The 45,447-nt window shown below is 68.3% G+C and carries 32 protein-coding genes and 1 pseudogene (1 of these 33 running past the window's edge); 14 read left to right on the forward strand and 19 right to left on the reverse strand.

Features of this window, described 5'->3' with window-relative positions; genetic code table 11:
* Positions 1-839, forward strand: the 3' end of a protein-coding gene (locus LRR16_RS06620; protein ID WP_232205250.1) for a S8 family serine peptidase. The gene continues 1,573 nt to the left of window position 1, outside the view; only the last 839 of its 2,412 coding nucleotides appear in the window; its start codon lies off the left edge, out of view; its stop codon occupies positions 837-839.
* Between the two features lie 15 nt (positions 840-854).
* Here LRR16_RS06620 and LRR16_RS24495 read toward each other — a convergent pair whose 3' ends face one another.
* The gene (locus LRR16_RS24495) at positions 855-1,373 is read right to left on the reverse strand and encodes a lysozyme inhibitor LprI family protein (RefSeq protein ID WP_370646765.1); all 519 of its coding nucleotides are present in this window, start codon (positions 1,371-1,373) and stop codon (positions 855-857) included.
* On the opposite strand from LRR16_RS24495, the pseudogene LRR16_RS06630 reads away from it, so the two are divergent.
* Positions 1,278-2,423 (forward strand): annotated as a pseudogene (locus tag LRR16_RS06630) (MFS transporter); the annotation flags it as partial. The gene LRR16_RS24495 and the pseudogene LRR16_RS06630 sit on opposite strands and share 96 nt — an antisense overlap.
* A gap of 300 nt (positions 2,424-2,723) precedes the next feature.
* Here LRR16_RS06630 and LRR16_RS06635 read toward each other — a convergent pair.
* The 4 genes from LRR16_RS06635 to LRR16_RS06650 all read right to left on the reverse strand — a co-directional run bounded on the left by LRR16_RS06635 (position 2,724) and on the right by LRR16_RS06650 (position 6,181).
* Positions 2,724-4,052: an MFS transporter gene (locus LRR16_RS06635; protein WP_232205251.1), complete on the reverse strand. Its 1,329-nt coding sequence runs from the start codon at positions 4,050-4,052 to the stop codon at positions 2,724-2,726.
* A gap of 107 nt (positions 4,053-4,159) precedes the next feature.
* Positions 4,160-4,918, reverse strand: coding sequence for a glucose 1-dehydrogenase (locus tag LRR16_RS06640; RefSeq protein ID WP_064575370.1), 759 nt, complete (start codon positions 4,916-4,918; stop codon positions 4,160-4,162).
* An 86-nt stretch (positions 4,919-5,004) separates the two neighbouring features.
* Positions 5,005-5,376 (reverse strand): cupin domain-containing protein, encoded by a 372-nt coding sequence (locus LRR16_RS06645; RefSeq protein ID WP_232205252.1) that lies wholly within the window; start codon positions 5,374-5,376, stop codon positions 5,005-5,007.
* Between the two features lie 61 nt (positions 5,377-5,437).
* Positions 5,438-6,181, reverse strand: a complete 744-nt coding sequence (locus LRR16_RS06650) for a GntR family transcriptional regulator (protein ID WP_232205253.1) — start codon at positions 6,179-6,181, stop codon at positions 5,438-5,440.
* Positions 6,182-6,389: 208 nt separating this feature from the next.
* Between LRR16_RS06650 and LRR16_RS06655 the strand changes: the two genes are divergently transcribed.
* A complete protein-coding gene (locus tag LRR16_RS06655; RefSeq protein ID WP_232205254.1) occupies positions 6,390-7,367 on the forward strand; it encodes a tripartite tricarboxylate transporter substrate binding protein in 978 nt (325 codons plus the stop codon).
* Positions 7,368-7,386: 19 nt separating this feature from the next.
* Positions 7,387-8,565: a mandelate racemase/muconate lactonizing enzyme family protein gene (locus tag LRR16_RS06660; RefSeq protein WP_064575376.1), complete on the forward strand. Its 1,179-nt coding sequence runs from the start codon at positions 7,387-7,389 to the stop codon at positions 8,563-8,565.
* Positions 8,566-8,592: 27 nt separating this feature from the next.
* On the opposite strand, the gene LRR16_RS06665 is transcribed toward LRR16_RS06660, so the two are convergent.
* A complete protein-coding gene (locus LRR16_RS06665) occupies positions 8,593-9,030 on the reverse strand; it encodes a PAS domain S-box protein (RefSeq protein WP_232205255.1) in 438 nt (145 codons plus the stop codon).
* Positions 9,031-9,315: 285 nt separating this feature from the next.
* Between LRR16_RS06665 and LRR16_RS06670 the strand changes: the two genes are divergently transcribed.
* Positions 9,316-9,993: an ankyrin repeat domain-containing protein gene (locus LRR16_RS06670; RefSeq protein WP_023263904.1), complete on the forward strand. Its 678-nt coding sequence runs from the start codon at positions 9,316-9,318 to the stop codon at positions 9,991-9,993.
* A 22-nt stretch (positions 9,994-10,015) separates the two neighbouring features.
* On the opposite strand, the gene LRR16_RS06675 is transcribed toward LRR16_RS06670, so the two are convergent.
* From LRR16_RS06675 to LRR16_RS06695, 5 genes are all read right to left on the reverse strand, one after another.
* Entirely contained in the window at positions 10,016-10,906 is an 891-nt protein-coding gene (locus tag LRR16_RS06675; protein WP_023263905.1) for an ABC transporter permease, read from the reverse strand.
* Between the two features lie 11 nt (positions 10,907-10,917).
* Positions 10,918-11,799: an ABC transporter ATP-binding protein gene (locus LRR16_RS06680; RefSeq protein WP_232205256.1), complete on the reverse strand. Its 882-nt coding sequence runs from the start codon at positions 11,797-11,799 to the stop codon at positions 10,918-10,920.
* A 2-nt stretch (positions 11,800-11,801) separates the two neighbouring features.
* Positions 11,802-12,854, reverse strand: coding sequence for an ABC transporter substrate-binding protein (locus tag LRR16_RS06685; protein WP_370646762.1), 1,053 nt, complete (start codon positions 12,852-12,854; stop codon positions 11,802-11,804).
* A 129-nt stretch (positions 12,855-12,983) separates the two neighbouring features.
* The gene (locus LRR16_RS06690; RefSeq protein WP_232205257.1) at positions 12,984-13,898 is read right to left on the reverse strand and encodes a TauD/TfdA family dioxygenase; all 915 of its coding nucleotides are present in this window, start codon (positions 13,896-13,898) and stop codon (positions 12,984-12,986) included.
* Between the two features lie 167 nt (positions 13,899-14,065).
* The gene (locus LRR16_RS06695; protein ID WP_053823853.1) at positions 14,066-15,004 is read right to left on the reverse strand and encodes a LysR family transcriptional regulator; all 939 of its coding nucleotides are present in this window, start codon (positions 15,002-15,004) and stop codon (positions 14,066-14,068) included.
* Between the two features lie 177 nt (positions 15,005-15,181).
* Between LRR16_RS06695 and LRR16_RS06700 the strand changes: the two genes are divergently transcribed.
* The 3 genes from LRR16_RS06700 to LRR16_RS06710 all read left to right on the forward strand — a co-directional run bounded on the left by LRR16_RS06700 (position 15,182) and on the right by LRR16_RS06710 (position 17,548).
* Positions 15,182-15,637, forward strand: coding sequence for a DUF6152 family protein (locus LRR16_RS06700; RefSeq protein WP_232205258.1), 456 nt, complete (start codon positions 15,182-15,184; stop codon positions 15,635-15,637).
* Positions 15,638-15,650: 13 nt separating this feature from the next.
* Positions 15,651-16,115: a hypothetical protein gene (locus tag LRR16_RS06705; protein WP_006578636.1), complete on the forward strand. Its 465-nt coding sequence runs from the start codon at positions 15,651-15,653 to the stop codon at positions 16,113-16,115.
* A gap of 362 nt (positions 16,116-16,477) precedes the next feature.
* Positions 16,478-17,548, forward strand: a complete 1,071-nt coding sequence (locus tag LRR16_RS06710; RefSeq protein ID WP_232205259.1) for an alpha/beta fold hydrolase — start codon at positions 16,478-16,480, stop codon at positions 17,546-17,548.
* A 37-nt stretch (positions 17,549-17,585) separates the two neighbouring features.
* Here LRR16_RS06710 and LRR16_RS06715 read toward each other — a convergent pair whose 3' ends face one another.
* From LRR16_RS06715 to LRR16_RS06725, 3 genes are all read right to left on the reverse strand, one after another.
* Positions 17,586-18,425 (reverse strand): class I SAM-dependent methyltransferase, encoded by an 840-nt coding sequence (locus LRR16_RS06715; RefSeq protein WP_232205260.1) that lies wholly within the window; start codon positions 18,423-18,425, stop codon positions 17,586-17,588.
* A gap of 22 nt (positions 18,426-18,447) precedes the next feature.
* Positions 18,448-19,809, reverse strand: coding sequence for an APC family permease (locus LRR16_RS06720; protein WP_232205261.1), 1,362 nt, complete (start codon positions 19,807-19,809; stop codon positions 18,448-18,450).
* 238 nt (positions 19,810-20,047) lie between these two features.
* Positions 20,048-21,163, reverse strand: coding sequence for an NADH:flavin oxidoreductase/NADH oxidase (locus tag LRR16_RS06725; protein ID WP_232205262.1), 1,116 nt, complete (start codon positions 21,161-21,163; stop codon positions 20,048-20,050).
* A 455-nt stretch (positions 21,164-21,618) separates the two neighbouring features.
* Here LRR16_RS06725 and LRR16_RS06730 point away from each other — a divergent pair, with 455 nt between their 5' ends.
* From LRR16_RS06730 to LRR16_RS06755, 6 genes are all read left to right on the forward strand, one after another.
* Positions 21,619-23,196, forward strand: coding sequence for an ABC transporter substrate-binding protein (locus LRR16_RS06730; protein ID WP_232205292.1), 1,578 nt, complete (start codon positions 21,619-21,621; stop codon positions 23,194-23,196).
* 31 nt (positions 23,197-23,227) lie between these two features.
* Positions 23,228-24,178: an ABC transporter permease gene (locus LRR16_RS06735; protein ID WP_232205263.1), complete on the forward strand. Its 951-nt coding sequence runs from the start codon at positions 23,228-23,230 to the stop codon at positions 24,176-24,178.
* Positions 24,179-24,193: 15 nt separating this feature from the next.
* Positions 24,194-25,081: an ABC transporter permease gene (locus LRR16_RS06740; protein ID WP_232205264.1), complete on the forward strand. Its 888-nt coding sequence runs from the start codon at positions 24,194-24,196 to the stop codon at positions 25,079-25,081.
* Positions 25,082-25,085: 4 nt separating this feature from the next.
* Positions 25,086-26,150 carry an ABC transporter ATP-binding protein gene (locus LRR16_RS06745; RefSeq protein WP_064575401.1) on the forward strand — a complete coding sequence of 355 codons (1,065 nt, stop codon included), beginning with the start codon at positions 25,086-25,088 and terminating at the stop codon, positions 26,148-26,150.
* 97 nt (positions 26,151-26,247) lie between these two features.
* On the forward strand, positions 26,248-27,228 hold the full coding sequence (locus LRR16_RS06750) for an ABC transporter ATP-binding protein (RefSeq protein ID WP_232205293.1): 981 nt from the start codon (positions 26,248-26,250) through the stop codon (positions 27,226-27,228).
* 49 nt (positions 27,229-27,277) lie between these two features.
* On the forward strand, positions 27,278-28,468 hold the full coding sequence (locus tag LRR16_RS06755; RefSeq protein ID WP_232205265.1) for an amidase: 1,191 nt from the start codon (positions 27,278-27,280) through the stop codon (positions 28,466-28,468).
* 356 nt (positions 28,469-28,824) lie between these two features.
* Here LRR16_RS06755 and LRR16_RS06760 read toward each other — a convergent pair whose 3' ends face one another.
* The 5 genes from LRR16_RS06760 to LRR16_RS06780 form a co-directional block, all read right to left on the reverse strand.
* Positions 28,825-40,062, reverse strand: a complete 11,238-nt coding sequence (locus LRR16_RS06760) for an LWXIA domain-containing protein (protein ID WP_232205266.1) — start codon at positions 40,060-40,062, stop codon at positions 28,825-28,827.
* A 327-nt stretch (positions 40,063-40,389) separates the two neighbouring features.
* Entirely contained in the window at positions 40,390-41,193 is an 804-nt protein-coding gene (locus LRR16_RS06765) for a putative hydro-lyase (RefSeq protein ID WP_232205267.1), read from the reverse strand.
* A gap of 305 nt (positions 41,194-41,498) precedes the next feature.
* Complete coding sequence (locus LRR16_RS06770; RefSeq protein WP_232205268.1) at positions 41,499-42,548, reverse strand: LysR family transcriptional regulator; 1,050 nt, start codon at positions 42,546-42,548, stop codon at positions 41,499-41,501.
* Positions 42,549-42,719: 171 nt separating this feature from the next.
* Positions 42,720-43,235, reverse strand: coding sequence for an SRPBCC family protein (locus tag LRR16_RS06775; protein ID WP_232205269.1), 516 nt, complete (start codon positions 43,233-43,235; stop codon positions 42,720-42,722).
* Positions 43,236-43,558: 323 nt separating this feature from the next.
* A partial coding sequence (locus LRR16_RS06780) for an LWXIA domain-containing protein (protein WP_232205270.1) occupies positions 43,559-45,447 on the reverse strand: 1,889 nt, incomplete at its 5' end.

Consider the following 45,447-nt stretch of genomic DNA (forward strand, 5'->3'; position numbering starts at 1 on the left):
TGCGGTACTACTACTGGGACACGCTTGGCAATACCGGCGATATCGCCAGGGAGCGGACAGAACTCGGCAGCCTCGCCCCCGGCTACGACGTGGCGGCTTGCCATCCGTTGTACGAGCTGACGACGGTGGCGGCGATCCAGATGAGCGGACAGTTGGTGGAGGTGGAGTACGACGCGACCGTCATGGGCAATCACGACTTCTCCGACGCGGTGCAACTCGATGCGTTCAGCACCTACCGCCGTACCCCCGGTCCCGTGATGCTGTCGCGCAAGCCGCGCACCGTCGATGTCGTCGCCATCGACGACGGCGGCGCGCTGCGCTGGATTTCCGGCATCGTTCCCGAGGGCAACACCACCACGTTCTGGCGCGAATCGGTGGCCGCGCAGTGCGACGTGCCGATGGAACCGGGTGTCAAACCCGGCATCGTCGGCACGCTCGATGGCGTCGCCGTAGTGGCCGTCGGCAGCGACGGGTTGCTCTACTGCTGCGGCTTCGGTCTGCAGCCGCTGCTGTTCGAGACGCTGGTGCCGATCGGCCCGGCGCCGGCCTTCGCCGCGGAAGGCCATCTGGGCCTCGCGCTGCTGCACGACGATACGCTGGTGACGGTTGCCGTCAGCGCCGACGGGCTGCTGCATGCCGCCTTCCGACCGCTGGTACCGGGCGGCGAATGGACGCCATGGCTGGCGATCGATCCTTACACGGCGGTCAGCCCTGCCGGCGGGGCCACCGTCATCACGCAGGGCGACACGGTGATGGTATTCGCCGTGCTGCCCGACGGCCGCGTCTGCCGCAGCGACTACGCGCCCGAGAGCGGCTGGTCGCCGATCATGGCGGGATGATCGACTGCGACCGCATCAGGGCCGGCGGCAGCTGACGTCACCCTCCTGGCAATCCGTCAGACGCTTCAGCTCGCCGGTGCGCCACTGCGTCAAGCGCGCCTGGCATAGCTGCACGGCAACGCCGCCAATCGAGCCGCCGGCCGTTCGCCCCGTTTCCAGCTCGCAGGCGCGGCGCTGGTATTCGAGAAAACTCTTCTGCGAAGCGTTCAACTGCTGCCGCTCCCTGGCGTTCAGCACCTTGGTCAGCTTGCGGTACTCCTGTGCATATTCCGCGTTGGCCGCATCGAACGTTTCCTGGGCGCAGGACTGCATCTGTACGGTGGTGACAGCCTGCTCCATGCAGTCCGCGGCATTGGCGAACTGGCATGCGCCGGCGAGAACCGCGAGTGCGGCCGCATGTTTGACGATCATCTCGATTGACCTCCGAGTGGGTGCGGGATGGTGTGTGGGGTGGCTGCCGCATACGGTCGCGATTTTCGGTCGCGATTTTCGGTCGCCATTTACGGTCGCCATCGGTCGCCACTTCGCCGACATTATTGCCGCAGACGAAGGGACGGTGCGCTTGCGCCGCCGCTGCGGCTGACGTATGGTTGCGCCTTCAGGGATAACCGAAGCACCGCCTCGAAACCCGCCGAACCCGGCCCGGCATGCAAGCCGTGGCCCCATGTACGACGGGAGGCGATCTTGGACAAGCGCGTCTATCTGCTGACGGCGACGGTATTCCTGGCGGGCATTGCCGAAAACATCTGCATCGGCATCCTGCCGTCCATTGCCGGTGATCTCGGCGTTTCCGTGGCATCCGCGGGACAACTGACCACCATATTCTCGGCCGTCTTTGCGACCGTGGCCTTCCTCTCGTCGGCGCTGCTCGGGCGCGGCGATCGCAGGACGCTGCTGTTGATCGCGCTGGCCGTGTTCGCAACGAGCAATGCGATCGCCGCGGCGAGCCCCAACTACACTGCCCTCTTCGGCGCCCGCGTACTGATGGCCGGCAGCTGCGCGCTGGTGATCCAGTTGGCGGTCATGCTCGCCACCTCGCTCGCCGGTCCTCATCGGCAAGGCCGTGCCATCGGTATGGTGTTCGTCGGCATCAGCGGATCGCTGGTCCTCGGCGTACCGGCGGGCATGCTGCTCGATCAGTGGGCAGGCTGGCGCGCGGTGTTCGCCACGCTGGCGGCGCTGTCGCTGCTGCCCGGCGCGCTGCTGTGGATGGCCATGCCGCCATCGCCGATGGAGCGGAGCACATCGCTGCGCGCCTATTGGCGCGAGCTCGCCGATCGGCAGGCACTGAGCGCCCAGCTGGTATCGGTGGCGATGATCGGCGGGCATTTCACGCTGTTCGCCTATCTGACGCCCTACCTTCAGGCAAACCTGAGCCGCGACCCCTCGGTACTGACGGCCGCCTACCTGCTGTTCGGCGTGGCCGGCGTCGTCGGTGCCTGGCTCGGAGGCTGGTGTTCGGACCGCCTCGGCAGCGCGCGCGCGTTGATCGCATGCCCCGCCGCGTTCAGCATCGCCATGGCGGCGCTGGCGCCCGCCGCGGCTTCGCCCTGGTTGCTGCTGCCGGCAATGGTCGTGTGGGGTGCGATCAGCTGGTCGATCTCGCCCATCGTGCAGAATTTCCTGGTGCAGACGGCCCCCGGCAACGCCGATATCCGCGTCGGTATCAATGTCGCGGCAATGCATGCCGGCGTGGCCGTGGGCGCCGCGGCAGGCGGCGTGATCGTCGACCGGGGCGAACTGCTGAATGCGCCGTGGGCGGGCAGCATGCTCGTCGTGCTGGCGTTCGCCTTTGCGGTGGCGGCCGTACGGATTCACGCAGGCGCGGGCCGCGCGTCCGAAGCACGCACACCTGCGATCCGTGCGGACGGACCGCCTGCGCCCTTATCGCGTTGTCCCCAGCGCGCCGCCGTATTGCGTCGCGCCCTGCTGCCGCGAGACCAGTCGCGCGGGCACCAGCAGCGTCAGCACCGCACCGGCGACCAGGCAGCCGGCCAGCAGATACATGCCGGCATTGGTGCTCTGCGTCAGGTCCTTCAGCCAGCCCACGGCATAGGGGCTGATAAAGCCGGCCAGATTGCCCAGCGAATTGATCATCGCGATGCCGGCAGCCGCGCCGGTGCCGGCGAGGAAAGCGGTCGGCAGGCTCCAGAACAGCGGCAGCGTGGTCATGATGCCGATCGTCGCCAGCGTCAGGCCGACCATCGCCAGCACCGTGCGGTCGTGCCACAGCACCGACAGCACCAGTCCGATGGCACCGGCGATGGCCGGAATGGCGATGTGCCAGCGGCGTTCGCCCGTGCGGTCGGCGCTGCGTGCCACCAGCACCATGCCGAGCACGGCGACGCCGTAAGGAATGGCGGTCAGCAGGCCGATGTCCAGCGCGCCCTTGACGCCGGTCTGGCGGATGATGGTCGGCAGCCAGAAGCTGATGCCGTACAGCCCCATCACGAAGCTGAAGTAGATCGCGCTCATCATCCAGACGCGCGGGCTCGACAGCACGCGCCGGATCGGCATGTCCTCCTTGTGCGCCGTTTCCGCGGCGATGTTGCGCTCGAGCACGGCCTTTTCCTCGGCGGTCAGCCACCTGGAATGGCTGATCCGGTCGTCGAGGAAGGCCAGCACCCACAGTCCGACCAGCACCGACGGAATGCCTTCGAGCAGGAACATCCATTGCCAGCCGGCCCAGCCGTTGTGGCCATCGAACGTCTGCATGATCCAGCCGGACAGCGGGCCGCCGATCACCCCTGACAGCGCGACCGCGGTCATGAACCACGTGGTCGTGCGCCCGCGCCGTTCGGCGGGATACCAGTAGGTCAGGTACAGGATGATGCCGGGGAAGAAGCCGGCTTCTGCAACGCCCAGCAGGAAACGCAGCACGTAGAACATCGTCGGCGTGGTGACGAACATCATCGCCGCCGAGATCAGGCCCCACGTGATCATGATCCGCGCGATCCAGACCCGCGCGCCGACCTTGTGCAGGATCACGTTGCTCGGCACTTCGAACAGGAAGTAGCCGATAAAGAAGACGCCGGCGCCGAGCCCATAGACCGTTTCGCTGAATTTCAGGTCGTTGAGCATCTGCAGCTTGGCGAAGCCGACATTGACGCGATCCAGATACGCGACCACATAGCACAGCAACAGAAAGGGAACGAGGCGCCAGCTGACCTTGCGGTAGATCGCGTCTTCGAATCCAGCATTCGTGGAACTCATGGCTGTCTCCTGATGGTTGTCATGCTTGACGGGGTGGCGACGGTGATGCCGCCATTGGCGATGCAAGCGGGCCGCCTCGTGGGCGGCCCGTGCGGTGTGCGAAGCGGTCAGACGCAGCGGCCGCCGTCCACCTCGATGCAGGTGCCGGTGACAAAGGCCGCTTCGTCCGACGCGAGGTAGAGGCAGGCCGCGGCGATATCGGCGGGAGTGGACATGCGGCCCATCGGAATCGTGGCGAGGAAGGACGCGCGATTCTCGGGTGTGTCGGGCTTGCCCATGAACTGTTCGAGCAGGCCGGTGGCGCCGATCACAGGATTGACGCAATTGACGCGGATATTGTCGGGGCCGAGCTCGGCGGCCATCGCCTTGCTGGCGGTCACCACGGCGCCCTTGCTGGCGTTGTACCAGACTAGCCCGGGGCGCGGCCGGATCGCCGCGGTCGACGCGATATTGACGAACACGCCGCCGCCGCGCTGGCGAAAATGCGGAATGAAATGGCGCGCGGTCCAATACACGCTTTTGACGTTGACGGCCTGCACGCGATCGAATTCGTCTTCGGTGATTTCCAGAATGGGTTTGTTGCGATGCGTGGTGCCGGCATTGTTGACGACGATGCCGACATCGCCGAATGCGGCCAGCGCGACCTCGCGCATCGCCTCGACATCGCTGCCCTTCGAGACGTCGGCGCGCACGGCACGGGCCTGACCGCCGGCCTGCTCGATCGACTGCGCCACTTCCGTAGCCTTGGCCTCGTCGATATCGGCCACCACCACGCGCGCGCCTTCCCGCGCAAACAGATTGGCGATGCCTTCGCCAAAGCCCGAACCACCACCGGTCACCACCGCCACTTTGCCCGCGAGTCTCATCGTTGTCTCCATCGTTATGCTGCGGCTACATGGCGGGACATTTTAGCTTCGCTTTGCGATCGGGGTGGCGTCCGGTGAAATATTGCCTAATTCCCTTTCGCTGCCGCCCGATCCAGCACCACGAAATATTTCCGCACCGGCTCGATCACCTCGAATACGCCTTCGAATCCGGCGGGAATCACGCAGGCATCGCCGGGACCGAATTCGCGGGCCTCGCCCGCGGCATCGCTGATGCGCAGGCGGCCGCTTATCACATGGAAGAACTCTTCCTTGCCCTGTGGAAACGCAATACGCCACGCCCCGGGCTCGCAGGCCCAGATGCCGCAATCGAAATCGCCATGCGTCGCGCTGTAATGCGTCCACGTGGTGCGATCCGGATTGCCACGCACCAGGCGCTCGGGACGCGGATTGTCATGCTTGGGAATGGGCTCGGTACGAAAATCGATCAGCTTGGTCATGGGTACCACGGTGTTGTCGTATGGGATGGTGTCATCCGCAATGGTCTTGTTGGCAATGGCGTTATCCGCCCGCGCCGGTCCAGCGCAATTCGCTCAGGTAGTCGTGACCATCGGTGGCCATCCAGGTGCGCCGGAATTCGACCGGGGCGCCTTGCAGATCGAATGCCACGCGAATCGCCAGCAATACCGGATGTCCGGCCGGCAAACCGAATGGATCGGCCATGCTTTGCGACAATACGCGCGCCTGCAGTCGATCCTCGACGCGGCTGATCGATACGCCGCACTGCTGCTCGAGAAACGAATAGACCAGATGCGCGGCGGCGCCGTCCTCGCCCCACTCCCGAGCGCCGACGCGGGCAAACGGGAAGGCAATGGTTTCGAGCACCAGCGGCTTGCCGTCGATGTCCCGGCGGCGCCGCAGCCGGTAGACCATCGCATCGTCCTGCAGCCTCAGCGCCGCCCTTTCCTCTTCGTCGGCGCTGGCCCGTTCGCGGCTCAGGATGGTATCGACCGGCAGCCGCCGCGCGCCATCGGCGCGATCGACCAGGCGAAAGAAGCTGGTGAAGGCGCGCTCGTCGGTGGCGCGCGCGACGAAGGTGCCGCGGCCGCGATGACGCGTGACCAGGCCCTGGCCGCTGAGGACATCGAACGCCTTGCGCACGGTGCCGACGCTGACTTTCAGCTCACGCGCGAGCGCCTCTTCGCCGGGCAGCAATTGGCCGGGCAGCCATTCCCCTCCGATGATGCGTTCGCGGATATGCCGGGCAAGACGAACAAAGGCCGGGCTCAGATCGATGGCGGTCATCCGCGAATTCTATATAGAACATAGAAATAACACTACAGAATTTGATTCCCAACGGTTTATCGAGTCCCTACAGTCACCATCGATCTGCATCCGCAATGGCATCGGCGATGGCATCGCGAATTCACCGCCGATTTCGCCCCCGTATCGATGCAGCGCCAATAACCGGCCGCGACCATGCGCAAGGCCGGAACGACCGAGGAGACATCCCATGAACCGTCCTTCCACCGCCGCGCGCCTGCTTGGCGCGCTGACGCTGGCCGCGGCCTGCGGCGCCGCCATCGCGCAGACCGCGTATCCGACCCGCCCCGTGACCATCGTCGTGCCGTACTCCCCCGGCGGCACCACCGATATCGTCGCGCGGCTGGCCGCGCAGTATCTGTCCGAGTCGCTGGGCAAGAGCTTCGTGGTGGACAACCGCCCAGGCGCCAGCGGCACCATCGCCGCCGGCATGGTGGCCAAGGCCGCGCCCGACGGCTATACGCTGCTGGCCAACGAGGTCGGCCAGACGGCGACGCCGGCGCTGTTCTCGAACCTGAAGTACGCCCCGGTCAAGGACCTGACGCCGGTCACGCTGATCGCGGAAACGCCGGTAGTGCTGGCCGTCACGCCGTCGCTGCCGGTACGCACCCTCAAGGACCTGCTGGCCTACGGCAAGGCGCACCCGAATGCGCTGAACTACGGCTCCGGCGGCGCCGGCAGCGGCCCGCATATCGCCGGCGAGCTGTTCAAGCAGGTATCAGGCATTCCGGTCACGCATGTCCCCTACAAGGGATCGGGCCCGGCGATCACGGACCTGATGGCCGGGCAGATCCAGATGCTCAGCTCGGCCGCGCCCACCATCGCGCCGCACGTGGTCAGCGGCAAGATCCGCGCGCTGGCCGTGGCGGGACCGCGCCGCGTCCCGACGCTGCCCGATGTGCCGACCGCCGCAGAGGCCGGCCTGCCGGGCTTCCAGTTCAGCATCTGGTTCGGACTGGCCGCGCCGCATGGCACGCCGCCCGAGATCGTCAACAAGCTCAATGCCGAACTGCAGAAGATGCTGCAGCAGCCCGCGATCCGCGAAAAGCTGTCGGCCGCGGGTGCCGATCCGGTCGGTGCCGGTCCGGAAGCCTTCGGCAAGCGCATTGCCAGCGAAACCCGCCGCTGGGGCGACCTGATCCGCCAGTCGGGCATCAAGCTCGATTGATCGAACCCATCGAATCGACATGAACAAGCCCATCCATCGCATTACCTCCGTCGAAGCCCTGCATGTCGGGCAATTCCTCTATGCCCGCATCCGTACCGAGGCCGGCCTGACCGGCTATGGCGAGGCCGGTTCCTGGGGCCATATCGAGGCCGCCAAGGCCGCGCTGGAAAAATTCGGCCAGTACCTGATCGGCAAGGACGCGAACCAGATCGAGCTGCACTGGAACGTGATGCAGCGCTTCTCGCATTTTCGCGGCACGGCAGTCAACGCCGCGGTATCGGCCATCGATATCGCGCTGTGGGACCTGCTCGGCAAGCGGCTGCAGGCACCGGTCTGGCAATTGCTGGGCGGCGGCTATCGCGACAAGCTGCGCGTCTACGGCCATGTCTATGCCGAAACGCTGGACGAGGTGCTGGCCGATTGCCGCCGGCTGCGCGCGGAAGGCTTTACCGCGGTCGGGCATATCAACCCCTTCCTCGACGAACCGGAGGGCGACGCTTATTTCCGCTCGCATGCCGGCAAGGTACGCGACGCCAGGGAACGCGTGATGGCGTTTCGCGAGGCGGTCGGTCCGGATGTCGATCTGCTGATCGAGATGCATCGGCGCCTGAGCCCGGCCGAGGCCATCGCCATCGGGCAAGTCCTGGAGCCGCTGACGCCGATGTGGCTGGAGGACCCGCTTCGGCCCGAGTTCTATCCGCAGATGACGACGGTCGGCCATGCCATCCGCGTGCCGATCGCCACCGGCGAGCGCTTCTGCACGCCGGCCGAGTTCCATCTGCAGCTGGCCGGCGGCGGCGTGCGTTTCGCGCGGACCTCGGTCTGCGTCTGCGGCGGCATCACCGGCGCGAAGAAAATCGCCGCGCTGGCGGAGGCGCAGAACGTCGATATCGCCCCGCACAATCCACTGTCGCCGATCAGCCTGGCCGCCTGCATGCAGGTCGCCGCGGCAGTACCGAACTTCGCGATCCAGGAATATCCGACCGGCTTCGAGAACCTGGTACTGAAATCTGGCCAGAAGCTGCTGGGCGCCGATCTGGTCAAGCGCTATCCGGTACCGGAGAACGGCTTTATCGCGGTGCCGGACGCGCCGGGCATCGGCATCGAGCTGGTCGACGATGTCGAGCAACGGCGCGCGCCGCTGTATCGGCCGGTGTCGATGCGGCGGACCATCGATGGCGCGCCGCTCGATCAATAGGAACGCCAGCCCCTTCTGCGCCGCGTTCTATGCCTGCTCGCCGACCTGGCTCTCCAGCTCGGCGAGCCGCTTCTTCAGCGCCCGCTCCTGCTGGAAGCGGACGGTCTCGTCGCGGATCACCGCGACGATCCCCGTCACGGTACCCGCCGCGTCCTTCAGCAGCGCGACGGTGAAGGCGATCGACATGGCCTTGCCGTCCTTGTCGATCGCCGGGACCTTCAGCAGCTCGCTGCCGTAGCGCGTGATGCCGGTGGCCATCGTCTTGTCGTAGCCCTGCCAATGCCGCGCGCGCAGCCGCTCGGGAATGATCAGGTCGAGCGACTGGCCCAGTGCCTCGGCCTCGGTATAGCCGAACATCCGCTGCGCCGCGGGATTCCACAGCGTAATGGCGCCGCGGGCATCGGCGATCACGATGGCATCGCCGATGGCGGCCACCAGTTGCGCATAGTCGATCGGTTCCGGCATGGGGATCTCCTCGCTGTCGTCATTGTCATTGTTGTCGTTGTCTTTGCCGCCCGCGCGTCGGTGCGCCGGGTACTGGACCGACGGTAGCCCGATCCGCGCCGGCCCGCAATGGATGCCGCGCTGCCAGCGTGGAGAATCGCATTCGCCGCGGTACTGAGCGCCTTTCGATGATTTCGCTTGGGAATCAATCGGGCACCATTTAAGATGCCGCCCTGAGTCAGGCCGGAGAAGCCATTGGCGCGGCCTTTTTGTCGATCCGTCATCGATCTGCCATTGCCAAACAGAATGCTGCGAGCGCGCATCCCCCTTTATCTGGCGTTCCTGATCGCCATGCTGATCACTGTCCCGGCGAGCGCGAGGCCCGCGAAACTTGACGCCCGCCTGCAGGCCGCGGCCGCCCAGGGCGATGCCGCCGAGATTGCGCTGCTGCTCAAGCAAGGGGCGAACCTCGAGGCCCGGGACGACAGCGGCGCCACGCCGCTGCTGATCGCGACCCGCCGCAACCATATCGACGCCGCCAGGGTACTGATCGACGCCGGCGCCAACGTCAATGCCAAGGATCGCATCCAGGACAGCGCCTATCTCTATGCCGGCGCGCGGGGTTACAACGAGATCCTGAAGATGACGCTGACGCATGGCGCCGACCTGAAGAGCACCAACCGCTATGGCGGCACGGCGCTGATTCCCGCGGCCGAGCGCGGGCATGTGCAGACCGTGCGCATCCTGATCGCCGCCGGCGTCGACGTCAATCACATCAACCGGCTGCATTGGACGGCCTTGCTTGAGGCCATCCTTCTCGGCGATGGCGGACCGAGCCACACCGAGATCGTCCGCCTGCTGGTCGACGCCAAGGCCGATGTCAATATCCCCGACGGCAAGGGCGTGACCGCGCTGCAGCATGCCCGCCAGCGCGGTTATCGCGATATCGAGCGAATCCTGGTCAAGGCGGGCGCGCGGCAATAGCACCGCGGCCGGACATCCCGCGCTAGCGCTGCATGCCCCAGCGCCGCACCGTGGCGGCCTCCAGCGTGCGGAACACCAGCCCTTCGACCAGCAGGCCGATCAGGATCACCATCGCCAGGCCCGCGAACACGCGGTCGGTATAGAGCTCGTTGCGGTTCTGGAAGATGTACCAGCCCAGGCCGCCCCTGCCCGACGACGCGCCGAACACCAGCTCGGCCGCGATCAGCGTGCGCCAGGCGAAGGCCCAGCCGATCTTCAGGCCCGACACAATGGCCGGCAGCGCGGCCGGCACCAGGATCAGCAGCACATAGCGCAGCCCGCGCAGGCCATAGTTGCGTCCCGTCATGCGCAAGGTCTCCGGCACGCCACGAAAACCCGCATAGGTGTTCAGCGCCAACGGCCACAGCACCGAGTGGATCAGCACGAAGATCAGGCTGCCGCTGCCCAGGCCGAACCACAGCAGCGCGAGCGGCAGCAAGGCGATCGCCGGCAACGGGTTGAACATCGCGGTCAGCGTATCGAGCAGGTCGCGCCCGACCGTCGTGGAGACCGCCAGCGTGGTCAGCACGAAGGCGAGCGCGATGCCGGCGGCATAGCCTTGCAGCAGGATCGTCAGCGAGATCGCGGCCTTGCTCAGCAGCTCGCCGGTCGTCAGCCCTTCGACGAAGGCCTGGGCGGTCGCCACGAAGGACGGCAGCAGCAGATCATTGTTCTGCAGCCGGGCGACGGTCTCCCACAGCGCCGCCAGTACCAGAAGGATCACGGCGCGACGCAATCCGCTGTTCTGCCACAGCCGCTGGCGCAGCGGCAGCGCCCGCGCAACCGCGGTGGCGGTGAAGGGTTCGAGCTCGCGTTCGTACTCGGGCCGCAGCGGCGGCAGGGACTGCGTTGTCGTAGTGGCGATGGTCGTCATGGCTGTCCCCTTCAGCGTGTCCGCGCGGTACGCGGCGGGATGTCGGCGGCGTCCGCGATGTCAGTGTCGACGGCGGCGTCCGGCCCCGGCGTATCGAACAACAGCCGATGGATGCGCTGCGCGGTCTGCTGGAAGGCCACGCTGCCCTGGCTTTGCAGATCGAACTGATGGCTGTTCAGCTCGGCGCGTACGCGGCCCGGATGCGGCGACAGCAGCAGGATGCGGTTGCCGACCACCAGCGCCTCCTCGATCGAATGGGTGACGAACAGCAGCGTGAAGGCCGCGTCCTGCCACAGCGCGAGCAATTCCTCCTGCATTCGCCGGCGGGTCAGCGCGTCGAGCGCCGCGAACGGTTCGTCCATCAGCAGCACCTTGGGCCGCAGCGCGAGCGCCCGCGCGATCGCCACGCGCTGTTTCATGCCGCCGGACAGTGTATGCGGATAGGCGTCCGCGAAGTTGGCCAGGCCCACCTTGTCCAGGTAGTGCAGCGCCACGTCGGCCGCTTCGGCACGGCGCAGTCCGCGCGCCTGCATCAGCGGGAACATCACGTTCTGCTTGACCGTCTTCCACGGCGGCAGCTGGTCGAATTCCTGGAACACGACGATACGATCCGGCCCCGGCGCGCGCACGCGTTCGCCATCGAGCCGGATCTCGCCCTCGATCGGCGGGACGAACCCCGCCACCGCCTTCAGCAGCGTCGACTTGCCGCAGCCCGAGGGGCCAAGCAGCACGAAGCGGTCGCCGGCGTGCACATCGAAGCTGACGCGGTGCGTGGCGCGCACCACGCGCTCCGGCGTCCGATACTCGAGCGAGACGTCGTCGATCTGCAGCAGGGGGCCGCGTTGGCCGGCGGCGCCGACCACGCGCAACGGTTGCGAGACGGTGGCGGTCATGATCAGCTCCCTTGCGCGGTGGCCGGATCGGCGAAGAAATAGTCCTGCCAGGACTTCGGCTGATTGCGGATTGCGCCGACGCGATGCATGAACTCGGCCAGCACGAAGGTGTTCTGCGGCGCGATGCGGAACTGCACCTGCGGGTTCTTCAGGATGCCAACCAGCAGGGTGCGGTCGATCTTCGCCTTGTTCGCCCGGATATAGAGGTCGGCCGCGGCCTCGGGATTGGCGGTGGCAAAGCGCGCCGCCTCGGCCAGCGCGTCGACGAAGGCGCGGTAGGTCTTCGGGTTGTCGTTGCGGAATTTCTCGGTCGCGTACAGCACCGTCGACGAACTGGGACCGCCGAGCACGTCGTACGAATTGAGCACGATATGCGCGTTCGGATTGCCGGCCAGTTCCTGCTCCTGGAACGGCGGATTGGCGAAATGCGCGGTGACCTCGGTGCCGCCGTTGATGATAGCCGACGCCGCCTCGGGATGCGGCATCGCCACGGTCCACTTGTCGAGCTGGTTGAAGGCCTTGTCGCCCCACTGCTTCGCCGCGGCCAGCTGCAGCACGCGCGCCTGTACCGACACCGTGACCGCCGGCAATGCGATGCGATCCTTGTCGGTGAAATCGGCCAGCGTCTTGACCTTCGGATTGTTGCTGACCAGGTAGTACGGAAAGCTGCCGAGGGAGGCGATGCCCTTGACGTTCTGCTTGCCGCGGGTGCGGTCCCACAGCGTGAGCAGCGGGCCGACGCCCGCGCCGCCCACGTCGATCGCGCCCGACAGCAGCGCGTCGTTGACGGCGGCGCCGCCCGACAGCCGGGTCCATTCGACCTTGATGTCAATGCCCTGCTTCTGCCCCTGCTTTTCGATCAGCTGCTGTTCGCGGGCGACGTTCAGCAGCAGGTAGACCACGCCGAACTGCTCGGCGATGCGGATCTGGCCTTCGGCGTGGGCCGGTGTGGCAAACGCCAGTGCGCCGGCGCCGACGCTGGCGCCAACGGCAAGGGCCATCAGGCGGCGGCCGAGTTTGCTGAGCAGGGACGAACGGGGATACGGTGCTGCCATGGTGGGGCTCCGGAGAAAATGCTGGTTGTCTTGCGAAGGGGTAGTCGGACCGCCAGGAGGCGGTCCATCAGGCTCGCCAATCCCGCCACTGCGGGCCGCTTCGGACCGGCCCCGGGGTTGTCCGTGCCGTCAGAACGGGATGTCGCCCTCGATCGTGGTGCGGTACATCACGCGCCGTTGGTCGGCCGGACAGCCGGCCGCCAGATGCAGCAGCGACCGGTTGTCCCAGAACACCAGATCGTGCGGCTGCCAGCGATGGCGATAGACGAACTCCGGCTTGACGCTGTGCGCGAACAGCGCGTCGAGCAGCGCGCGGCTTTCGTCCTCGGGCAGGCCGACGATGCGCGTGGTGAAATGCTCGCTGACGAACAGCGCGCGCCGGCCGGTCTCCGGATGCGTGCGAACCACCGGCTGCAGCACCGGCTTGACCTGCGCGATCTGCTCGGCGGTCAGGTTTGGCCGCCACGGGCTGCGCTGCTGCAGCTCGGCATAGCGCGCCAGATAGGTGTGCTCGGCCTGGCGCCCCTCGACCGCCCGCTTCAATTCCGCCGGCAGCGTTTCCCAGGCCAGATGCTGGTTGGCGAACAGGGTGTCTCCTCCCTCCGCCGGCAGCTCTTGCGCGTGCAATAGCGAGCCCAGGCTGGGCTTTTCCTTGTACGACAGGTCCGAATGCCAGAAATGGCCGGCATCGCCAAGACCGATCGGCTTGCCGTCCTTCAGCACGTTCGAGACGATCAGGATCTCCGGATGACCGGCCAGCTGGAACTGGTGCAGCACGTGGATCTGCAGCGGACCGAAGCGCCGGCTGAAGGCGGTCTGCTGGTCGGGCGTGATGCGCTGATCGCGAAACACCAGCACGTGGTGGTCCAGATGCGCACGGTGGATACGGGCGAAGTCCGCATCCGATAGCGGCTGCGACAGGTCCAGCCCGACTACCTCGGCCCCGAGCGGCGCGTCGAAGGGACGAATCTCGAAGCCGGTGCCGGCGCGTGTCGTCACGACGGGAGGACGCGCGGGCAGTGCCGCCTGGATGGAAACGGTCATGTCTGGTACGTAAACTCGGAATGGATCAGGGCACGATGCAAACGCGGCAAACGCGCTGGCATCGACTGGGTCGATGCTAAGGAGACCGTCCAGCGCCGGTCAACGAATCAAATCGTTCGGTCTTATCCGTTCTTCGCATATGCCCGACGGGAACACGGCCGTCTCGGTCAGCGCGCCGCGGCGGCTCTGTTGCCGTCCCCTGTTCCGCCGCTGCGCGTCGTCACGGCGCGCCGCAATGCCGCCAGCGCGGGCGGCAAGGCCGGATGGCGCGAGCGCGGGTCGTACAGCGCCGCCAGCGGCAATACCAGCGCCGCGGGATAGGGCTTGATCGGGACGCGCACCGTGCCGGCCACTGCCAGGCTGCGCGATTGCGTCGGCGCGATGCCGATTCCGAGCCCGGCCGCGACCAGCGACAGCTGGCCGTGCAGGCGCGGCGCGGTGGCCGCCAGTTGCATGACGCGGCCGGCCACGCGGCAGCGGTCGCGGATCGCTGCATAGAGCGCCGGGCCCTGCGCCTCGGGGAACAGCACCAGCGGCTCGGCGGCCAGCTCTTCGATGCGGATCGTCGTGCGGGTTGCCAGACGGTGGTCGGCGGGCAGCACCGCGTCGAAGCGGTCGTTGGCCAGCAGCACGCTGGCAAGGCGCGCATGCGTGTCGAATGGCGGGTGGCCGATGCCCAGATCGATCTCGCCGGCGGCGATCAGCGCCAGCTGCTCGTTGGTGGTCGCCTCGTGCAGCGCGAACTCTACCGGCTCCGTCGACGCGGACAGGCTGCGCAGTGCGGCCGGCAAGGCCCGATAGAGCGCCGCGGAAACATAGGCAATCCTCAGGCGGCGGCGCCTTTGCTGCCCCGCCGCCCGCGCGGCTTCCTGCGCCCGCCGCTCCGCCTGCAGCAGCGCGATCGCCTCCTCGCGCAGCCGCTCTCCGGCGGCCGTCAGCGCGACACGGCGGCTGGTACGGTCGAACAGCCGCACGCCGACTTCCTGCTCGAGCCTGGCGATCGCCCGGCTGAGATGCGGCTGCGCCATGCCGACCTGCTGCGCGGCCCGGCCGAAATGCAGCGCGTCGGCAACGGCGAGAAAAAGCTTGAGCTGCTGGAATTCCATTGATACCTCGTGGCGTATCGAACGATGCCATTTTGGCGGATTGATGTATGGATTGGCGAGGGCTATCTTGGCCGCGATCCATTCGCTCGCAAGGAAGCAACGATGAAGCAGATAGTGGCATTGGCTCGGGCAGTCGCATTGGCGACCGCACTAACAATTGCACTGTGCGGTCTGGCAATGACGCCTGGAAGGCCGGCGTGGGCGCATCACGGGTGGGGGTACTACGACACCGCCGCGCCGCTCTATTTTTCTGGCCGCGTGGTGTCGGTGACCTGGCGCAACCCGCATCCGCAGGTGACCATCGAAGTCGACGCCAGGGCCCTGCCGGCCAACTGGAACGCGCTGCCGGTGCCGCCGGAACTGGCCGAGCTCGGCTTTGGCAACACGCTCGCCGCGGTGCGCGCGCCGGCATCGCCGGGACGCTGGACGCTCGACCTGGCGCCGATCAACCGGCTGGAGCGATGGGGCATGCCGCGCGAGCCCCGTCCGGGCGACCGGCTCGAGGCGATCGGTTTTCCGTCCTGCAGCGACCGCCATGTCGCGCGGCCCGCGCTGATCGTGCTGGACGGCGCCGGCGTGCGCCAGCAATCGGTCGCGCTGCCGGCCGGATGCAGCGGCGCGCCGCGCGGCTGAGCGGGACGGCGGCATGGAAGCGTGGGACGACTTGTTCGCCGCGGTCGAGACATGGCAGCCCGTGACGGCGCTGCGCGCATCGACCTGGGCCTATCCGCTGGTCAGCTGGCTGCATCTGCTGGGCATGGGGCTGCTGTTCGGCACCATCGCGGTGGTCGATCTGCGGCTCGCCGGTGGATTGATGCGGCTCGATGACGCGGCGTTGCAGCGGACGCTGGTGCCGCTGTCGCTGATGGGCTTCGCGCTGGCCGCGCTGTCTGGGGTGCTGCTGTTTGCGCCGGCGGCGCGGGAGTATCTGTCGAACCCGTGGTTCGGCGCCAAGCTGGCGTTGATCGCTACGGCGGCGCTGAATGCGCTGGCGCTGCATCTGGCGTCGCGCCGGCGGCGGAATCGCAGCCATGGCCGGCTGGCGGGATTGCTGTCGTTGGGGCTTTGGGCGGCGGTGATGCTGGCGGGGAGGATGTTGGCGTTTGGGTGAGGGATGGCAATCGTTGCCGCTGTGCGACCGCCGCCGCCCTCTCCCCCAGCCCCTCTCCCGCAAGCGGGAGAGGGGAGCGCATCATCGCGGCGGTGATGTCCATGGGAAACGGGAGCGGGTCGTCGCGGCGGCGGTGCCGGAACAGGCAGCGGTCATCGCGGTCGTGCTGCCTGCGGGATAGCGAAGCGGGTCGCGCTGCCGACGCGCGGGCTCCCTCTCCCGCTTGCGGGAGAGGGTTGGGGAGAGGGCGACCGGCGCACGCAATCTCCGCAAGCGCCTCGCATCCCCTGAACTTTATTGTTACCCCACGGTCACATCGAGTCCGTTTCCTCACTGCAATTCGTCCCACCTGGGAGCCCCGCATGAAAACGACTTCGACTCGCCTGTTGCCCCTGTCCACGTTTGCCATGTCGCTCGCCCTGACCGCCGCCGCGACAACGGCCGCCGCCGCCGAACCCGCGGCAGCCGCCCCCGCACCATCAGTGCGCCCCTACGGCCCGCAACTCGAAGGCTTCCCCTACCCCCACCCGATCCAGCGCTTCACCTTCCAGTCGCAGCAGCAGGAGCTGTCGATGGCCTTCATGGATGTTGCACCGAAGGGCAAGCCGAACGGCCGCACCGCGGTGCTGCTGCACGGCAAGAATTTCTGCGGCGCGACGTGGGAAGCCACCATCGACACGCTGGCCAATGCCGGCTACCGGGTGATCGCGCCGGACCAGATCGGCTTTTGCGCGTCCACCAAACCCCGCGGCTACCAGTTCAGCTTCGCGCAGCTCGCGGCCAATACGCAGGCGCTGCTGCAATCGCGCGGCGTGACCCGTGCCACCGTGATCGGCCATTCGATGGGCGGCATGCTGGCCGCGCGCTTCGCGCTGCAGTATCCGAAGTCGGTGGAGCAGCTGGTGCTGGTCAATCCGATCGGGCTCGAAGACTGGCAGGCCGAGGGCGTTCCCTATGCCAGCGTCGATCAGCTCTATCAGGGCGAGCTCAAGACCAGCTTCGACTCGATCAAGGCCTATCAGCTGCGCTTCTACTACAACGGCAAGTGGCGCCCCGAATACGACCGCTGGGTCGCGATGCAGGCCGGCATGTACGCCGGTCCGGGCAAGCAGCAGGTGGCCTGGAACCAGGCGCAGACCTCGGAGATGCTGTTCACGCAGCCCGTCGTCCACGAGTTTTCGCGGATCGCCGTGCCGACGCTGCTGATGATCGGCGAGAAGGACCGCACCGCGCCCGGCGCGAACCGGGCCGCCCCCGAGATCGCCACCAAGCTGGGCAACTATCCCGTGCTGGGACAAAGCGCCGCGCGCGCGATTCCGAACGCGACGCTGGTGGCGTTCCCGGAGCTGGGCCATTCGCCGCAGGTCGAATCGCCGGCGCAGTTCCACAAGGCGCTGCTGCAAGGGCTGGACGGCAAACCGGCAAACCGCTGAACCACAACGGGGCGCGGGATGGGCGCCCACATCGAGATCAACGCGTCATCGTCGCGCTCCAGCGCCCTCCTCCCTCGACCGTGCCCTGCATGGTCTTGCCGCTGATCTCGCCGGTATAGCGCTGCTGGCCGGCGACGAACGAGATCTTCGTACCGTCGATGCGGCCTTCGCTGATCGGCGTCGTCGCGCCTTCCTCGCGCAGCGTCCCTTCGATCATCTGGTACTTCTGCGTCAGCACCAGCTGCTTGTCCCCCATGCGCCAGCTGCCTTGCACCTTGGCCGGAATCACCCACTTGTAGGCGGTGCAGTGGCCCGCGCAGCCCTGCGTGACCTGCGCGGTCTCGTCCGGCTCCCAATCGTCCATCGTGAAGGTATTGGAGACCACGCGCGTGCCCGGCTTCATGTTGAGCAAGGTCGGACGCAGCCGCAGGTTCAGGTCCGGCAGCAGGAACAGCGTGACCACGGTCGCGTTCGAGAAATCCGACTTGAAGATGTCGCCCTGGTCGAAGCGGGCGCGATTGCCGACGCCCTCGGCCTGCGCGGTCCGGCGCGACAGCGCCACCAGATCCGGATTGAACTCGATGCCGCGCGCCGTGGCGCCACGCTTGGCCGCGGTGATCACCAGCCGGCCATCGCCCGACCCGAGGTCGACCAGATGGTCCCTGGGCGTCAGCTCGGCCATGTCGAGCATGCGGTCGACCAGTGCCTGCGAGGTCGGCACCCACACCACGTCCTTGCCCGACTGGCCGACGGATGGCTTGTAGACCGAGGTCACCTCCGACGCCGTCTCCGTCTGCGCCAAACCGGGGCCGCTCAATGCCAGGGCCCCCGCGGCAAACAGCGCGGCAGCGACGAAGGACTTGTGCAAGATCGTCATCGACGTTCTCCTGTTCGAATGGTCACATGGGGTCCGGTGAAGCATCCTGCTGTTCCGCCGGCTCGGCCTCCTTGCGCTTGAACAGCAGGATCGGCGCGCCGGCGGCGAGCATCGCGAGCCCAATCAGCGCCGCGGCGCCGGTATAGGTCACGCTGGCATAGAGCATGTACAGGCAGGTCAGGCAGAAGATGATCGGCGTGACGGGATACAGCGGCACGCGGTATGGCAACGCGCGCTCGGGCTGGCGCCAGCGCAGCACGAACAGCGAGAAGCCGACCAGCAGCAGGAAGCCCCAGAACACCGGCGCGGTGTAGTCGACCATCGCCTTGAAGCCGTCGCGCGTGATGGCCCCCACCGCGATCAGCGCCAGCGCGATGATCCCCTGCGCGATCTGGCCATTGGCGGGCGTCTTGCCGCGGCCGTCCCAGATGCCCACCCACTGCATCACCGTCATGTCGCGCGCCATCGCGTAGAACACGCGCGAGCCGGTGAAGATCGTGGCGTTCAGCGTCGAGATCGCGGCGACCACGATGGCCGCGGTGACCACGCGCTCGCCGATCGGCCCGGCTACCACGCGCATCATGTCGGCGGCGACCGCATCGGATTGGCGCAATCCGTCGAGCCCGAGAACCGACAGCAAGGCCAGATTGGCCAGCGTATACAGCACCACCAGAAGGACGGTGCCGCCGGCCAGCACTTTGGCGATATTGCGCGGCGCGTCCTTCAGTTCGCCGGTCAGATAGGCGGCCTCGTTCCAGCCGCCATAGGTCAGCAGCACGAAGATCATCGCCATGCCGATCGCCGCGGTTTCAGGCGGCATCGACGGCGCGGCGCGTTCGGCGGTCTCGGGTGACCCGAACATGCCGAACAGGATGATGGCGCCGATCGCGCCGATCTCGAGGAAGGTCACCACCACCTGCAGGTTCTTGCCCTCGATGGTGCCGATCACGTTGACCGCGGTCAGCACGATCACCGCCAGCGCGGCATAGATGGCCGGACCCAACGGACCGGCCGGCACCAGCTGGGCCACGTAGTCGCCGAGCATGAAGGCGACCGCCGCGATGGCGCCGGTCTGGATCACCGTGCAGCGCGCCCATCCAAACATCATCGCGGTGGAGCGGCCATAGGCGCGCGACAGGAAGTGGTATTCGCCGCCGGCGTTGGGATGGGCCGCCGACAGCTCCGCGTAGCACAGCGCGCCGATGAAGGTGATGATGCCGCCGACGATCCAGACCAGCACGAACATCGCCTCCGACTCGACGCTGCCCGCGACGATCGACGGCGTGCGGAAGATCCCGACCCCGAGCACCAGCCCCACCATGATGGTGATCGCATCGAAGACCGACAGGATGCCTTGCGGTCTGGGTTGGTTCGGATCGGTCATCCCGGTCATCCCTTGCCTCGGACGGATGGAGCGAAATGAGCTTGCCAACTGAGCTCGCCAGATGAGCCTGCATTCCGCGCTCGCATCGCTGCCGTGGAAGGCAGCGGACTTGTCTGCCTGTCCACGATACGAAACATCCGGATGGGTGACTAGGGGTGCGGCGACCTCCTCCGAGGGTCCGTCACGCGACGTGACGGGAGGGACGCTCCAATGGCGCCGAAAATGACATCGGTGTCATTCAACGTTGGCCGAACGCCGCACCCGCGAACAGGTCCTTGAACTCGCGCGGCTGCGAACGCCAGTACTGCTTCGGCGCCCGGACCTGCGCGCCGAGCCTGGCGGCGGCGTGCCATGGCCAGCGCGGGTCGTACAGCATCGCCCGCGCCAGCGAGACGGCGTCGGCCTCGCCGTTGGCGATGATGCTCTCGGCCTGCTCCGGCTCCGTGATCAGCCCGACCGCGATGGTCGGCAGTCCGACCTCGGCCTTGACCCGCTGCGCGTACGGGACCTGGTAGCCCGGCCCCAGCTTGATCGCCTGCTGCGGCGACACGCCGCCCGTGGTCACATGGATTGCCGCGCAACCGCGCCGCGCGAGCTCCTTCGAGATCGCCACCGTGCCCTCGATGTCCCAGCCATTGGGCACCCAATCGGTCGCCGAGATGCGCGCCCATACCGGGCGGTCGGCCGGAAAGACGGCGCGCACCGCGTCGAACACCTCCAGCGGAAAGCGCATCCGGTTCTCGAGGCTGCCGCCGTACTCGTCGTCGCGATGGTTGGCGATCGGCGACAGGAACTGGTGCAGCAGATAGCCGTGCGCGGCATGGATCTCGATCGCATCGATGCCCAGGCGCGCGGCGCGCTTCGCGGTCTCGACGAAATCGCGCTTGACGCGTTCGAGGCCGGCGCGGTCGAGCGCCATCGGCGCGACTTCGCTGGGCGCATGGGGTACGGCCGACGGCGCCTCGGTCTGCCAGCCCTCCGGCTCGTCGGGCCGGATCTGCGCCCCGCCATCCCACGGCGCGCGGCTCGACGCCTTGCGGCCCGCATGGGCGATCTGCATCGCGACCTTGATCGGCGAATGGGCGCGCACCGCCTTCAGCACGCGGGCCAGCGCGGCTTCGTTGTCGTCCGAGTACAGGCCGAGGTCGTAGGGTGTGATGCGTCCCTGCGGCGAGACCGCGGTCGCTTCGAGAATCAGCATGCCGGCGCCGGACAGCGCGAGGTGGCCCAGATGGATCAGGTGCCAGTCGGTGGCATTGCCCTGCTCCGCCGAGTACTGGCACATCGGCGCGATCAGGATGCGGTTGTCGAGCTGCAGATCGCCGATCTGCAGCGGGGTAAACAGTGCGGACATCGAGAACCTCTTCTGTGTTCTGGTGGATACCGGCTCGCCGTGGCAGGCCATGCGGGCCAGACGAGCCAGGCAGGCATTGTGCGGCAACTGGGCGATCGCTGCAGGCGGCGGGGAACGGCGCGCATGGATGCATGTTGGTGCGAGACCCATCGATCGTGGTGCGGCGCCTCCCGCCGATGGTGCCCGCGCCTGGTCTCGGCGCGGTTCCGGCGAGGCGATACGCGAAATCGCCGCGGTGACCCCGAAAATCCGATGGCATATCACTTGCTTTGGCACTGCCGACGTCTCTTCCCCACTCAGGAGCCATGCCAGTGAACTGCTTCGCCCGCGCTTTCGCATCGATGTCGACCGCCGCTTCCCCCGCCTCCGCCGCATCGGTAACCGGCGCCCGTCAACGGCTTGGCAGCATCGGCGCGGCGCTCGCGCTGTCCCTGCTGGTCTTGCCAGGGTCGGCGATGGCCGAAAAGGTACTGCGCATCGGCATGACCGCGGCCGACATTCCCCGAACGCTCGGCCAGCCGGACCAGGGCTTCGAGGGCAACCGCTTCAGCGGCATTCCGATGTATGACGGCCTGACGCAATGGGATCTGAGCAAGAGCGACGGCCCGAGCCTGCTGATCCCCGGGCTTGCGACCGAATGGAAGGTGGACGCCAAGGACAAGACCAGATGGGTCTTCAAGCTGCGCCCCAACGTCAAGTTCCATGACGGCACGCCGTTCAACGCCGACGCGGTCGTGTGGAATGTCGGCAAGGTGCTGGACAAGACCGCGAAGCAGTTCGACCCCAGCCAGGTCGGCGTGACCGCATCGCGGATGCCGACGCTGCGCTCCGCGCGCAAGATCGACGACCTGACCGTGGAGCTGACCACGTCCGAGCCGGACTCCTTCCTGCCGTACAACCTGACCAACCTGTTCATGGCTTCCCCCGCGCAGTGGGAGAAGAAGTTTGCCGCGGTGCCGGCCTCGGTCAGCGACCCGATCGAGCGTTCCAAGCAGGCGTGGGTCGCCTTCGCCGCCGATGCGGCAGGCACCGGCCCCTTCAAGATGAGCCGCTTCGTGCCGCGCGAGCGCCTCGAGGTCGTGAAGAACGCGCAGTACTGGGACGCGAAGCGCGTGCCCAGGATCGACAAGGTCGTGATGATCCCGATGCCGGAGGCCAATGCGCGCACCGCGGCGCTGCTGTCCGGGCAGGTCGACTGGATCGAGGCGCCCGCACCGGACGCCATCGCGCAGATCAAGAGCCGCGGCTTCCAGGTCTACGCCAACACGCAGCCGCACATGTGGCCGTGGCAGCTGTCGTTCGCGCCGGGCTCGCCGTGGCTCGACAAGCGCGTGCGGCAGGCGGTCAATCTGTGCGTGAACCGCTCGGGCCTGAAGACGCTGCTGGGCGGGTATATGGCCGAGGCCAAGGGCATCGTCGAAGCGGGCAACCCGTGGTGGGGCAATCCGAAGTTCGACATCAGGTACGACCCCGCCGGCGCCCGCAAGCTGATGCAGGAGGCGGGCTACTCGGCGGCCAAGCCGGTCAAGGTCAAGGTGCAGGTCTCCGCGTCCGGCTCCGGCCAGATGCAGCCGCTGCCGATGAACGAATACGTACAGCAGAACCTGAAGGAGTGCTTCATCGACGTCGACTTCGACGTGGTCGAATGGAACACGCTGTTTACCAACTGGCGCATCGGCGCCAAGGACCCCAGCGCGCACGGCGCCAACGCGATCAACGTCAGCTTCGCGGCGATGGACCCGTTCTTCGCGATGGTGCGCTTCGTCAGCAGCAAGACCCAGCCGCCGGTCTCGAACAACTGGGGCTACTTCAGCAATCCCGAGTTCGACAAGCTGATCGAGACCGCCCGCACGTCGTTCGACGACAAGGGCCGCGACGCCGCGCTGGCGAAGCTGCACGCCCGCATCGTCGAGGAGGCGCCGTTCGTGCTGATCGCGCATGACGTCGGCCCGCGCGCGATCTCGAAGAAGGTCAAGGGCGTGGTGCAGCCGCAAAGCTGGTTCATCGACATCGCCACCATGTCGATGGACTGAGCGGAACCCGATCGACTTTCCGGCCACGACCATGTCCTACCTGCTTCGCCGCGCGCTGTATGCGCTGCCCATCCTGCTGGGCGTCGCGCTGCTGTGCTTCTCGCTGGTGCATATCGCGCCGGGCGATCCGCTGGTGTCGGTGCTGCCGCCCGACGCCTCGGAAGAGATGCGCCAGCAGCTCGCCGCGCTGTACGGCTTCGACAAGCCCTTCATCGAGCAATTCGTGCACTGGCTGACCCGCGCGCTGCACGGCGACCTGGGCACCTCGATCGCCACTAGCCGCCCGGTGATGCAGGAGGTGGCCGCCGCCGTCGTCAATTCGGTGCGGCTGGCGGCGGTGGCGACGCTGATCGGCTTCACCTTCGGCTGCCTGTTCGGCTTCGTCGCCGGCTACCTGCGCGATTCCGCGATCGACCGCGCGGCCTCGTTCCTGTCGGTGTTCGGCGTCAGCGTGCCGCACTACTGGCTCGGCATGGTGCTGGCCATCGTGTTCTCGGTGATGCTCGGCTGGTTGCCGGCGACCGGCGCCGGGCCAGGCGGCTCGGGCGACTGGGGCTGGGATTGGGAACATCTCCAGTACATGCTGCTGCCGGCGATCACGATGTCGGTGATTCCGATGGGCATCGTTGCACGGACCATCCGCGCGCTGGTGGCGGAGATCCTGTCGAACGAGTTCATTGTCGGCCTGAAGGCGCGCGGCCTGTCCGACCTGGCGGTGTTCCGCCACGTCGTCAAGAACGTCGCCCCGACCGCGTTGTCCGTGATGGGCCTGCAGCTGGGCTATCTGCTCGGCGGCTCGATCCTGATCGAGACGGTGTTCGCGTGGCCCGGCACCGGCTTCCTGCTGAACTCGGCGATCTTCCAGCGCGATTTCCCGCTGCTGCAGGGGACGATCCTCGTGCTGGCGGTGTTCTTCGTGCTGCTGAACCTGATGGTCGACGCGCTGCAGACGCTGTTCGATCCGCGCATCCAGCGCAACTAGTACCCGGAGACAGCCATGGAAATGACGCTGGACAATACCGCCGCGCCGGCCGTGGCGGAACGCTCCCCCGGCTACTGGACCACGGTCGGCCGCCGGCTGCTGCGCAACAAGCTTGCGATGGCCGCGGCCCTGATCCTGCTCGCGCTGATCCTCGTCGCGCTGTTCGCGCCGCTGCTGATGCCGGCCGATCCCTATGCGTCGTCGATCCTGAAGCGCCTGAAGCCGATCGGCACCGAAGGCTATCCACTCGGCACCGACGAGCTGGGCCGCGACATGCTGTCGCGACTGATCCTGGGCGCGCGGCTGTCGCTGTTCATGGGCATCACGCCGGTGCTGATCGCCTTCGTGCTCGGAAGCGCGCTGGGCATCGTGGCCGGCTATGCCGGCGGCTGGGTCAATACCGCGATCATGCGGGTGGTCGACATCTTCTACGCCTTCCCGTCGGTGCTGCTGGCCATCGCGCTGTCCGGCACGCTGGGCGCCGGCGTCGGCAATGCGCTGCTGTCGCTGACCATCGTGTTCGTGCCGCAGATCGCGCGCGTGGCCGAGAGCGTCACCACGCAGGTACGCAATCGCGAGTTCGTGGACGCGGCGCGGGCCTCGGGGGCGTCCGCGCTGACGATCGTGCGCGCGCACGTGCTGAACAACGTGCTGGGACCGATCTTCGTCTATGCGACCGGCCTGATCTCGGTGTCGATGATCCTCGCGTCCGGCCTGTCGTTCCTGGGCCTGGGCGTCAAGCCGCCCGAGCCCGAATGGGGCTTGATGCTGAACACGCTGCGCACCGCGATCTATACCCAGCCGTGGGTGGCCGCGTTGCCGGGGGCGATGATCTTCGTGACCTCGATCTCGTTCAACCTGCTCGCCGACGGCATCCGCTCGGCGATGGAAATCAAGGACTGAGCCGATGCCCCTGTCCACACCGAACGCCGATCTTGGCGGCCCTGCCCAGCCGCTGGTGATTGCCCGTGATCTGGTCAAGCATTTTCCGTTGAAGGGCGGCATTCCCGGACGCCGTGCCGGCGCCGTGCGCGCGGTCGATGGCGTCAGCTTCGACGTGCTCAAGGGCGAGACGCTCGGCGTGGTCGGCGAATCGGGTTGCGGCAAGTCGACCACGGCGCGGCTGCTGATGCAGCTGACCGAGCAGGACAGCGGCGAGCTGATCTTCGACGCGGAAGGCGTCGGCTCCGCGCAGTTGCCGCTGAAGCGCTATCGCAGCCAGGTACAGATGGTCTTCCAGGACAGCTATTCGTCGCTGAACCCGCGGCTGACCATCGAGGAATCGATCGCCTTCACCGCGCGCGTGCACGGCGTTCCGGCGCGCGAGGCCATCGAGCGGGCCCGCCATCTGCTCGGCCGCGTCGGGCTCGAACCGTTGCGCTTCGGCGGCCGCTATCCGCACGAGCTGTCCGGCGGCCAGCGCCAGCGCGTCAATATCGCCCGTGCGCTGGTGCTCAGGCCACGTCTGGTGATCCTCGACGAAGCGGTATCGGCGCTGGACAAATCGGTCGAAGCCCAGGTGCTGAACCTGCTGCTGGACCTGAAGGCCGAATTCGACCTGACCTACGTCTTCATCAGCCACGATCTGAACGTGATTCGCTACCTGTGCGATCGCGTGATGGTGATGTACCTGGGCAAGGTCGCCGAGATCGGCGATACCGAGGCGATCTACGCCAACCCGGCCCATCCCTACACGCGCGCGCTGCTCGCCTCGATGCCGTCGATGGACCCGGACCGGCGCACGCTGACGCCGCCGCTGGCCGGCGATCCGCCCAATCCGATCGATCCGCCACCGGGCTGCAGTTTCCATCCGCGCTGCGGCCTGGCCGAGGCCGTCTGTGCGCGGCGCGCGCCCGTGCTGTCCGCGGCGATCGCCGGCCATCCGGTGTCCTGCCTGATGGCGGAACCGGACAGCGGCCATTCACGGGCAACGGCGCGGCGAGCCGAGACCGCCGTTGCCGATGCCTGTTGAGGAGACCAGCATGAATGCCACCGTCATCGCGTCGGCACCAGGCGCCTCGGCAACGAGCGCCTCGGCACCGACCGCCACGCCTTTGTCCGACCCGCCGATGGTGGCCGTGCGCGACCTGCATGTCGCCTTCGACGCCGGCGGCAAGACCATCCGCGCGGTCAACGGCGTCTCGCTGCAGGTGACCCCCGGCGAAGCGGTCGCGCTGATCGGCGAGTCGGGCTCGGGCAAGAGCGTCACGCTGCGCGCGCTGATGCGGCTGCATCCGCCCCGCCGCACCACGATGACCGGCGACATCGTCATTGACGGTACCGACGTGATGCGGCTGGATGCCAAGGGCTTGTCGAGGATTCGCGGCGGCACCGTCGCCATGGTGTTCCAGGAGCCGTTGCTCGCGCTCGACCCGGTCTACACCATTGGCGAGCAGATCGTCGAATGCATCCGCGCCCATAGCCGCGTCTCGGCCGGAGAAGCCCGCAAGCAGGCCCTGCAGGCGCTGGAGGCGGTTCGCATCCCGAGCCCCGAGCGCCGCCTGGCCGCCTATCCGCACGAGCTGTCGGGAGGGATGCGCCAGCGCGCGATGATCGCGTTGGCGTTGTCGGCCAGGCCGAAGGTGCTGCTGGCCGACGAGCCCACCACCGCGCTCGACGCCACCGTGCAGATCCAGGTGCTGATCCTGCTGCGCGAACTGCAACGCGCGCTGGGCCTGTCGATCGTGTTCGTGACCCACGATATCGGCGCCGCGGTGGAGATCGCCGATCGCGTCGCGGTGATGTACGGCGGCCGGATCGTCGAGGAAGGCCCGATTCGCACGCTGCTGCGCGATGCGCGTCATCCGTACACGATCGCGCTGCTGCAAAGCCGCCAGCACGGCATGGCCCGTGGCGAGCGGCTGGCCGCCATTCCGGGATCGCCGCCCGATCTGGCGGCATTGCCCGCCGGTTGCAGCTTTGCGCCGCGATGTGCCCAGGCCCGGCCCGAATGCCTGCGGCACGTGCCGCAGCCCGTCTCGGTCGGCGACGGCCATCGCGTCAGCTGCGTGCTGGCCGCAGCCGCCGAACCCGCATTGGCGGTGGCCTGACGCCATCGGACCGACCTCGACCAACCCAACCCGGAAACCCCGCAACCCCATGAGCCTGGCATCGCATCCGTCCCATTCGTTCCTGCCCTACCCCGAAGCCGACGTACCGCATGCGCCGGACGGGCAGTTGCAGGGGCTGCGCTTTGCCGCCAAGGACTTGTTCGACGTGGCGGGCTACCCCACCGGCGGCGGCAACCCCCACGTGCTGGCGATGTCGGGCATCAAGACGTCCACGGCACCGGCTGTGCAATGCCTGCTCGACGCCGGCGCGAAATTCGTCGGCAAGACCCATACCGACGAGCTGGCCTTCTCGATGAACGGCAACAACGCGCACTACGGCGCGCCGGTCAATGGCGCGGCTCCCGACCGCATCACCGGCGGCTCGTCCTCCGGCTCCGCGTCGGCGGTGTCGCACGGCCTGTGCGACCTTGCGCTGGGGACGGACACCGGCGGCTCGGTACGTGCGCCGGCCAGCCATTGCGGCCTGTTCGGGATTCGGCCCACGCATGGCCGCATCTCGCTGGCGGGATGCCTGCCGCTGTGCGACAGCCTCGATACCTGCGGCTTCTTCGCGCGCGATATCGGCACGTTTGCGCGGGTCGCCGATGTGCTGCTGGGCCCGGATGCCAACACCTTGCCCGCTTCGGTCCGCCTGCTGCTGGCCGACGATCTGTTCGCGCTGGCCGAGCCGGCTGCGCGCGATGCGCTGCTCCCGGTGGCGGCTCGCATCCGGGACGCATTCGGCAACGGCGATGCGGTCGCGGCCACGGACCGCCCGATCGGCGATCTGTACTGGGCCTTCCGCTACGTGCAAGGGTGGGAAGCGTGGCGCAGCGATGGCGACATGATCGAGCGCTACGGCCTGCGGCTGGGTCCCGACGTAGCCGCACGGTTCGCGTTCTCGAAGGAAGTCACCGCGGGCCAGCACGACGAGGCCATGCAGGTGCGCCGTGCGTTCACCGCCCACCTTGCCGCATTGCTGGGCGACGACGGCGTGCTGCTGTTGCCGACGATGCCCGATATCGCGCCGCTGCGGGACGCCGCGCTAGACACGCTCGAGGACTACCGCAACCGCGCCGTGCAGATGCTGTGCCTGGCCGGCCTGAGCGGCTTTCCGCAGATCACCCTGCCGCTGTGCCGCCGCGATGGCGCCCCGCTGGGCCTGTCGCTGCTCGGGCCGGCCGGCAGCGACCGCACCCTGGTCGCGTTGGCCGAGCGGGTGGTCGCCGCCTTAGGGTAAAGCTGAAATACCTCCGTCGTTCCCGCGAAAGCGGGAACCCAGTGTCTGCGAAAGTCACTGGGTCCCCGGCTGCGCGGGGACGACGCGTGATAGCGGCTGTGTGTCATTCCCGCGAAAGCGGGAACCCAGTGTCTTTGCAAGCCGCTGGGTCCCCGCCTGCGCGGGGACGACGCGTGATAGCGGCTGTGTGTCGTTCCCGCGAAAGCGGGAACCCAGTGTCTTTGCAAGCCGCTGGGTCCCCGCCTGCGCGGGGACGACAGGTGATAGCGGCTGTGTGTCATTCCCGCGAAAGCGGGAATCCAGTGTCTTTGCAAGCCGCTGGGTCCCCGCCTGCGCGGGGACGACTGGGTAATCGCTTATCGCGTCACGTCCAGCACCCACCCCGGCTCGATGTGGTCGGGGTTCTCCGCAAGGTTGTACTGCGGATTCAGGTTGATCAGCTCGCGCAGCGCGTAGGCGGCGACCTGCTGGTCCGCGGTCATTGCCTCGGCCTCGGCGTCCTCTTTCTGGCCGTCGGACAGCAGCGTATCGAGGTTCGTCGCCGCGATGCCCCACAGCGTCGACGTCTCGACGCCCGCATGGAAGGGCTGCACGGTCACGCGTCCGTTGCGCGGACGCGGCCGCGACGGCTCGGGCTGTTGCGGCGGCGGTTCCGTAGCAGGCGGCCTGGGCTCCTCGGACGGTTTTTCCGACCGCGGCGGCTGGGTCGGAGCCGGCCGTGTCGGCGACGGGTCCTGCGTCGAGGGAACCGACGGCGTCGAGGACGGCGATGGCGGCGATGGCGGCTTCACCGGCTGGTCTTCCTCGTCGCTGCCAAGGGTCTCGAGCAGGATCTTCATGCCGAAATTGACGATCACGCCGCCGCCCAGCAGCACCAGCCCATACGGCATCGCGCGGCCGAAGAACTCCCATTTGCGGGGCAGCAGCGACTGGTCCGGCTTCAGCTGAATATTGCCGCCCTTGTCCGCCGCCAGCTTGTTGTACTCCCGGTTGGCGACGCCGCGCTCGACGCGCGACTGCAGGAAGGCACCGACACCGAAGGTGGCAAGGCTCGCCGCACCGAGGCCGCCGGCCACGCCGCCGTACGTCATCACGTCCGTCACCGCCAGTGGAATCGCGCCGGCCGCATACATGCTCATCACGAACTTGCGCGTATGGGCGGCCGGCAGCGCAGGCAGCTTGACCTTGGCGTGGTAGCCGATGCGGTTGGCGATATTGAAGCTCGCCAGCACGCCGTTGGCCGCCAGGAACGCCGTGTTGCTGTACGTCGCGACATTGCCCAGGTCCACGCCGTGATGCATGAACCAGTTCACCGTGGTGGCGTTGTTGATCGCCAGCGTGCCGATCTGCAGGCCGTCATTGATGCGGCCGGCGACGGTGTCCGGCGTCAGCAGCGCCGTGCCGGCCTGCTTCAGCGCCTGCACGGCGGCTGCAACTTCCTCCGCCGACGGCTTGTTGGTGTCCGCGCCGACATGCCGCTCGAGGACCTGGATATGCGCGTCGAATGCCTTGCGGTTGTTCTCGCTGATCCCCCAGATCGCGGCGCGGTCGCTGGCCAGCGCCTTGCGCAGCCAGGCGACATCGGCAGGCGTCTGCCGCTCGGTGCGGCGGATCACCCGGTTGGCGAAGGCGGTGCGGCCGGCGGCGATGCCGCCGCGATAGATGAAGCAGGAGCCGGCCACCACCACCGATGCGGCGGTGCCAGGCATCGGGATGAACGGCATCGCCGCGGCGCCGGTGGCGAAGGCCCCGCCGACCGAAGCCGCGACGGTGGCGTGCAGCTTCCACGGGCGCGGCGTCGGCGTGGGTGACGACGATGCCGGCTGCGGGTTGGCCGGAGCCGGCTTGCCGGCCTGGTTGCCGGCCTGGTTGGCCGCCTGGTTGGCGGCCTCGGCGGCGGCAAGCCGCTCGGCATCGGGATCGGGCCGGGCAGGCTGTGCCGGCTTGGCGGCGCTCGCAGGATCGGCGGACTGGGCAGCCGCCTCGGCGGCCGCGGTCTGCTCCGGCTCGGGGACCGGCCTGGCCGGTTTGCCGCTCGGCGTCGCCTTGGCGGCGTTGCTCGTGTCCGGGGCGCCGGCCGTTTCGCTCGACTGCCCGGACTCGTTCGGCTCCGGCGATGCCGCCCCCTCCGGCTCGGACTCGCCGCCATGCCGGAACGTGGCCGAGCGCACCGTGCCCTGCGGATCGGTCGCGACGCGCGCGACATTGGCCTGCGCGGCCTCGCGCATCTTCGCCAGTACCGTCACCACCGCCTGCCCATGCGCGGCCAGGCCGCCACCGGGCTCGACCGACATCACGTCGGCGATCTTGACACTGCCGTCGGCGAAGAATGCAAACTCCACGTCCTGCAGCAGCAGGCCGCGCCCGTCCGCGCCGTTCTCGATACCGTGCTCGATCGCATCGAGATCGCGCAGCGTCCGCGCGTTCATCCGCGCGGCATACTGCGGCAGCAGATTGCCATTGCCGTCGAGCAGGTCTGCACTGCCCGCCAGATAGCGTTCATAGACGATGGCCGGATGGCCGAGCACCGTGTCCCCGTCGCCGCCATGGATGCGCAGCGCCGGCATGCCCAGCGCCTCGACCTGCGCCATCGCTTCGCGTTCGGCGCCCATCGGGAAGGCGGCGATCATGCTGTCGTTGCCGAGCCCCACCGCATGGCTGTTGCCCAGCGCAAACACGGTCTTGACTGCACCCGAGCCCAGCCGCGGGCCCAGATAGGAGGCCAAGTCGACGGACGTCTGCCGGCCGTCTTCGTGGACCAGGCGCACCGCGTCGACGCCGTCGACCGCGAACCCGCGGTTGGCATGTCGATATGGTTGCGGCTGCAGCGTTTGCCAAGCCACGTCTTGCTGATCGAGCTTCAGGACCGGCCGGGGCGGGCTGCCCCCATTGACATCCGCGGGCTCCAGCGCATCGAGCTTGAAGCCCGCCGCCGGCAGCATCACGTCGACGCCCATCACGTCCGCCACCTGCTGCGCGAAGGCACGCCGCGCATGCTGGCTGCCCCCGTCGAGCGCCAGCACGACCGCTCCGCCCTTCTTGCCCGCGTCGGCAAGTTCCAGCGCGAGCCGGTGCGCGCCGACCGCTTCGCCGTTCTCGTCGAGCAGGCCACGCTGGCGATCGAAACGCCCCAGCACGACGTTGTAGTCGCCTGGCACCATCACCTTCAACCGCGAGGCGCCGAACGCCGCATCGGCATGGCGCGGCGCCGCGGCGCGCCACGCGCCGGGGTCGGCGACGTGGATGGCATTGCCGTCGTGGGCGGCGTTCACCGGCCTCGGCGCATCGTCGCGCGGCATCGTGAATGCGCTGTCCGGCAGCGCCTGTCCGCCTTCGCTGACGCCGACGATCGGCAGCGCCGGCATGGCGCCGTAGAAGCGTCCGCCCTGGCTGTGCACGGGCGCATCGGACTGCGCCATCGCCTCGGGGCTCGCATCGACCCGCATCGCGCCGCCGAAGACGGTATCGCCGCCGTCATGCCAGCCGCGGATCTCCCACCTGCCGTCCGGCGCGTAGACACGGGCGTCCAGCGCGGTGGCCAGTTGCTGCGCCAGCGGCAGCGGACCGTCCATGCCGAAGCAGTCGTAGATCAGCACCGGCATGCCTTCGCGATAGTCCGGGTGCGAGCGGATCCGGTCGGCCAGCGCGGCCGCGTCGTAGCCGGGACGGCCGCTGCCGTCCATGTCCATGCGCACGCCCTGGTAGGCGCCCTCGGCGCGCACGGTGAAATAGCCGGGCACCTGCGGCACCGAGATCGGCATCGCGCGGTTGTCGAACGTGACGTAGCCCGCCTCGGCGGCCAGATCCAGATGCGCCCTGGCCCGCGGGAAATGCCCCAGTTGCTGCAGCACGTCGACCCGCTCGCCCGCTTCGTTGCGTACCAGCGGCATGCCCTCGGCAAAGCCCTCCGGCAGCGCCACGCGGATATCGCCTTCGTAGCCTCGGTTCAGCGCGATCTCGCCCGGCACCGTGCTGCCGTCTCGCCGCGACAGCGGCACGGTGCCGATCGTATCGTCGGCGGCCGGCACGCGGCCGGCGCGGTACTGGGCCGCGGGCACGACCTGCAGCCGCACCTTGACGCCGACCGCCGCCTGCCGGTCGAGCTGCGCGGCGGCCTGCAGCGGCGAATCGAAGGCGCCGATCACCTTGGGCCTGGCATTGGCCGCATCGGCGTCCCGCACCGCCACGTACTTGACGTCGGCCAGCCGGCCGCCGGTCGCATGCACGCTGTCGATCACCGTGGCGATGGCCGCGTCGCCCGGTACGCCGTCGCGCAGCGACCAGCTGCGATCGACGATCGCGGGCACATGGCGGGCCTGGATGTTGCCGCGCCCGCCCTCGTCCGCACCATGGAAGGGACGCCGCAATCCATGCGCGAACAGGTCCTCCAGCACCGAACGCGGCTGCCGGCGCGGCATCGCGGTGCCCATCAGCGCGGGCACCGGCGCGCCGGGACCGGTGGTGGCCTCGGCGCCGGCCCATTGCCGCAGCAGCCGGTACACCGCCAGGTGGACCTCCGGGGAGAAGCCATCGACCGTGGCCACCCGCTGCCGCGACACGCCGTCGACCGCACCGGCGTGGACCGACGCCTCGATGGCCGACAGGATCTGGTTCTCGGTCGGCATCAGATGCGCCTTGCCCAGCTGACGCAGCAACGCGGCGCCAATCGCATAGGCGCCCCAGTTCGACACGCTGGCGGTCACCAGGATGTCGGTCCGGACCACCGAGGCGATCGGCGTGCCGTCCGGCGCCAGCGGGACGAACGCCGCCACATTGCCCATGCCAGCCTCGTTGCCGCCATCGCCGACCGAGGAGGTGCCGATGCCCATCTCCTGCGCCGCCTTCAGGAACGCATCGATACCCGGCGTGAAATCGTCGAGGTTGACCCCGCGCATGTTGTGCTTGGTGCCGGCAGCCGTGCGGCCGGGCAGTTCGATCGACGACACGTGATCGGGCCGCAGTTCCTCCAGCATCGCGCGGACCACCGGCGAGCTGCTGTCCGCATGCTCGTCGAACACGTGGACGGAATCGAGCGGCTGGCCCATGTCTGCCAGCGCCGCTTCGAGGATCGGCTGGTTGGCCGAATCGACGATATAGCTGACGCGCTTGCCGGCGGCGCGCAGCATCGCGCCCAGCGCCACGGTTCCGGGCGGGCCGTCGGTTTCGGGCAAGCCCTCGGCCACCGAGAAGCCGGTCAGCAGCAGCACGTGTTCGGCATCGGCCATCGCCGCGGCGGCGTGCAACGCCCCCTTTGGAATCGCCAGCCGGTCGATATTGCGGCCGGTATAGCCTGTCACCATCGCGTCGATCGCGGCCGGCATCCGGTTGGCATCGAGAATGCCGCGAATCTGGCCCGGATCGGTGCTCGCGCTGAACTCCGGCACGCCGAACGCACGCGCGCGTGGATCCTCGGTCATGCCTTGAGCGAGCCGCACGACCTCGCTGGCGCGGCCCGTGGTCACCGCCAGCAGCGGCAGCATGTCCTGGGCGCTGACCTCCTCGAACGGAATCGGCTCGGGCAGCAAATCGTCCTGCTTCAGCACGCCGCGCTCGATCAGCCGGTCGACCAGCGCCTTGGCCTGATACTGCATCGGGTCGATCAGCTTGACGTGGCCGAGGCCGCTGGCATCGAGCTGCTGGCGGATCAGCCTGGCCAGCGCCGGATAGTGCGTGCAGCACAGCCACAGCGACTCGGTCCCGGGCGGAATCCGCTCGGCGTTGATGTACTTGGCGACCAGCTTCTGGATCGCCACCAGTTCCGGCCCTTCCTTGGCCTGGTGCTGCAGCGCGTTGACGGCGGCCGCCCACTCGTTGGCGCCGATCTCCAGCACGTTCTGCCCGGTGCGCAGCGCGTCCACCGCATCCCGATAGGCATGGCTGTTGACGGTGCCCGGCGTGGCGACCAGCGCAAAATTGCGGCCGCCGTCCTCGGCCATCGCGCGGGCGGTGGTGTGGATCAGGTTGATGAAATCGCGCTCGCTCAGCCCGGCCCAGCCTTCCGGATAGGTGATGCACGCCGTGTTGCAGCCGAGCGCGTTGGCATCGGCCTGTTGCTGGTGCATCGCGTGCAAACCGTCGTTGACGCGGCGGATCAGGTCGTCGCGCTCGCGCCCGCCGTAGGTGCCCGCGGCGTGGTCGCCGTACGCGACCAGCTGCACGCGCTTGCCGGTCATCGAGAAGATATGCCGGGCGATGTTCATCGCGGCCAGGATGCCGCCGTTGCTGGAGTCGAATACGGTGACCTCGATGATGTCGTCGATCACCTTGATGCCGAACTGCTCCGGGTCCACGCCCTTCGGCACGAAGCGGCGCTGCATGCCGTCCAGCATCTGCGCCAGGTCCAGTCCGTCCGGCAACTGCTTGGCCTGCGCCTGCAGCAGCTCGTACAGCCCCAGGAAGCTGCGCTTGTCGAGGCCGCGCATGCTGGTCGCGCCGCGCTCCAGCGTGACGCTGTCATACGCGTGCAGCGCGGCCATGCGGTCGATCATCGCGGCGACGCGATCGGTCGTCGGCATCGCGTGGTCGCTGCCGGACGCGCGCTGCAGCGCAAAGCCGACCGCCTGCGCCGCCAGATTGGTGTTCATGCCGACCACCGGATGGCTCGCGCCGACCGCCGACCACTGGTCGATATCGGCGGGCTCGACATGCAGCGACGTCATCGCGCGCTCGAGCGCCGAGCGCATGCCCGCGGTATGGCTGTCGGCGCCGATCGCCACGGTGACCAGGTCCTTGGCATTGGCCTCGACCAGCAGCTGGTCGACCCGAGGCGCACCGTCGAGGCGCTCGCCGTTGGCCAGCCGGTATTCGCCGACGCGGTTGCGGCCGGCCACCTCGACCGCGACCACGGCCTGGGTCCGATACTTTGCCAGCAGCGCCTGCGCCTGCTGGGCGGCCCCGGTCGAATCGGTGGCGGTGAAGGTCTCGATGCGGGCATCGGCCAGACCCAGTTCGCCCTGCAGCAGATCGGCCAGCAGCGCCTCGTGCGCAGGGTCGGTGACGAAGATCACCTCCTTGCCCAGCGCGCTCAGGTAGGCGCCGAGCGACGCCGCGCCCAGCGGTCCATGCGTGTCCGCGCCGCCGTGCAGCGTGGCGGGCGACGTTGCGATCAGCACCGTATCGACATCTTGCAGCGCCCGCGCCGCCAGCTCGGCGCCATAGGGCACCGACAGCGACATCGGGCGCCCGTCCATGCCGGCCACGCGGTCCAGCGGCGAAATCGCGTTCTGCAGCACGATCGACGGCTCGGCGCGCGCGGCCTCGAGCACGGCGGCACGGCCGCCGCCGCCATGTGCAAACACCGCGCTGCGGACATTGGGCCGGACATCGCCGCGTGCGTCCGCGCGCGCCTCGGCGCGGCGGCGGCTGCGGCTGCGGCTGTCGGTGCCGGTGCGGCTGGCCGCCGGCGGCGCGTCGCCGTGCCGGCTGCGTTCGCCGGCCTCGCGCATGTACCTGGTGACGGCCTGCTGCATCGCCCGGTCCATCATCCGATTGACCACGCCGTCCTGCAGCCGGGCGCCCTGCGCCACCGCCGCGTCGAAGGTCAGACGGCTGGCCAGCTTGACCGATTGCCAGGCCCCCAACTTCTGCGGGGTGAAGGAGCGCCCGCCACCATCGCCGGCACGGGTGGTGACGGCGGATTGGCTCTGGGGGTCCGCCGACGGCACCGTCGCCGGCCGGGCCGGCGTACCGTGCGCGTCCCCCTCCTGCCCGCGCCCCACGGTAGGCCGACCCGCCGTCGCCGAGGAATGGCCCGCCTCCTCACCGCCGGCGCGCGGTGCCCCGGCCGTATCCGCCGGCTGGCGTCCGCCCGCGGTGCCCTCGTCGGCTGGCCGCACCCGTACCCTGGCCTCGGAGCCATCGCGGCCGTTGGCGATGCCCTCGCCTGCCTGCACTGCCGTCTGCAGCGCCAATGCCTGCGCGGCGGCCTCCGCGCGCGGGGTTCGCCCAAGCACACGCACGGTGGCGTCGTGCACCGCTCGCGCGCTGCGCATCTGGATGCCCGCCGGCATCATCTGCGTCATCCCCATCAGCAGCATCGCGCCGTTCTGCAGCTTTTCAGTCAGCGACATCTGGTCGCCGTGCTGGACAAAGGTGGCCGCCTGCTGCGTCGTCAGGATGCCCCCTGTGCCGAACGCGCCGAGGTTGAGCACGTTGCCGCCGACCGCCATGCGGCTGGCGGTGCCGGCAAGGGTGCGCGAAGCCGACTGCGCCATCGTGGCGGCCCGTTGTGTCTTCGCGGCAAGCGCGGCGACGTTGGCTGCGAGCGGGTTCGAGTTCGCGGCGAGATTGGCCGCCCTGTCCGACAGCGCCGCCGCGCGAGCGGTCAGCGCTGTGGATCGGTTGGCCAGCGCGCCGGACGCCCGTATGGCGAGCGAGGCGCCCTTGCCGAGGCCGAGGCCGCCGATCCCGGCCACCGAGCCGAACGCGTTGGCCCACAGCGAGAACGCGCGCGAGTTGTCCAACGGATTGAGCGAGCGGCCGTGGTCCGCCATGTTTTGCGCATCGATCGCCGTCACCGCCAGGCCGTATCCCATCGAACCGAGCATGCCGCTCCAGGCCGCCGCTACCAGCGGCGTCGCCGCCCCCCCGGTGGCGAGCATCACGCCGACGCCGCCGATGGCGCCCAACGCCGTCACTCCGATATCGAGCCAGGCGCGCGCCTGTTCGCGCCCGGTGACGATATGCGCGTCGATGTCGTCGAACTTCACATGGCCGTCCGCGCCCAGGCTCAGGTCCTTCGCCAGGTAGACGGTGCCCTTGTCGTGCAGCTCGTTGTTTTCCTGGAAGTCGCGTTCGGCGGACTGATCGCCCTTGCCGTAGACCGCGCCCTGGTCGTCGACCCACAGGGTCCTGCCGTCCTTGACGAACTCGAACACCGCGCTCTGGTAAGGCGACATGCCGGGCCCGGTCACATAGATCGGAATGACCTTGATGGTGGCGCCTTCCGGTGCGTCCTCGGCCAGCTGCTCCTTGATCAGCTTCGGATCCGCGTTGGGCGCGGCCAGCGCGATGGCATTGTCGAGCGCCTTGTCGTCGCCGGCCTTGACGGTCAGCTCGTCCTTGCGCAGCGCCAGCGAATCGAAGGTGCCCTGCAGGATCTCGTCCTTGTCCAGTTCGAAGCGCCGCTGGTCTTCCTTGGCCTTGTCGGTGCCGCTGTATTCCTCGTAGCCCCGATCCATCGCGCGGGTCAGGTCGTAGTCGGCCATCGCCGGCGCGCGGTCGTGGTCCTTCAGTTCCCTGGCGAAGGCGAGCGACAGGCTGGTGTGTCCCTTCGCCGCGGCGTCCTGCGCGCCGCCATAGATCCGTCCCTGCGTGCCGCCGACCTGGTTCTGCATCACCATCGTGAAGACGTCGTTGTCCTCGTTGGCCAGCCAGCTGGCGGTCGAGGTCGCGGCCGGACCGGTGCCCGGTTCCGCGCCGGGATTGCGTCCGTAGTAGCCGGCGTCGGCGGCGTCGACCACCGCGGCCAGGCCATGGTAGAAGTCGTTCCAGTCGTTGTAGCTGCCGCCGGCCGGCGCGACATTGCGGCCGGTCCAGTCGTTGCCGTATTCGCTCTTGACGGTGTCGAGCAGCGTGGTGGCATCCTCCTCGGTCAGGTAAGGCGCGACCTGCTGCATGTACTGGCCGACCCGGTCGGCGTACATCGTCTCCTGGCCAATGATCGGCTTGTAGTCGTCGTCGTGCGTCTTGCCTTCGAGGTCCTTGCGCATCGACGCCTCGATCTGCGCGCGGAAGGCCTCGCTGCCGAAGCGGTTGCCCTCCACGGCGAGATAGCGCTCGCGCTCCTGCTCTGTCTGCGCGGCATTGGCCGCGCCCTGGCGCAGCTTCAGCGCGCCGACGAAGTCGCCGGCATCGAGCTTCTGCTTGAGGTTTTCCTGCAGAAAGCCTTCGCGCAGCGGCACCGAACCGCGCATCAGCCCAAGCATGCGCTGCATCCCTTCTGCCGCGGCGGCACTGTCTTCCTTGCTGATGCCGTCTCCACCCTGGGCGCGCCGCTGCGTCTCGGTAAACGCGTACATCACCAGCCCGGACTGTTTGATGCCGGCCTCGAAGGCCTTGCGTGTCGGATCGTTCGGCGGCGCATTGTCGGCGGGGACAAGGTAGTCCGCCCCCAGCGACTTGTACATGACATAGGCGGCAGGGTTGAACTCCATCAGATTCCGCTCTTGCTGCGACAGATCGCGCGGCGTCGCCGAGTTGGGGTCCGTCTTCGCCTTCGGATCGAGCGTCAGGCCCTGCACCTGCGCCATCGCCAGCGTGGTCGGATCGGTCTTCGCCAGCTCGCGTTCGAAATCGGTCTCCGGCGTCAGGTTCTCCATCTCGCCGGCGATGCGGCCCTGCATGTCGGCGGTACTGATGACCGTGCGCATGCCCTGGTCATTGCCATAGCGCTGCTCCAATTGCGTGATGGCCTGCTGCCGGTAGCTGTCGGGCACCTTGACGCCATCGCCAGCCTTCAGCGCGTCAAGCTGCGCCTGCGCGTCGTCGACGCGATTCTGCGCCTGGGTCAGGTCGTAGCCGCGATCCGTCATTGACTGCGAGCGGTCGTGCGGCTGGTTGCGGACGTTGCCCAGCTGGGTATCGGCATCCTTCTTGTAAAGCTGCGCGGCCAGCGTATCGATCTCGACGCGCATCGTGCCCAGATAGGTTTCCTCGGCCTTGTCGCGGGTCTGCTGCGCCTCGTAGACGGCCGCGCGCGCGTCGCTGACCGCCTTGCCACTCTCGGGATCGCCACGGCGGATGCCCATCGGGATCTCGGACAGCGCCTTCTCCTCGCGCTGCAACGTGGCTTCGGCCTGGTCCAGCCGGTCCTCGGCGAGCCCCAGTTCGAAGCGCGCCCCTTGCGTGTCGCGGGCCTGCTGCGTCGGCTCGGCCTTCAGGAAGCCGTCCTTGATCTGGTCGAGGTTCTGGTCGAGCACCGGATCGTTGTAGCGCTCGCGGATCTCCTTCGCCTTGGCGTCGACCGCCGCGGTGATCGCCTTGTCGTCGCCGCCCGTCGCCGCGGCATGGTTGGCGGCCACCCGCAGCTCGTTCTGCGCGCCGGCCATCACCATGCCGTATTTCTGCTCGATCGGTTGCCAGTCGGCATCGGTCATCGTGCCGGCATTGCGCCTGGTCTCGCTGTCGTCGTAGGCGCCCTTTGCGTCCTTGTGCCAGCGATCCGTGTGCCCCTTCGCCTCGTCCTGCTCCTTGTCGCGCGCCTGCTGCGCGGGATCAGTGGCCGGCTTGTCGCCGCCTGGACCCTTGACCTGGACCACGCCGCCAGGATTCGTTTGCGGGGTGTAGAGCGCCGGCGTGACCACGGGCTGACTGTTCGCCGCGCGGTCGGGCTGCTGTTTCTGGTCGGCCTGCTGCGCCTGATTGGCCTGGTTCGCCTGCTGGGCCTGATTGGCCTGTTGCGCCTGCTGGGCCTGATTGTTCTGTTCGTTGCGCCGGGCGGTTTCCGCTTCCTGCGCCTCGCGCTGCCGCTCGGCCTCCCGTGCCTGCGCGCGCCTGGCCTCCTCGGCCGCCGCGCGCGCGGCCGCTTCGGCGGCGGCACGGGCCGCGGCGAGAATGGCTTCGCGGGCTTGCATCAGGTCCTTGAAATCCAGCATGACGCTCTTCTCCTGAGGAACGGGGGCGATGCGAACGGCGTTAAGGGCACCAAGGGCGCCAAGGGCATTGCTGCGGCCACGCGAACGGCGCGGCTCGCATGGGCCCGCCGCCACGCGCCGGGCGACGCGTGGACGGACTGCGGCCAGCGTGACAGGCCATTGTCTGCCCGGTGTGGCGCGATACCAACTAGGGAGAATCGTAGGCTGGCGGTGCAGCGGGCCACCGGGAGGGCATGGAACTACGCGAATACGTAGTCGAAGGCCGCCTGACGTCGCGGCCAGGGGCAACGACGGCCGTCGCCGTCATCGCCCCGTCATCGAAATCGTCTACAGCCGGTTGTTGTCGAGGTCGGTGACCAGCATGCAGCCCGGCGCATGGGTGATGCAGATTTCCGGCCGCGCTTCGCGGATCACGGCCTGGGGCGTCACGCCGCAGGCCCAGAACACCGGGATCTCGTCCTCGTCCACCGGCACGGCGTCGCCGTAGTCGGGCGCCTCGATGTCGTCGATGCCGATCAGCCGCGGATCGCCGATATGCACGGGCGCGCCGTGGACGTCGGGATAGCGGGCCGTGATCTCGGTGGCCAGGATCGCATCGGCCGCCTTCAGCGGACGCATCGACACGACCAGCTTGCCGGACAGGCGTCCGGCGGGCCGCGTCTCGATCGAGGTGCGAAACATCGCCACGTTGCGGCCCAGATTGATGTGCTTGAGCGGAACGTTGGCGGCGAGCAGCGCATGCTCGAACGAGAACGAGCAGCCGATCGCGAACGCCACGAAATCGTCGCGCCACAACGAGGCGATGTCGGTGGTCTCCTGATAGTCGGTACCGTTGCGGTAGACGCGATACAGCGGCACGTCGGTGCGGATGTCGACGTCGACGCCGAGATTGCGGAAGACCGGATCGCCCGGTTCCGTGACGTCGATCAGTGGGCAGGCCTTGCGGTTCAGCGCGCAGAACTGCAGGAAGTCATAGGCCCAGTCGCGCGACAGGATCACGATATTGGCCTGGACATAACCCCTGGCGAGCCCGCTGGTATGGCCGCGATAACGGCCCGAGCGGATCAGCGCGCGCAGCGCGGCGGGGTCTTCGGGCAACAGCCCGTTGGCTTGCTGGAGGGGCAGGTTCATGGTGGTCGGCGTGGAGTCGTGCACGCGAGCGCAACGCACCAACTTGCCACAAGGTCGTGGACCTTCCATGTCGTTCCCGCGAAGGCGGGAACCCAGCGTCTTTGAAAGCCACTGGGTCCCCGCTTTCGCGGGGACGACAACGTTTGCCGGCAATCTGGCACGAAACGCGCGCTGTCGCGAGGTGTGCAACGATTCTGGACGCCGCGCCGATGCACTGTCCAACAAATCTTTTGGATGCAGCGCGATAAGGCTTTTCGATGACGAAGGCAAGCGATGCTTGCCTTCGGGACCCGAGACGGCCGCCGTCAGGCGTCGCGGTCCGTATCGTGGTGCGTATCGTGGTGCGTATCGTGGTGCGTATCGTGGTGCGTATCGTGGTCCGTGTTGTGGTCCGTATGGCCGCCGGTCTCGCCGCCGCCGTTCTGCGCGGCGACATTGGCCATCGGCATCGCCTTGTCCTCGCCCGCTTCCGCGCAGAACGCGGCCACCACGCCGACCGTCAGCGCGATCACCGACTCCGACAGTTCCAGCCCCGCGCCGGTGCGCCACGATGCGACGATGTCCAGCGACGGCGGGTGGCTGTCGATGTCGACGATGGTCAGCGTGCCATCCTCCAGTTCGCGGCGCACCAGCACCGGCGGCACCGCGCCGATGCCGAAACCCTCGCCGATCAGCCGCGTCATCGCCGCGACCGAATTGACGCAGCTGATGCGTGGGGACTCCACGCCGTTCAGGTGGAACAGGCTGAGGATGTCCTGATGCGGGCGCGAGTTCTTGACGAAGGTAATCACGCGTTCGCCGGCGAGGTCGTCCAGCGAGCGATACGGCCGGTCATAGGCCGAGCCCTTGGCGACGATCCAGCGGATCGGATACTTGGCCAGCTCGATATTGCGCACGGTCTCCACGCGCAGCAGGTCGGTCTGGAAGATGATGTCGAGATAGCCCTTCTGCAGCTGGTCGCACAGGTTCAGCGCGGCATCGGCGGTCAGCTCGATTTCCAGCGCCGGGTAGGCTTCCATCACGCGGCGGACCACCGACGACAGCCAGGTATGGATGACCGAATCCATCGCACCGATGCGCAATCGCCCTTCGCTGACGCGCGTGGAATCGATCGATTGGCGCAGCCGATGCATCGTGTTGACCATGCGCTCGGCATATTCGAGCACCTGCTGGCCCTGCGGGGTCAGCGATACGCCGCGCGAGTCGCGCAGGAACAGCTTGACGCCGAGGTCTTCCTCCAGCACGGCGATGCGGCTGGAAATCGAGGCCTGGGTGGTGAACAGTTTTTCCGCGGTCAGCCGGAAGCTTCGCAAACGGGCGACCCAGACGAACGTCTCGAGAAAGCGCAGGTTCATGTCGACAGGGATTGGAGTCAGGGACGAGGCCAAGGCACGCTGCCATGTCGTCCCCGCGCAGGCGGGGACTCAGCGGCTTCAAGCCTGCCGGTGCCTTCGCGAAAAGACACTGGGCCCCCGCCTGCGCGGGAACGACGGCAAAACCCGCTCCGCAGCGAGCGCGGCTCCCGCTCAACTTCCCTGCGTCGACGGACGCGCCGCGTCGGCGGACTCGCGCACCGGATAGGCTGGCGCCTTGTCGACCGGCTGTTCGGCCAGCACCTTGATGCGGCCCAGCGCCGCCTGCATTTCGTTGCCCAGCGCCTGCGGATACTCCGCACGCGGGCCGGCGGGCACGGACAGCGGGTCGAGCCACATCTGCCACGTTACCACGGCGGTGCCCGCATCGGGACCGGGACTTACCTGCAGTCGCCCGCGCGTATGGTTCGACAGCTTGCGGTAGACGTACGAGTACGGCCCGCGATCGACCAGCACGTCGACCACCGGCGGCCCGCCGTTCTTGCGCTCGGCACGACGGACGGTACCCGGCGAGCCGTCGCCCAGCACCACGCTGCACGAACGCAACGCGCTGTCCCATTTGGAGATCGCACAGTAGTCGCCGGCCTGCGCCCACACCTGCTGCGGCGTGCGATGGATCAGGATCGAACGCTCGACCGGAACCAGTTGGGCATGGGCGGCGGGCGCCATGGTGAGCGTGACCAAGGCCGCCAGCAGCGCGCCGCGAGGACGTCGCCATGCAGGGACGAGGGAGGATTGGTGGTCGGGCATGAGAAAAGGATCGGTCGCAACACGTCATTCCCGCGAACGCGGGAATCCAGCGTCTTTAAACGCCACTGGGTCCCCGCCTTCGCGGGGACGACAACGCCGTCGTTCGAAAGCCGCTGGGTCCGCCTTCGCGGGGACGACAACGTGGTCGGCGACAACGCCGTCGTGAAGATGGCGTAGCGTACCGCGGGCGGCGCGCCTTGCCATCACCGAGCCTTCGTAGGACGGGAACCTCCGCGCCGTTGTCAGCCCTGGCTGGTTTGCGGCAGTGCGATATCGACCAGCCAGCCGGGCACGATGCGGTCGGGATCCCCGATCGAGGCATTGAGCTGCAGCAGGTGATCGAGCGCCCGGCTGGTCTGCGCGATGTTGCCGCCGGGCACGGCACCCACCCCGCCGTCGCCATCCAGCAGCGTGTCGCGATGGCTGCGCGCGATGTCCCATAGCGTGTCGCCCGGCGCCACCTGGTGGTAGCCCGCCAGCACCGCGGCCGCGCGACGCGACAGGTTGCGATGCGGGGCCTCCATCGCCGGCGCCGTGGCCTGCCGCTCGGCCAGGACGCGCGGCGCGGCGCCATGCGTGGTCTCGGCCGATGCCGCGCGATCGCGCCCGGACGACCCGAGCAGATCCGGCCACTGGAATTCCTTGTTCAGCGTGATCGCATCGATCTCGCTGACGCGGGACTTCGACAGGTCGGGTCCCTTCAGGTACCACAGCTGCGCCGGCCCGACCTTGCTGCCGTACTGTCCGATCTGCAGGCGGTTGGCGGTATTCGATCCGTAGAAGCGCAGCGGCCCGATATTGGTCGCATCCATCAGCACCGGCGTGACCGGCCACGACCACGTGGCCTGCCCGTCCACATCGGTCAGCCTGCCGTTGGCGAAGTTGGTGCGCAGGATGTTGTGCTTGACGTGGCCGACGCGCAGGCTCGCCATGCCCATCTTCGACAGCCATGGCAGGCCGAAGCGATAGGCGACGCCGCCCTCCAGAATATTGACGCCGTCGCGCGTGCCGACGGTGGTCTTGCCGTCGCGCGAGAACGCGAACGGCGTGGTGCTGCCGCCGACCCACAGCGACTTGATGCCGCCGATATTGAGCCAGAGCGTCATCGAGTTCAGCCCGTCGCGCGAGCGGAACGTGATCTGCCAGCCGTCGATCCGCGTGGTATCCGGCAGGTTGTACTTGCGCAGCTCGCGCGGATCGCGCGAGACGTCGACCTGGCCCGTCGCGGCCGCGTAGGCCCCATGGGCCAGCGCCGCCACGCGCGCGCCGCGCTGCAGCCCACGGCGGATCTGCGCGACGGTCAGCGTGCTGTCGCCGCTGGCGTTGGCGAGCCCGCCCTGCAGCGCGGTCGGGACCGTGCGCTCCATCCGCTGCCGCACCGGCCCGAGCGACACCGTGCCCAGCCGCGCGTCGGCGCGCTGCTGGCGCTGCGCCCAGGCGAGCAGGCTGTCCGCGGCGCGCGGATTGGCCACGGCCAGCCGATCGATGGCGCCGGTGCCTGGGCGGAAAGCCGCTCGCCTCGCCTCCAGTGCTGCGCGCCGTGCGTCTCGATGGCGCGCCGCGGCCTGGTTCATTGCCGCGCGCAGGTCCTGGCGATCGGCATGCTGGCCTGCGCTTGTGCGTTGCCCGCGTTGGGTACGTTGCGTGCGTTGCGCGTGCCGCCACGCCTGCGTGGCCTGCTGTTCGGCGATGCGGGCGTCGGCCCGCTGCCATTCGGCCTGGCGCCACTGGCGCATCGCCGCCACGCTCTCGCCGACGCGGGTCAGGCGCGGATCGGCGGCGGCCTGCCGGGCCAGATCGCGCAGCTGCACGGCCTGCGCCTGCCACGGCGAATCGGCGCCGCCCTGCTGCGCCAGCCGTTCCATCTGGCGTGCCGCACGTTCCAGCACGCGACGCCATGCCGCGGGATGGGTATCGCGCAGCGCCGCCAGCGCGCCGTCCGCGGGCGGTTGGGGTCCACGACCGCGCGGCGCCGTCGCTGCCCTCGGCGCCAGACCGCCTTCGCCGAACACCGCGCGCCCCGCGCGTTCGGCATTGGTCTGCGCGAGCCGCTGCGCCTGCGCCGCGAGCGCGTGCTGGCGCGTCAGCGCGCGATGAGTCGCTGTGCCGGGCGTCGCCGTCTGCAATCGCG

The sequence above is a fragment of the Cupriavidus sp. UGS-1 genome, from assembly GCF_021213615.1.
Taxonomy (GTDB): Bacteria; Pseudomonadota; Gammaproteobacteria; order Burkholderiales; family Burkholderiaceae; genus Cupriavidus.

Coding starts and splice junctions, on each gene's coding strand:
- LRR16_RS24495 (WP_370646765.1), bottom strand. CDS start 1,373: ATGTCGGCGAAGTGGCGACCGATGGCGACCGTAAATGGCGACCGAAAA.
- LRR16_RS06635 (WP_232205251.1), bottom strand. CDS start 4,052: ATGAGTTCCACGAATGCTGGATTCGAAGACGCGATCTACCGCAAGGTC.
- LRR16_RS06640 (WP_064575370.1), bottom strand. CDS start 4,918: ATGAGACTCGCGGGCAAAGTGGCGGTGGTGACCGGTGGTGGTTCGGGC.
- LRR16_RS06645 (WP_232205252.1), bottom strand. CDS start 5,376: ATGACCAAGCTGATCGATTTTCGTACCGAGCCCATTCCCAAGCATGAC.
- LRR16_RS06650 (WP_232205253.1), bottom strand. CDS start 6,181: ATGACCGCCATCGATCTGAGCCCGGCCTTTGTTCGTCTTGCCCGGCAT.
- LRR16_RS06655 (WP_232205254.1), top strand. CDS start 6,390: ATGAACCGTCCTTCCACCGCCGCGCGCCTGCTTGGCGCGCTGACGCTG.
- LRR16_RS06660 (WP_064575376.1), top strand. CDS start 7,387: ATGAACAAGCCCATCCATCGCATTACCTCCGTCGAAGCCCTGCATGTC.
- LRR16_RS06665 (WP_232205255.1), bottom strand. CDS start 9,030: ATGCCGGAACCGATCGACTATGCGCAACTGGTGGCCGCCATCGGCGAT.
- LRR16_RS06670 (WP_023263904.1), top strand. CDS start 9,316: ATGCTGCGAGCGCGCATCCCCCTTTATCTGGCGTTCCTGATCGCCATG.
- LRR16_RS06675 (WP_023263905.1), bottom strand. CDS start 10,906: ATGACGACCATCGCCACTACGACAACGCAGTCCCTGCCGCCGCTGCGG.
- LRR16_RS06680 (WP_232205256.1), bottom strand. CDS start 11,799: ATGACCGCCACCGTCTCGCAACCGTTGCGCGTGGTCGGCGCCGCCGGC.
- LRR16_RS06685 (WP_370646762.1), bottom strand. CDS start 12,854: ATGGCAGCACCGTATCCCCGTTCGTCCCTGCTCAGCAAACTCGGCCGC.
- LRR16_RS06690 (WP_232205257.1), bottom strand. CDS start 13,898: ATGACCGTTTCCATCCAGGCGGCACTGCCCGCGCGTCCTCCCGTCGTG.
- LRR16_RS06695 (WP_053823853.1), bottom strand. CDS start 15,004: ATGGAATTCCAGCAGCTCAAGCTTTTTCTCGCCGTTGCCGACGCGCTG.
- LRR16_RS06700 (WP_232205258.1), top strand. CDS start 15,182: ATGACGCCTGGAAGGCCGGCGTGGGCGCATCACGGGTGGGGGTACTAC.
- LRR16_RS06705 (WP_006578636.1), top strand. CDS start 15,651: ATGGAAGCGTGGGACGACTTGTTCGCCGCGGTCGAGACATGGCAGCCC.
- LRR16_RS06710 (WP_232205259.1), top strand. CDS start 16,478: ATGAAAACGACTTCGACTCGCCTGTTGCCCCTGTCCACGTTTGCCATG.
- LRR16_RS06715 (WP_232205260.1), bottom strand. CDS start 18,425: ATGACGATCTTGCACAAGTCCTTCGTCGCTGCCGCGCTGTTTGCCGCG.
- LRR16_RS06720 (WP_232205261.1), bottom strand. CDS start 19,809: ATGACCGATCCGAACCAACCCAGACCGCAAGGCATCCTGTCGGTCTTC.
- LRR16_RS06725 (WP_232205262.1), bottom strand. CDS start 21,163: ATGTCCGCACTGTTTACCCCGCTGCAGATCGGCGATCTGCAGCTCGAC.
- LRR16_RS06730 (WP_232205292.1), top strand. CDS start 21,619: ATGGCCGAAAAGGTACTGCGCATCGGCATGACCGCGGCCGACATTCCC.
- LRR16_RS06735 (WP_232205263.1), top strand. CDS start 23,228: ATGTCCTACCTGCTTCGCCGCGCGCTGTATGCGCTGCCCATCCTGCTG.
- LRR16_RS06740 (WP_232205264.1), top strand. CDS start 24,194: ATGGAAATGACGCTGGACAATACCGCCGCGCCGGCCGTGGCGGAACGC.
- LRR16_RS06745 (WP_064575401.1), top strand. CDS start 25,086: ATGCCCCTGTCCACACCGAACGCCGATCTTGGCGGCCCTGCCCAGCCG.
- LRR16_RS06750 (WP_232205293.1), top strand. CDS start 26,248: ATGGTGGCCGTGCGCGACCTGCATGTCGCCTTCGACGCCGGCGGCAAG.
- LRR16_RS06755 (WP_232205265.1), top strand. CDS start 27,278: ATGAGCCTGGCATCGCATCCGTCCCATTCGTTCCTGCCCTACCCCGAA.
- LRR16_RS06760 (WP_232205266.1), bottom strand. CDS start 40,062: ATGCTGGATTTCAAGGACCTGATGCAAGCCCGCGAAGCCATTCTCGCC.
- LRR16_RS06765 (WP_232205267.1), bottom strand. CDS start 41,193: ATGAACCTGCCCCTCCAGCAAGCCAACGGGCTGTTGCCCGAAGACCCC.
- LRR16_RS06770 (WP_232205268.1), bottom strand. CDS start 42,548: ATGAACCTGCGCTTTCTCGAGACGTTCGTCTGGGTCGCCCGTTTGCGA.
- LRR16_RS06775 (WP_232205269.1), bottom strand. CDS start 43,235: ATGGCGCCCGCCGCCCATGCCCAACTGGTTCCGGTCGAGCGTTCGATC.